This is a genomic window from Paenibacillus sp. 2RAB27 (genome assembly GCF_052115445.1).
GTDB lineage: Bacteria > Bacillota > Bacilli > Paenibacillales > NBRC-103111 > Paenibacillus_E.
In genome coordinates this window covers 1-57,671 of the sequence record NZ_JBFRGR010000013.1, presented here as the reverse complement: position 1 = coordinate 57,671, position 57,671 = coordinate 1, and the positions used below count along the sequence as shown (strand labels likewise).

Below are 57,671 nucleotides of genomic sequence, written 5' to 3'. Positions count from 1 at the left end.
CTTCGATATTCATCGTGAAACGATAATTCGGCATGTTTTTACCGTTGGTCAACTCGGAAAGAAAGCCTGTTGAGTCAATATGGCTGGCAACCTTTTTGGGATCAGAGTGCATGACGGCATCTCCAGCAGAATTGACTACGAAATAAGTCGCAGGATCATTCGTATTCGCTTTCAAATGACTGCTTAGTGTTGCAGCATCCAGATATACGATAAAGAAACTGTTCACCACATTCGAGCCTGCCGTCGTTATCGGTCTAATATAGGTAATAACCGGTCGATCCAGTCGTGTGTTTAAATGATTTCGCGTATCGATCCAGCTGCCATATTTGGTTAAGGCATGACCTTTTTCTAGAACCATAGGATCAAGGAATTCATCAGGCTGGAGCAGTAAGCCACTAGAGGTAGCAATTTTATTGTAAGTGTTAGAGAAGAAATCAATTTCTACGACATTTTCCATCCCACTGCGCAAATTGGTTAAGACCGTATACAGATCGTTAACCAACTGAAAGTTCTTGTAAGTTAAATCTTCTTGCGTAAAGCGGCTGAGCGCCGAGTTATCGTACGTATATTGCAGCATGAGTTCATCGAACTTCTTAAATTGATTGTTCATTTCTTTCTCAACCTGATTCAGAAAAACCTGGTGCATCTGATCCGTCTGATCACTAATAATGCGATTACTTATAAAGGAAGAAGATAATGCCATAATGGCAATTGGAATACTGGACAAAAGAATGAGTGAAATGAGCAGCCGATTTTTTAATTTCCAGCCCGGCGTTTTCATTGATAGGAAATGCGTAAGTCGGCGCCATGTTTGAGGTTCCATATCCAATCTCCTTGTCGCGTTACGATTCGAATATTTTGAAAATAGTATATCATATCCGGACGCGTCTCTAGGGAAATTGAAGGTACACTCTTTTTACAGGGACAGGCTTCGCTGTGCAAAAAAAGTTTATCAAGTGCTAATTCCAGCCGAATTGGCCTCTTTTCATATGCTTTTTTTGCGTAAAAATAGTTGATTGTCATCGCATGGAGTACTGCATAATATTAGGCCCAAGGAGGTGAGGGCCAAATGAAAATAGGAGAGGAGCAAGGGAACGGGCATGGAGGCACATAAGAAAGTACGCCAGCAGACAGGGTGGCATCGGCTCATTAAGGAAAGATATTTATGGTTAATGGCTTTACCTGGTATCGTTTATTTCTTACTCTATAAGTATATCCCGATGCTAGGGATCGTGATTGCCTTTCAGAAGTACATCCCGTCTAAAGGATTCCTCAAGAGTGATTGGGTGGGGCTGGACAATTTTCAGCGGATCTTTGATTCACCGGAAATTGGCCGCTATTTTATGAACACGGTGATCATTAGTTTTTACCAAATTGTATTCGCTTTCACTGTTCCGATCGTAATAGCCATTCTGTTAAATGAGCTTAAATTTGAATTTTTCAAAAAGATCGTACAAACGCTGCTGTATTTGCCGCATTTTTTATCATGGGTTGTTGTGGCAGGTATCTTCTATTTATTATTTCAAAGCGATGGGCAAGTGAATCACCTCCTTGCAAGCTGGGGCATGCAGCCGATCAATATTCTTTCCAATGAAGATAACTTTCGAGGTATGCTTGTCCTGCAGGTTATTTGGAAGGAATCCGGTTGGGGAACGATTATTTACTTGGCCGCATTAACGGGAATTGATCCGGAGCTCTATGAGGCAGCTAAAATAGATGGCGCAGGCAGGCTTAGACAAATTGGCCACGTGACCTTGCCGGGGATTCGCTCCACCATCATCATCTTATTTATTCTCCGACTGGGCACTGTGCTCGATGTTGGTTTTGAACAAGTGTACTTAATGTTGAATTCGACCGTTTCGGAGGTTGGGGAAGTACTCGATACCTACGTTTATCGTATGGGGGTCGTGAATGGGAATTTCAGTTTTACAACCGCAGTGGGACTATTAAAAGGGATCGTCGGCATGATCTTGATCGTTGGAGCCAACAAAATTGCTCGAACTTTCGGTGAAAAAGGCGTGTACTAGACAAATAAAAGGCGAAGGGCTGGTTTCAGAATGAAACAATTACGTAATGTGATTACCGTGGGAACAACTGTAATGATGATGGGGTCTTTACTTGCAGCATGCAGCAGCGGGACAGATAAAGAACAGACAAGTGCGAGCACACCGGCAACATCCACACAGCAGGCTTCGGCAACACCTAAAGTAGAGAAAAAATATAAAATTCGTGCGATGAATATTTTGTACGGTGCAGCGCCGCCAGATACGAGTAYGGGCAAGAAAGCCATTGAAGAACGCTATAATATCGAGTTCGACTATTTGCCTGTAGCTTCCGGTGAGTACAACAATAAGATGGGCGTTACATTAGCATCGGGCGATGTTCCGGATACCGTTCTATTTCCATATTTGGATGCTGTGTATTTCAATGCGATTGGCAGCGATCAATTCCTTCCATTGGAATCTTACCTCGCAGATGCAACGAAATATCCGAATTTAGCGAAGCTGCCGAAAGATGTCATGGATACGCTCAAATATAAAGGCCACATCTACGGTATTCCTCGCTTACGTGGGATTCCAGGAGCTACATTGGTCATACGTAAGGATTGGCTCGATAAATTGAATATGAAAGTGCCGACTACGTACGATGAGCTCTACGATGTGATGAAGGCTTTTAAAGAGAAAGATCCAGATGGCAATGGCAAGGAAGATACCTACGGTTTAGCAGCAGGTGTAAATAGCGGAGCAGGCGTTAACGGTGCTTATCCATTCGTTGGGCTCATGGCGAGTATGAAAGCAGGCCCAAGCGTAGGCTGGGTTGAGGATGGCAAAGGCGGGATTGTGCCAGGTGAATTTGCACCAAATAACAAGACAGCTATCGGCTATTTAGCGAAGTTATATAAAGATGGCATCATTGCGAAGGATTTCGCGATTAAGAAGGATCAACAGGTTGAGGATGATTTCTTGCTTGGCAAAGCGGGCGTGGTATCCAACTGGGGGTATACAGGCTTTACACCTGAGCGATTGGCGAAAGCGAGAGCAGCCGATCCGAAATTTGACCTCATTGCGATTCCACCACTGAAAGGTCCAGATGGGTCCGAAGGTGGATATGTCAAAGGCGCTGGCTTCTTCGGTGTATTTGCACTCAGCAAAGATCTGTTGAAAGATACGGGCAAGCTGGAGAAAATGTTGAAAATCTTGGACGATCAGATTGGTGATGATGGGGCCAATTTCTTCAAATGGGGCGTCGATGGCGTTCATTTTAAAACAGAAAATGGCCAGAAGGTTGTTACTGATCTAGGTAAAACGGAAGGACCAAACAAATATCAACTGACGAATCATGCCAATGAAGGCGAATGGATTCTTAGTTCCGCAGATACGCCAGAGACAACAAAGTTGAAACAAGATTCCTTCACGAAAGCGATGCAGGGTAAAGCGTACTCGTCACAGGATGTAGGTCTATACTCCAAAACCTATGCGGAAAAAGGCGCAGAGCTCTATAAAAATTCCGTTGACGGTATCGTGAAAATCATCGTAGGTGAGAAGCCTGTTGATTACTTGGATCAACTGTTCGAAGATTGGAAAGCAAGAGGCGGGAAAGATGCATTAACCGAAATGAATGACGCTTGGAAAGCAAGAAAATGAGAACGTCCCATCTGACCAATCGGCTAATGGACTGGGCGGTCATAGTGATTTTGACCCTGCTGACGCTCTTGTGTCTAATGCCGATTGTAAACGTTGTCGCGATGTCATTTGCCTCTTTAACGGATATTGTTTCAGGCAATTTTATCCTTTGGCCGAAGCAGCTCGATTGGAAAGCCTACCACTACATCTTTAACACGGGCGTGTTCTTCACGTCCCTCCGTAATACGGTGTGGATTACCGTGGTAGGTACAATTGTTAACCTCGCTGTCACGTCTTTACTGGCCTATGTGTGTTCTAGACAGCGCTTTAGCGGAAGACGCATGCTTCTCTTTATGGTGTTGTTCTCGATGCTTTTCAGCGGAGGAATGATTCCAACCTATCTGATTGTCAAAGCAACAGGACTGATGAATACGTTATGGGCGCTCGTTATCCCAACAGCCGTTTCGGCCTTTAATTTATTGGTGATGAGAGAATTTTTTGAATCGATTCATGAAAGTATCATTGAGTCAGCTACCATTGACGGCTGTAATGATTTGGGTATCTTTTTCAAAATTGTGCTGCCGCTATCCGTTCCATCGCTCGCCACGTTTACGTTATTTTACGCGGTGAGCAACTGGAATCAATATTTCTCAGCGATTCTATATTTGAACAAATCGTCGCTGTGGCCGTTACAAATCTTACTGAGGCAGGTCGTGCTCATCGGACAGAGTGATATTTACTCGCAGCTAAGCGCTGGTGAAGCGTTGCCCATGCCGATTTCTACGCAAATGGCAACCGTCGTGCTGGCCTCAGCACCGATCGTCGTGTTGTACCCCTTTTTACAGCGGTATTTCGTGAAAGGGTTATCTTTAGGAGCAGTGAAGGGATGATGATTGGTTAATTATCAAAAATTGAGATTGTAGGAGGGATGTAACGTGAGGAAGAGAATGGTTGGTTTCGTTGCCTTAATGATTGCATTAGGTTTAGTGGTGAGCTTGTTTACATTCGAGGGGAATCAGGTAGAGGCAGCCACGGCGAACACACCTTATAAAACAACGATGGGCGCTTTGACCACCATGACATGGGGTGGCGGAGATGCGAGACCGGGCTTCGCCACGGCCAATGGCTATCTGTATTCGGTGTGGGGCAGAGGCAATGCGTTCAAAATGAGAAAGGCGACGACCTATGCAGGGCTTGAGACTGCAACGGAAAATACCGTAACAGGCATGGATGCGGCTGACTGGGTGGTCGGATTGTATTATGACAATGCGACAAGTACGTTCTATGTGACGGCGCATATGGAATACGATTATTTTCTAGGTAGCGTGGCCGCAAATCATTACAGAAAGATCAAAATGTATAAATCGACTGATAATCTGGCGACCGTAACGAAAGTCGGCGATGTCGTGACAAGTGACAATTCCGATATTCATGGCTATGTGGATTACACAGGGAATTACTATGATTTCGGTGCAGGTGACCATAATTTCTACGTAGATGAAGCTGGTGGCTATGCGTACATTTTCTATGCACATGCGTGGGCGGATCTTAGATCCAATGCATTTGCGACGGGGATGTTTAAAAGTGAACGCGTAGCACGTGCTCTGATCAGTCAATTAGGTGATCCTAATGCATGGAAAAACTTCTATTATGGCACATGGACCGAACCAGGCAGAGGCGGGAACGCTTCAGATTTGGCAAATGGCTCGAACGGGTATGTCTTCTATAGCTCCGTTATTGGCAAATATCTCATGGTTTACAATAATACCATCGCATCAGCGACAAGCTTGACCTTGCAGGATTGGACGCCGCTGTATACCAATACGGACTTAACCTGGTTCTACTATGCGTCAGCCCTGGATATGGATACATTTAGCCCGTATATTATCGGCAGTAATGCGATTTATCTGGAGTTGACGCGAAGACGTTCAGCACCGCTCACGGTAACGAATACAACGACGACTCGAACGGTGATCGATCCGACGTATCCAACGGAATCTGTGCCAGATAACAATTATGGATGGGACTGGAACTTTACAGGAACACCCGCACCGAAGCCATTAACGTACGTTATCTCCTATCAATGGCCTTATCAGACACATACGGCAGGCATCGGCTTTTATTCGGATTATACCGTGCCGTATTCGGTTAATTATGGGTTTGGGATGCGGATGACCTCGACCGCAGTTGGCGATTATGTGCAATTGAATGTGAATGTGCCAACGGCAGGTACATATGAATTGTATAGCTATAATGCGACAGGGCCAGGAGCTGGTGATTTCCAACTCGCTATTGATGGCGCTAATCAAGGAAGTACAGTTTCACTATTCGAGGCGGCTCCGGCTCATCCTCAGAATGGTTTGGGCTACAAGAAAACATCGATGGGCACAGTCACCTTTGCTACGGCTGGCAATCATACCTTCAAGTACACGGTCACGGGTAAAAATGCGGCAAGCACAGGCTACCAACTGTATTTCGATGTGATTAAGCTGGTCAAAACGACGACTACGACTCCACCGCCTACACCGGTGTTAAGTGAGAATTTTGAAACCGGCTCGGCAAGTGGCTGGACGACGACAGGCGGGACATGGGCTGTTGTCACAGATGGGTCCAAAGTGTATCAACAAAGCAATTCGGCAGCCTCGGATACGCATGCGCTCAAGGGGAACACAGCTTGGACGAATTATACGCTTAGCGCCAAGGTCAAAGTAGATAGCTTTGACAGTGGCGGTTATGCAGGCGTCGGGTTGGATGCACGGTATTCGGACGCGAATAACTATTACAGCTTCCAGTATTATAAGCTGACCGGACAGCTGAAGATTCAGAAGAAGGTCGGCGGCGTGTTCGCGGCGTTAGCTTCTAAAAACTATGCTTTTACTACGGGCAACTGGTATACGATGAAGGCAGTCGTCAATGGCGGAAATTTGGAGTACTGGGTGAATGGAAATTTAGAGCTGTCTGCGACGGATACGAGCTTAACTGCTGGGGAAATTGGGTTGAATGCGCATCGGGCCAATGCGAAGTTTGATGATGTGGTTGTGCAGTAGAGATAGGGGAACAAGCCACTGGCTCAGTTAACAAAATACCTATACAGGTAGTCGTCAGCCTTTCGTTAGTCCGATATCTCCGAATTAAAACAAGGACTCGTTTCTGAAAATGATAAATAGTCCGATTCTGCCGACTTAAATACCCATTTTCATAGCGTGTGGGCTGTTTCGGGCGATTTAGTTCGGCAATGTAGGACTAAATAATAATTATTGATAGGGATAGTAAGATTAATTCGATTATTTCGGACTAATGGTTCTGGAGGTTCTGGAGAAAGAAGCGGATAAAACAAAACAGGAGCGTCAACACGAGAAAACGTGTTGACGCTCCTGTTTCTATTTCACGCTCGGCGCCACCCGCACAGCCACCTTACCGGTGGCCGGGGTGTAGACGAGCGGCTGCCCGATCAGCGCTTGCAGATCGTCAAGCGCGATCGTGACCTGCCCGTGCTCGCGCAGCACGGGCTCCCGCAGTCGGACGCGCGCGCCGTCGCCGCGCGTCGCGGTCTTGGCATTCACCCCCAGGGTGAATGCCTGTTGCCCGAGGCGGAGGCGAAGCTCTCCGCCTTCTGCGGTTGCGCTGCCGCCGAGCTGCGCGGCGGCAGCGGCCGCGTCCAGGCGCAGCGGCGCGCTGCCCGGCTGCGCCGTAACCCGGCGCTGGATCGAGCGCAGCAGCAGCTCCGGCGTGATGTTCGGGCTGCCCGCGTTGATCCGCGGGATCAACATATGATCGGCGCTGCGCGTCGCCATCTCGGGCGAGATCGTGAAGGCGTAGCGGATGCCCGCCTTCTTCACTTGCTCCGTCGCCGCAGGCGACGTGATGCCGTACGGGTACGCCATCGCGTCGAGCGGCTTGTGATCCGTGAGCGGTGCAAGCTTGCCGATGCAGGCTTGCGCATCCGTGAACACGCGCTGCTGATAAGCATCCGCGTTCTCGTCATCGAGCCTGCCTACAAGCGCGGCTTCGCCACTCGGGAGCTTGTGGTGAAGGTTGTCCGTGTGGCAACCGATGTCGATGAAATTCGTCGTATGCGTCATTTCACTGATCTGCTCCTTGGACATCGACGGAATATAGGAGGCCAAGGGGTTCGCCAAATCCGTTGTGATGACGAAGTTGACAGCGGGTATGCGTAAGCTTTTGAGAATCGGGTAAGCCCCTGTAAAGAAGCTTCGATACCCATCATCAAATGTAACCAGTACCGCGTTCGATGGAACGGTCGCACCTGCCAAGTACATTTTAAACTCATCTAAAGAAATAAAATGATAGCCTTTGCTGAGTAGCATCGTTAACTGGTTTTGAAATAGCGCACTTGTGATTGTGCTTGAGCTCGTGTCGGTATCATGGATGTGATGATACATCAGAACGGCAACCTGATCTTGGTAGTAAATGGTCTCGGACCGTTCAGCCTGCAAGGGGGTTAGCAAAAGCGTAAGCCCGAGTAGACTAACGAGAATCGAAATCGCAATCCTTTTATACATGTCAGCGAATCTCCTTGTTTTGCTCACAAGAACGTCGAACTGATCCTATGAGGTATGGTATAATGGTTTATATTCTTTACGATTATGCGGGTAATTGAGAGGAGCTAGAAAGCGTTATGCAACATTTTTATCAAAGTGTGTATGATTTAATTGTAGAAACATCCACGAATCTTCCTGGTGATGTTCGTCGTGCGGTACAGGCTGCACAAATTAAAGAGGACAATGGTACGCGTTCTGCGTTGTCGTTATCCCGAATTGCCGATAACATTCATATGGCGGAAACGAATGTATCCCCGATTTGCCAGGATACAGGAATGCCAACGTTTATTATACACTGTCCAGTTGGGGCAAACCAAATTGTGATGAAGAAACATATTCTTGAAGCTGTTGCGAACGCAACGAAAGCTTCCAAACTTCGGACGAATTCCGTAGATTCGCTTACGGGTGCTAATAGCGGGGATAACCTCGGACCAGGAACACCCGTTATTCATTTTGAGCAATGGGAACGCGATGATGTGGAAGTGAAGCTCATTCTCAAAGGCGGCGGCTGCGAGAACAAAAATATTCAATATAGCCTCCCAGCTGATCTAGAAGGTGTAGGCAAAGCAGGTCGTGACCTCGACGGGATTCGCAAATGTGTTATGCACGCGGTGTATCAAGCACAAGGTCAAGGTTGCAGCGCAGGCTTTATCGGTGTTGGTATCGGCGGCGACCGGACAAGCGGTTATGAGCTGGCGAAGCATCAATTGTTCCGTCGTGTAGACGATGTGAACCCGCATCCGGACCTTCGTAAAGTTGAAGAATACGTTATGGAACATGCGAACACGCTAGGTATTGGTACGATGGGTTTTGGAGGTCAAGTGACTTTGCTTGGTTGTAAAGTTGGCGTCATGAATCGTTTACCAGCTAGTTTCTTCGTGTCCGTAGCTTATAACTGCTGGGCTTTCCGTCGCCAAGGCGTTATTTTGAATGCGGAAACAGGTGAAATTAACGGCTGGTCCTACCCAAGAGGCGAAGAAGTGTCTTTCAAGGAGGCTTTCGAAGCAAGTCTTGAGGAAGCTAAAAATACACCACAAGAAGAGCGTCGCGAAATCGTGTTGACGACGCCAATTTCGGAAGAGCAAATTCGCAGCTTGAAAGTTGGTGACGTCGTTGTTATAAATGGGACGATGCACACTGGACGCGATGCCCTGCACAAATATTTGATGGATCACGATGCACCAATCGATCTGAATGGCGCTGCTATTTATCACTGCGGTCCGGTTATGGCCAAGGATGATGCGGGTGAGTGGCATGTGAAGGCGGCTGGACCGACAACGAGTATTCGTGAGGAGCCTTACCAAGGCGATATTATTAAAAAGTTCGGTATTCGCGCGGTGATTGGTAAAGGCGGCATGGGGCCGAAAACGCTAGCGGCGTTGAAAGATCACGGCGGTGTATACTTGAATGCCATCGGTGGTGCTGCACAGTACTACGCACAATGCTTCAAAAAGGTTGAAGGTGTTGATTATATGGAATTCGGTATTCCAGAAGCGATGTGGCACTTGGAAACAGAAGGCTTCGCTGCGATCGTGACGATGGATTCACACGGCAACAGTCTACATGCAGATGTAGAGAAGAACTCGTTAGAAAAACTGGCAGCTCTCAAAGAGCCCGTTTTCAAATAAGTAATTCCTTGTGATTAGTGTTACTTTGACCTTTACAAAAAAAATACTGGATTAGCTGTAGAAATTAGGGTTACTATTTAGAGTAGCCCTTTTTCTATATGTTATAGACGATATCGGCACACAACCCTGTTGGAGGTTCATGCATCCATGACGAAATTTCGTGCAAAGTTAACCCTGATTTTAATCTTATTAATCGGATGCTCGATGTTAATTGCTGGTATTTTCATGGCAAAGGTTCTCGAGAGTTCGCATGTGAATTCATTAAAAGAAAATATGGAGCGAGAGCTTCATGTGATTGCTTCTAGTGGTGTATGGGATTATCAGGGAACGGACGCTGAGTTGATTAAGTATTATACGGCGCAGGCCCATCGGCTCAAAGACGCAACAACGGAGCGATTGACGTATGTACGTGCTGACGGCAAAGTTCTCGGTGACTCTGACCAACAGCCAGAGCAGATGGACAATCATTTAACAAGACCGGAAATCGCGGCAGCCGCGAAGGATGGAATTGGATATATGACACGGTATAGTGACACGCTAAAGGAGAACATGCTGTATGCGGCTATTCCGGTAAAAAATGAAGCCAAAGTGACAATGGGGTATTTACGCATTTCATTGAGCTTAGCCCAAGTAGATAAATCCATCCGCAGTCTCTGGTATTTCCTTATTTCAGGACTAGCGATCCTCTTCGTCATTGCGGGTATTGTCAGCTATCGCATTGCCAAAGGGATTACACGCCCGATCGAGCGAATGACGAAAGTCGCGCAGCAAATCACGAATTTGAATTATGAATCCCGTGTTCCTTCTTATCGGAATGATGAGGTGGGGCAGCTAGGGCAAGCGATTAATCGAATGTCCGAAAGCCTGCAAGGGCAAATGGCGCGCATCCAAGAAAATGAACGCAGATTGCAAGGCGTCATGGAAAATATGATGAGCGGGATCATGATGATTGACCGCGAAGAGCGGATTATGCTGCTCAATCCTTCGGCAGAAGCTATTCTGGGCTTCTCTTCTCAAGAGCTTTTAGGGAAGAAATACAATGAAGCGAAGCAGCAATATGATTTTACCAAGATGATTCAAGAGTGCATTGAGCTTCAGGAACCGATTTCGGACGAGATGATGTTCTATTACCCAGCTGAGCGTATCTTGGATATTCATTTGAGTCCTATCGCACATGAGGATGAAGAATGGTCAGGCGTGCTAATCGTGCTCCACGATATCACGGCAGTTCGCAGACTAGAGCGAATGCGCAGTGAATTCGTGGCGAATGTCTCCCATGAGCTGAAAACGCCGATTGCGGCAGTTAAAGGCTTTGCAGAGACGCTGCTGGCAGGTGCGTTGAACGATAAGGAAACGGCGGTATCGTTTCTGCAAATCATTTTTGATGAGAGTGAACGGTTGAACCGATTGATTGGGGATATTCTGGAGCTTTCGAAGATTGAATCGAAGCGGATTCCGATGAATTTCTCTCCTGTTTATTTACCTGAATTTGTAGATAGATCGCTTAGCGTATTACGAAAAGAAGCCGAGAAGAAGCATATCGAGCTCAGCATGACGGTTGAGGATGATATGTATATTGAAGCGGATGAGGATCGGTTGCGACAAATCATTATCAATTTGCTGTCCAATGGCATTGCCTATACGCAAGATGGCGGGAAAGTTAAGCTTCGTGTAGAACCACTGGAAACCAATGCTGACGGGGATTATGAGCGACTGCGCATTATTGTTTCGGATACGGGGATGGGGATACCGAAGAAGGATTTACCGCGAATTTTTGAACGATTTTATCGGGTGGATAAAGCAAGATCCCGAAGCTCAGGCGGTACAGGGTTGGGGTTATCTATCGTTAAGCATCTAGTGGAAATGCACAAAGGAACGATTCGTGTTGAAAGTGAAGTAGGTGTAGGCACCAAATTTATTATTGAATTGCCTGTGATTCATTAAAATAGGTCAATAATAAGTTGCGGATTTACACCGCGATGACGAAGGCTTTACAATGCCTTTACATTTGTGTGATACACTGGGGTTGTGCAATGTTAATAAACTGTAAATGCGGGGGATCCCATGGCACAAAAGATACTAGTAATTGAAGATGAACCGACATTGGCTCGGTTGTTATCTTATAATCTTTCGCAGGAAGCCTATGATACGAAGGTGATTGATCATGGTGGAGATGGCCTGCAGGAGGCGCTTCAGCAGTCGTATGATTTGATTATTTTGGATATTATGCTGCCAGGACTTAGTGGCTTTGAGGTATTAGCTAAGCTTAGGCAGAAAGGAAATCGAACGCCTGTCATTATCCTAACGGCTCGCAACGCAGAAGATGAAGTCGTGCAAGGCTTGAAGCATGGGGCTGATGATTATATCACGAAGCCATTTGGGGTGGCCGAGCTGCTTGCGCGTGTGGCTGCTGTCTTGCGGCGTACACAATCGGATGAAGCGGCTGCGGATATCGCCAAGTCGAATGAGAAAGTCATTCAGGCGGGTGAGCTTCGTATTTATCCAGAGAAATATGAAGTTGTGCTGGGTGGCGAGTCGATTCCGTTACGTCCGAAGGAGTTCGAGGTTCTGTTGTATCTGGTTCAGCGGCCAGGTGTCGTTGTTACGCGAGATGATCTCATGAATATCGTGTGGGGCTTCGACTATATCGGGGGCCAGCGTACGGTTGATGTGCATGTGAGCTCTCTGCGCAAGAAGCTGGAAATGAATCAGCAATCGGTTCAGATTGATTCGATACGCGGCGTGGGGTACAAGCTTGTAGCCACGATGATTAAAAAGTAAGTAGCATGGATGCTGATTAGTCAGTGGCCGTGCTTTTTTTCTGTACAGAGGGCTTGATGGGATACTCGCGCTACATATAGCGAATAAATGGATTTTCTACGGTTAATTCATGGCGATTTCGTCTGGAATGAGGAATAAATGGATTTCATACAGTTAATTTTGGCTGATGATGCTGATATGAACAAAATGTCGATAATTACCTACATGTTTTCCATCTAAATCGCTTTTTCGAGGATTTCTCTTCGTAATAGCTGTAATTTTTCCAGTTAAGTGCTGTGTGTGGGCTGGGATATCGTGTTTTATGTAATGAGATAACACAATTGCATACAATATTCGCAAAATCGGGAATTTTATTAACGGGGGTATTGGGTATAATTAGTGTATACATAATAGTACTGTCATTATCAGAACTTGCAGGATCATTATAGAGGAGGAACATCATGTCAACGACGTATCGGATCGCGATTATTGGGTGTGGAGGGATTGCCAATGGCAAACACATGCCTAGTCTAAGCAAATTGGACAATGTAGAAATGGTAGCATTCTGCGATATCATTTCGGAGAAAGCGCAGGAAGCAGCTGCGAAGTATGGTAAGGGAGAAGCTCGCGTGTATGAAGATTATCGTGAGGTGTTGAAAGATAGCTCCATCGATATCGTACATGTGTGTACGCCGAATGATTCCCACGCGGAAATTACGATTGCTGCTTTGGAAGCAGGCAAGCACGTTATGTCAGAGAAGCCTATGGCGAAAACAGCTTCTGACGCAAGACGCATGGTGGAAGCAGCTAAACGTACTGGCAAAAAGCTAACAGTCGGCTACAACAATCGCTTCCGTGGCGATAGCCAACATTTATATAAAATTTGTTCCGAAGGCGAGCTTGGCGAGATTTATTTCGCGAAGGCACATGCGATTCGTCGCCGCGCAGTACCTACATGGGGCGTATTCCTGGATGAAGAGAAACAAGGCGGAGGCCCGTTGATCGATATCGGAACGCATGCCTTAGATTTGACGTTGTGGATGATGAACAACTACGAGCCTGCGGTTGTATTGGGGACTTCCTATCACAAGCTATCTGGGCGTGAGAACGCGGCGAATGCTTGGGGCCCTTGGGATCCAGCTAAGTTTACGGTGGAGGATTCCGCATTTGGCATGATTACGATGAAAAATGGTGCAACGATTATTCTTGAATCGAGCTGGGCGTTGAATACGCTTGAAGTCGATGAAGCGAAATGTACACTTTCTGGGACAGAAGGCGGCGCTGATATGAAAGGCGGCCTTCGTATTAACGGTGAGAAGCACAGTCGTTTGTTCACGACAGAAGTGGAATTGCAAGCGGGCGGAGTCGCTTTTTATGATGGAAAGGCAGAAGTTGCCTCAGATCTAGAAATGAGATTATGGATTCAGGCGATAGAGAATGACACCGATCCCGTTGTTACACCAGAGCAAGCTTGTGTGGTATCTGAGATTTTGGAAGCTATTTATGAGTCTGCGAAAACAGGTAAAGCTGTATATTTCGACTAGTCTCATTCCTAATCCCCCCATGCCTGGGAAATAGTTAATGACATGAAAAATCCCTTCTTCCGATAGCGGTTATCGGTTGGAGGGATTTTTTGTTGATTTTCGATGTTCGCCAGGCGTCGTGCCGGTGCGTTGTTTGAATATTTTAGAAAAATGATGCAAATCAGCAAAGCCACAATAATCGGAGATGGATTCAAGACTGAGCTCTGTATTAGTAAGTAATTCCTTGGCATGGTGAATACGCATCTGCAATAAGTATTGGTGAGGCGAAGTGCCGTAACGTTGCTTGAAGAGGAAACTGAACCTAGAAACAGATAAATTGGCGCGATCTGCCATATCCTGAACAGAAAGGGGATCACTCAAATGATGAGAGAAGTAAGAGGTGATCCAGTTTAGGGATGGCGTTGGTGAAGGAGCCTCGCGTTGATAGGGTTCCAATAGAGTTAGGATGATTTCTAGCATGACTTGCTGAGCTCTTAATTGGGTAAGCGGATTAGGCATATGGACAAGTTCTATGGTTTGCAGCAGTTTTTCTTTGAGTAGAATAGGGTTCTGTGGCTGAACGTGTACGGGAACTCGAATCTTGAACAGATCTTGAAGGGTTGGCTGCATCAGATGGCTGTAGGCAGAAAGATCAATTTGACCAGGGCGGGTGGGAAAGCTGTCTTCTCGTTCAGGATTATAGGCGATATCAAAGTGGAGAAAAGGCGTGACGGTGTTCGTTAGTCCTTCTAAGGAAAGCAGGCTGCCCGGTTGAACGAGGCAGAATTGACCAGTGTAAAACATATATTTCTGATGATCAACCCGGAAGCAGCAAGTACCTTCTTGGATGTAGACTAGTAAATAGTCAAGTAGTCTGCGCTCTGGATAGTTCCATGGTTTGCGAACGGCATAGTCACATTCTCTGATGTAAGGGACAATTGGCGGAGAATCCAGAAATGGTTGCAGCAAGGAAGACCCCTTTCATAAAATTCACAAGTATATTTCGGTTTGTAGGTGGTTGTACACTACTCTCTTATTTTAGTTCAGGAGGAGTGTTGAAATCCAGTTGTTTAATATCTATGAACCGATAATCTCCGATTTGGTGAAAACGTTGAACAACCAAGATAAACCGCTTGATCAACGTGATACGTATGGGAAGGCGTTTTTCCAAATTGTGAATTTATGTGTGAAAAGGTATCTGCCATTCAACGATATTCACCACAATTCAAAGAAAATACAATAGCCATATTGCCCGCAATACCTTAAAATAAGGAAACGGTACTGTTTTAAAAAGTGAATTGGAAGCGCATACAATTGGAGGGGATGCCGATGGGGGCTATGGCCAAATTTAAGAACAGCTATCTCGTCCGACTTCTAGTGTCTTACATTTTATTAGCCGTTGTGATTATCGGATTATTTGGGGGTATCCTCTATACGAGAGCTAACCAAATGATGGTCAAAGAAATGTCGCAAAGCAGCAACAGGAGCTTGGAAAGCATTCGAGATTTTACGGAGAAAGAATTCCTGCCCAAATTTGTTGACACCTATAAAACGATGGCTACGGTCATGCCAGAGATGTTGAAGGAAATTGCCTATTTGATCGATTATCCTTATCGGGATAACAGCTATATCATCCCTACATTTAACCAGCATCTAAAGCTGGCTTCTTTAGCCAATCCGGGCACGAAGAATATCACATTTTATTTTCTCAAGGACGACATTATTATTGATACCAACTATTTCTACGAGTCACCTGTCCGTTCCCCGGATCTTCCGTTTATCGAAGGCATTCAGAATATCCCGGTACATCAATGGTTTTTCCGGATGTCTGGCGTGGACAACGAGCTAGAGGCAAAGCAGCACCGCGTGCTGACCTATGTCTCTACACTTCCGCAGCGGTCGGTCGGGGACCAGATTAAAGGGTATATGTACGTGGACGTCGATCTGGCTTATCTGGATAATACTTTGCAGAATATACTGGCTCCACAGTTGGAGACACTGACAGTCCTCAGACCAGACCGGCAACTGCTGCTTGGCAGGCTTCCGAACGATGAAGCGGCCCTGCAGGCGACATTAAATTATTCACAAGAAACGACATCTGGTTTCGAAGTCAAGGAGGGCAAGGATTATCGGGAAGTCGTTTCATATTCGCCGCAATCGTATTCAACCGTTGGGTGGACGTACATAGTCAAGAAGCCGATGAATGCCTTTCTGCTGTCGGCAAATTCATTCAAGCGAGATATCATACAGGGCTGCATTGCACTTCTTGTTTTGGGTATACTCATTTCTTTGATTATCTCGCAAAGGTTCTATTTGCCGGTGAAGAAGATTGTTGCTTACATCCGCAAACAACATGGGCAAATGCTATTTCAAACGAATAACGAGTATACGATGATCGATAGCGTGCTGCATACGCTGGATCGAAACCTGGTTTATCAAATGAAAACGAGGAGGCTCTACGACCTTCTCAACGGAAATCCGTACAAAACAACAGGAGTCCGGCTGCTTCCTTCGGATGCAATCTGCATGGTAGCTGTAGTTCGGATGGAACATGGCTACAGTGAGGAGTTCAAGCGCTGTTATGAATGGTGGCCGAAGGCATTTTCATGTGACTATGACATCTTGAATGCCAATGATTTGGCTTTCCTGCTCTATGTACGGAACGAGGAATTGAGCAGCATTGCCCAAGTGCAGGCGCATTTTGCCGACTTCAAATCGGTGATTAACGACGAGCTAACATTTAGTGTAGGGATCGGTCACGTTGTCAGTGCGGAAGAGGGCATCCACCAATCCTATAAACAAGCTTTGCATGCGTTGAAATATACATTTTTGTTTGGTGGCAGCCACATCATTACGTATGAGGAAATTGCCGAGCGCCAAAGCTTGCAGGACAAAATTCCTTATGATCAGTATCAGAATGCGCTGCGAGCTGCGGATACTGAGGCGCTTGAGCGGTTCATGGCTGAATTCGCGGGCGCTATCAATCGGGTGCCGCTTCAGGTGGAAGTGGTGGAATTCGAGCTGATGCAGCTCATTTCCCGGTTGTCGCATGTGATCATCGATCTGAATTTGCACGAAGTCGCCATTTCCAGCTCAGACCTGCTTGATAATTTCCGTAAAACCACGATAGACGAAACGCTTGATTGGCTGCAAAGCATCAATCTCYGCATTGCCGAGTACTTGCGTTCGCGTACGATTAATCCGCATGCAGCGGTCATTCACCGGCTGAAGGCATTTATTGATGAGCATCTGGACGAGGACATTTCCCTAGATACGTTATCACGGCAAGCTTCGTTGTCACCTTCCTACGTTTCGTCGTTATTCGGTGACATATTGTCGGTGTCCTTCTCTGAATATTTGACAAATGCCCGGATCGAGAGAGCAGCGGAGCTGCTTATCGGAGGAACGAGGTCAGTTACAGATATTTCAACTGCGGTCGGGTATCGTAACATCCAGTATTTTTGCCGTAAATTCAAGGAAATGTATGGTGTAACTCCGACGCAATATCGCAATTCACGAGGTGACGCTGCCGTATTACTGGCAACTAAAGCATAAGGATATATCATTAGAAACAAGTGTGCCTAGGAATGGACTTTCGTTCCGCAGTGCACTTGTTTTTTTCGTCAGAAAGGCTGAAACCGGGGTGCATTATCTTTGTGAGTCGTTCATTCGAGAAATTATAAAGCGGTTTCAAAGAATGTAACCACAATTCAATAATATTGCAATTGTTGCAAGGGTTTTTTTTAGATACGATGCGAGTGTGATTATACTTTTGGGAAAAGGGGTTGAACAAAATGACTAGATTAAGAAAATGGTCTGCGAGATTATCACTTATTTTGACTGTCAGCGTCTTTGCCGGCTGTACATCGAGCCCGGCGGAAACCACTCCGAAGGGAGAGCCTACAGCATCTACGCCCGTAACGAAGGAAAGTCCGATGGAAATCTCATGGGCGGGCCTGTATCCTCCGAATGACAACAATTCAAAAGTACAGCAATATTTGGAGAAAAAGTTTAACGTGAAATTCAAGAACATGAAGTTTGACCGTTCCAATTGGGCCAGTCAATTTAATGTGAAAATAGCTGCGGGGGAGATTCCTGATTTCTTTATTTATGAAGGAGGCTTAACTGTACAAACCTTGCAAAAACAGGGTGTGCTGGCCGAAATTAAGATCGAAGAGATCCAGAAATACATGCCGAAGTATACGAAATCCGTATTGGAGCTTGAACCCACGATTTGGACGGTCGGCAATGTCGAAGGTAAGAATTATGGTATTCCGCAAACCTTTCCTCCCGGTGCTACGCCATTCCTGCCGGCCTATAACGGCAAATGGCTGAAAGCTATTGGCTACAATGAACCGCCAAAAACGATTAAGGAATTTGAGGATGTTATGTATAAATTCCGCAATAATGATCCAGACGGCAACGGGAAGAAGGATACGTACGGATTGAGCGCGAGAGGGAAGGACCAGAACGGCTTCTATTTCTTTAATTCCGTCTTCGGTGCATTCGGAGTCAATCCCTATCAATGGAATCCCGACAAGAACGGAAATTTGCAGTTCGGCATGATCACGGAAGAGTCGAGGCAAGCTTTTAAGCTGCTCAGCAAGTGGTATAAGGACGGGGTGATCGATCCGGAATTTGTGACGGAAGACGAACCTAAACGGAGACAAAACTGGGTTAACGGTCGTTACGGCTATCTCGATGGAGGCTTATGGTATCACTACTTACCGGGTATCGGAGCCTACAGCGCTGATTTTAAAATCAAAAATCCGGATTCCGACGTAGTTGTCGGACCGATTCTATCCGGCCCTAATGGACCGGGAGTTGGTTTGGCACAGGGGGTCAAGCAGCAGCCTTTCTCCATGGGGATTCAGGTGGAGAAGGACGAGAAGAAACGAATCAAGATCCTGCAAATATTGGAAGCGCTCAGTACGGATGACGAAGTTTATTTGTATGCTTCCTACGGTGAAAAAGGCGTGGATTGGGATATGAAAAATGGCGTCCCTGCGATGATCAATCCCGATTACAACGATGCTGCCAAACTTGGCGCATCCATCGGCGGCGGATTTTTCTTTTCGTTCTTCAAAACCAAATCTCCTTTGATGGATAAGTATTCGTACAGCCAAGCAGAATTGGATATGCGGGAGAAATGGACGAAGGGGCACAAAATTACAGTTAATCAATATCCACCTGATACGAAGACAAAGACGGAGCATCCGAACCTTGGTAAAATGCAGAGTGAATTTTTCCTCAAATTCATCCTCGGACAGGTCGATTTGGATAAAGGCTTCGACGATTTCGTCATGCAATGGAAAAAAGAAGGCGGCGACGATACGACTGAAGCCGCTAATATTGCCTACAAGGCAATGAAGAAGTAGTGACTAATTAGGTCATGCGGTTGCCGAAGCGTTATATAGGCCATCCTTCGGCAGCCTTCTCTTATTATTATGATGTAAAGGATGTGACCACGTTGGTGTCTACTACTGCAACAAATCCGGACACACCTTTAACCAAGGGTAAAACTTCCCCAAACCGGCATCCGGTTTGGAATCAATACAAGAAATGTTCGTATTTGTTCCTCATGCTGCTTCCGGTTCTCATTTGGTACGTTATTTTCTGCTACGTCCCGATGTACGGCATCGTCCTCGCATTCAAAGACTTTAAGCCAGTACTCGGCATTTTCGATAGTCCATGGGTCGGATTTAAAAACTTCGAGCTGCTATGGGATCCGTACAGTGGATTTGTCCCGGCGGTTAAAAATACGCTCATTATTAGTTTTTATCACATTGTCTTCGGTTTTCCGGCTCCGATCATTTTGGCGTTGTTATTTAACGAACTCAGGCTCCAAGTATTCAAGAGGGTTGCGCAAACGATTTCGTATCTTCCGCATTTTTTTTCATGGGTCGTCATGGCCGGCTTGTTGAATGTTATTCTTTCTCCTTCTACGGGAGCGGTCAATGTGATTATTCAGTGGATCGGCTTCGACCCCATMTATTTTCTAGGCGACAAAGAATGGTTCCGTTTCACGCTGATTACTTCCGGCATTTGGAAGGAGGTAGGGTGGGGAACGATTATATACTTGGCCGCGCTCGCTTCTGTGGATCCGCATTTGTATGAAGCTGCCGTAATGGATGGAGCAAGCCGCTGGAAGCAAATTTGGTACATTACGCTGCCGTCGCTGCTGCCTGTCATTTCGCTTCTGTTTATTTTGAGGATCGGTCATTTGCTGGATGGCGGTTTCGATCAAATTTTCAATTTGTACAATCCTGCGGTTACCGAGGTTTCGGATATTATTGACACGTTTGTGTATCGGGCAGGTTTGACTTCTATGCAATACAGCTTCGCTACAACGGTAGGTTTATTTAAAAATGTTATCGCTTTCATGCTAATTTTAATAACGAATTATGTCATAAAGAAATCCGGTCAGGAAGGGTTAATCTAGCGATTCCCCGGTAGGGAGGGAGGTTATGTGATGTTAAGCAAAATGACTGTAGGCGAGAGGCTGTTTCAGCTCGTTCTCGTCGCGTTCATCTCCCTGATGTGCGCGGCTATGATGTATCCGTTTATTCACGTATTGGCACTTTCGCTTAGTTCGTATGAGGAATCGCTGCGCCCAGGTATTCATTTGTACCCGCGCGGATGGTCGATTGATGCCTACAAACGTACTTTTGCATCGGGAGACATCTTTATTGCCATGGGCAACTCCGTATTCCGAACGGTGGTTGGAACGGCTTTATCCATCTTTGCGATGGCTCTTGGGGCTTATCCTTTATCGAAAAAATACCTTCCGCACCGGGCTTTCTATACGACGTTCATCGTGTTCACGATGTTTTTCAGCGGCGGACTCATTCCTTCTTATTTGCTGATCAAAGCACTCGGATTGATGGATTCCAGATGGGTCCTGATCATTCCTACGTTATTCAGCACGTTTACGATGTTCATTATGCGCAACTTTTTCATGAGCATTCCGGCGGAATTAGAGGAATCAGCGCGAATGGATGGTGCGAACGATGTTCGCATTCTGCTTACGATTATTATGCCATTGTCGAAGCCGATACTCGCAACGGTGGCGCTGTGGACGGCAGTTGCTCACTGGAACGCGTGGTTCGATGCCCTACTCTATATAAGCGACCATTATAAAATGGTGCTGCAGCTGTATCTGCGCAAATTGATCATCGAAAACCAGGAACAGGCGATGCAAACCATCATGCTGCAGACGACTGGGGATTCCCGGCCTACGCCGGAGACCATTAAGGCTGCCGTATTGATGATCGCCACGGTGCCGATCGTTATCGTCTATCCTTTTCTACAAAAATATTTCGTCAAGGGCATCATGGTCGGTTCCTTGAAAGGGTGATCTGGTCAAGAGCTGAGGACAGGAGATGTGAGCTATGCATAAAGAGAGCAACCGAACGTTTTACGTCGCACTTGATGGGAGTGACAGTAATCCGGGAACACAGGAGGAGCCGCTATCCACGCTGGAAGGGGCGAGAAATGCGATCCGTCAGATGATCAACGAGTCGGGATTGCCAGCTGACGGGGTTATCGTCTATATGCGAGAAGGCGCTTACCGGCTCACCGAGACGTTCCGTCTGGAGGCACAGGATTCGGGGACAGTTGATCGGCCGATTGTATATACGTCGTTTCCCGGTGAGGAGGTACGTTTCGTCGGTGGAGTAGACCTCCCGGCAAACAGGTTCGGCCCGGTGACAGAATCGGCGATTTGCGACCGTCTCCAGGAGCGGGCACGCGACCATGTTTTGCAAATTGATTTGAAAGCGTTAGGAATTACCGATTACGGGAAAATAGCGCCAGGCGGCTTCCGTATATCGAAAGACGGCACGGAGGCAACGCCGGAGCTTTTTTTTGCCGGGAAAACGATGATGCTTGCGCGTTACCCGAATGACAACTACGTCAAAATTGCCGGGGTCATCGACCCGGGCGGCAACCCGCGCGAATTTGAGTTGGATGAAGCTAAGATGGCGGAGGAAAACGTCAAAGGCGCAATGTTCGAGTATGCTGATCCGCGGCCGGGAACTTGGCTCAACACCGGTGATGTGTGGATGTATGGCTATTGGTACTGGGATTGGGCCGACGGTAATTTACGCATCGAGTCGATCGACATAGCCAATAAGCGAATTCTGACGGAAACGGCAAGCTTTTATTCGATTCGCTCCGGTCAGCGGTACTTTTACTACAACGTGTTGGAAGAGCTCGACTCACCGGGTGAATGGTATTTGGATCGCGATACAGGCATTCTCTATTTGTATCCGCCATCTCCTATTACTGAGGGCAGCGTTCAGCTTTCCTTATTGAAAGATCCGATGGTACATCTGGATGGCGTATCCCATGTCAGCTTCAGTAAGCTAACGTTCGAGGTAAGTCGTGGCAGCGGAATTCACATCGTAGGTGGCTCGCATAATGTGATTGCTGGGTGCACAATGCGGCGATTGGCCGGCTTTGCCGTTATTGTAGGCGAAAACACAACAACTGGGACGAATGCAGGGACGCATCATGGCATCGTCAGCTGCAACATATGTGATACTGGAATCGGCGGAATAAGCCTGGGCGGCGGTGACCGACAAACGTTGACGCCTGGCGGCAACTACGCCAGGAACAACGACATTTCCAACTATAGCCGGTTGAAACTGACCTACAGCGCGGCCGTACAGCTGAATGGAGTCGGCAATATCGCGGCTAATAATTACATCCACGATGCGCCTCATGTCGGCATACTAATTTACGGAAACGATCATGTAGTGGAGTATAACGATATTTACAACGTCTTAATGGAAACGGGTGATGCTGGTGCCATCTACATGGGCCGCGATTGGACGGAACAAGGCAATGTGATCCGCTACAATTACATCCATAAGATTTATAACGACGCGTCGGAGCTGCATATCGGCATTTATCTTGACGACATGGCTTCAGGTACGACGATCTACGGAAATATTTTGCATGATATTGATTTGGCTGTGATGATCGGCGGCGGTCGGAACAATGAGATGGTGAATAACCTGATCCTCAACTGCCAAAGATCGCTGCAGTTGGATGATAGGGCCATGCCCGACTGTTGGGCTGCCTATCATATGGAGGAAGGGCAGGTTATGCAGCGGCGGCTGCAGGCGATGCCTTATAACGAAGAGTCGTGGCGCACCAAGTATCCGAGTTTGCTTACAATCTGGCAGGACGCCCCGGGTTCTCCGAAGTATAACAACATTTCACGAAATGTGCTTAGTCGAACCGGAACGACCTCCTATGGTCAACAATCGCTTCATGAAGATACGATGGCGATCGTCCCTACGGCAAGGGAGTTCGGTACGATTGAACACAATTGGGTAACGGATACGGATTTGCTTTTTGCCGATGAAAAGAGCGGCAACTTTTCTTTACAGGACGATTCACCGGTTTTCCGCGAGGTACCCGGATTTGAGGCAATACCGTTCGAGCGAATTGGGTTGTACAGAGATGAATATCGCAGGAAGGGGGAGCGTCTATGACGGAACAAACGTCGAAAGTATGGATGGAAGAGGCTTGGCAGCGGGTGGCCGCCAAGGTCGGACGTACGAGCGTACGCATAGGCGACAGCTTTCCATATGTATCGATCGATGGGAGATACAATGCGGAACCATGCGACTGGTGGACGAACGGTTTTTGGCCGGGACTGCTGTGGCTTCTGTACCGAGAAACCGGGGAAGCGCGTTTACAAGCTTTGGCCGAATCGTGTGAGGCGAAGCTCGATGAACCGCTGCAAGGTTACGAGCAGCTGCATCACGACGTCGGTTTCATGTGGAGTTTATCGGCGGTCGCCAACTACAAACTGACCGGCAATACTTTGTCGAAACGGCGTGCCTTGACAGCAGCCAGCCATTTGATGGGACGTTACAATGCTCGGGGACACTTTCTGCGTGCTTGGAACGGGGGTGACCAGCAGGGGTGGGCGATCATCGACTGCATGATGAACCTGCCGCTGCTTTATTGGGCGAGCGAGACGACGCAGGATCCACGGTTTCGCCACGTAGCGGTGGAGCACGCGAATATGGCGCTCAAGGAGTTTGTCCGCGAGGACGGCTCCGTCTATCATATCGTCTGCTTCGATCCAGAAACGGGTGAGCGGCACGAGGCAAGAGGAGGGCAGGGATATGCCGCGGATTCCGCCTGGTCCCGAGGTACAGCTTGGGCAATTTACGGCTTCACACTTAGCTGCAAGTATACGGGTGACCTGCAGTATTTGCAGGCGGCTAAGAAGATAGCACATTATTTTCTTGCCAATCTTGCCGAAGACTGTGTCCCGAACTGGGATTTCCGTGCTCCTCTCGAGGAAAACATGGCCAAAGATTCAACGGCATCAGCCTGTGCGGCAAGCGGACTTCTGGAGCTGAGCCGGCTTGTGCCCGCAGCCGAGGCAAAGCTGTATGCGTCGGCCGGTGCTAAGATTGTTCAAACGCTGTACGAGAGGTACGGCGCATGGGACTGTGATGACGAGGAGGCGTTAATCGTCATGGGTACGGCCAATCGACCGCGTCAGACTTATGTGAACGTGCCGATCATTTACGGCGATTATTTTTTCACCGAAGCGCTACTGAAGCTGCGCGAACGGACGGAATTGTTCTGGTGACGGGTGCTGGAGCACCAATGATAATCGATACGCATGTTCATTTATGGCGCCCGGAACGGGGCGATTATGGTTGGTTGAAGCCAGAAAACCCTGTCCTGTACCGTGATTATTTACCGCAGCATGTGCAGCCGGAGCTTGCTCGAAACGGCGTAACTGCCGTTGTGGCCGTACAAGCGGCCGCAACAGTTGCGGAGACCGAATACTTGCTGGCGCTGGGGGATCATTTCGGATGGATCGCCGGTGTCGTCGGCTGGTTGGACGTCGCTTCAGGCGATTTCGTCAAACAGTATGAACGATTGCGACGCAACCCGCGATTTGTCGGCATCCGCGTGAACGGCAGCACTTTCGCAGCCATACAGGAGGGGGAGCCGCTCAGCCAACTGAGCCGCAATTTGCGGCACATGGCCGACGACGGCTTCCCTGTCGACCTGCTCCTGCGTCTGGGCGAGATGCCTTCCGTCATCAAGCTGCTTCGCGAGGTGCCGCACCTAAAAGCGGCGGTGAACCACTTGGGAGTTCCTCCTGTGCTGGATCAATCGCCGAAGGATTGCGAGGCGTGGAACAGCCTGATGCTAGAGCTGGCCGAGTATGCTGGCGTCGTCTGCAAGCTGTCGGGCATGATTACGCAATCGCGCGGATACGATGTCCGCCTGTGGCGTCCATACATTGAACAGCTCGTGGCGGCGTTCGGGCCGCAGCGTCTCCTGTTCGGCAGCGATTGGCCGGTTTGCTTGCAAGCCGGCGGATACGACGAGGTCATGCGGTTGTTTCACGAGGTGCTACGTGGACTTCTGGACGAATCCGCTTTGGCGAGAATTTGCGGTGATAACGCTGTGTCCTTTTACCAGCTTCAGGCTGTCGGTTTGTCTGGTCTTGGAGGTGATTTCAAATGAACATATCGTTGAAACGTTCTTTATATATGTCGCAATTGAAACAGGGGACGCTCGAATCATTTCGGAAGTTCTTGCAATCCGATGCCCCGGCGTTTGTGGTCCGGATGCGGAAACGGAACTTCATCGCATTTTCCCTGTTTAGTTGGGAGCATCAGCTTTTTCTATATACGGAAGCGTCATCCGAAGACTGGGAATTTCAATGGCCCGAGGCATACACAGCGTGGTTGGAAACATGGCCGGACTGGTCGGGTTATGCCAGAGCACGCAATCTAGTGCCGCTGATGGACGTTTTCCACGACAATCGGCCTGACGATACAGCGAGCTGGCGAGGTGTTCACTCTCCGCAGCAAAGGATTGGCAAGCTGGCCAGGTTGAAGCCAGAGATGTACAGCAGCTATGTTTTTTACCACTTTCAGAAGCAGGAAGAGGAGCCGGGAAGCTTTAATGATCGTTATATCATTGGCGCTTACGAAAATTTACTTTTCTCATATCATGAGCTTCCCGCGATTGTCAGCGAGGCTCCTACAGGTTTGCTGCAAACGAATAATTCCCCTGAGGATTGGCATGGCGTTATGCACCCGCATTTTGACCCTTGGACCGACACGGAGGAAGAAGGAGAAAAGTTATGGCGGAGCCTGGAAGAACTGCTCAGTTTCTAATTACTTGAACATCACAAGGAGTGAATCATACAAATGAAAATTATTGACGTCAGAGCATACGGTATCCAAACGCCCGTAACAACCCCGTTTAACTGGCGTAAAGGACTGCCGGGGTCAGGGGCCGTTCGAGAGCAGGGGATTCTGCGCATCATTACCGACGAGGGCATCGAAGGCATTGCCGTGACGCAGCGTGCCGGAATGACGGTCGATTACGTGCAGCGAAGATTGAAGGGGATGCTGATCGGCAAAGACCCGCTGCTCAAAGAGAAGCTCTGGCACGAACTTTGGGAAATGGATCGATTGGAGGAATTTCAGATCATGTACATGGGGCTGGTCGACATGGCGCTCTGGGACATCACAGCGAAAAAAGCCGGCATGCCGCTGTACCAGCTCATTGGCGGAAACAGCGACCGTGTGCAGGCGTATGCCTCCACCGTCACTTATGATACAACGGAACAATTCCTTCAAGTCGCGGATGCCTGTATCGAACGCGGTTATCGAGCGATCAAGCTTCACGCTTGGGGCGATGCACGTAAAGATGCAAAGCTTTGTCAGGATTTGCGCAATCACGTCGGTGAGGAGATCATCCTCATGTACGACGGATCTGCCGGCTTCAACCTGCAAGAGGCGATTTACCTCGGCAAGGCGTTGGAGGAAGCGGATTACCACTGGTACGAAGAACCGATGCGCGAGTTCAGCATATGGAACTACAAGAAGCTGTGTGACGAGCTAACGATTCCTATACTTGCGGCAGAAACGTCCGATGGCTGCCATTATAACGCTGCGGATTTTATTGTGCAGGGTGCTTGCGATATGATCCGCACGGGTACGCTGCTGAAGGGAGGCATCACGGGTTCGCTGCGTATCGCACATCTGGCCGACAGCTTCGGCATGCAAGCCGAAATTCATGGCGGCGATCAAGCGAACGTGCAGTTGGCCTGCGGCATTCCGAACAATTCGTTCTTCGAGGTGCTCGTTTGGGGAACAGGGGATTCAATAGGTTTTGGTTATCCAGATGTGGATAGGGACGGTTACATTTCGGCCCCGCAAGGACCTGGCATCGGCTACACATTCGATTGGGAAGAAATAGAGCGAAAAGCCAATGTTCAGTGCTGACCGCGACCTTGGGGAAAATAAGGACTTTTAGTGGGAGGGAGTCACATGTCAAATCATCCAGATAAATCAAGGTTAGACCATGAGGAGTTTCTATCGACCTCTTTTTCGGATATCAAGGTGGGACAATTTCTGCGACCACAGGACACAGCTAAGCTCCTCAAAGAACTCGTTTGGAACTGCTTCGAACTATCCAGATTGGCATTTGGTTGGATGCCTTCCTTGGAGGACTACKAGTTAAAAATTCAACTGGGCCGCTTTGGTTATTTACATGCCATGCATGCCAAGCAATTAAGCGAGCGTATCGCGGAACTTCCAGATAAGTTGGGGTTCAAGGAGAGATCACCTCAAGCCTTAAGAGAGCTGTATGAACGTGGATCACTTGCGCCAAATTCAGAAACGTTTTTCTATAGTTATTTCATTTTTGTCCGGAATCTGTACGACCGAATAGAGGAATTATCCCTTCGTTTAGACACCATTTTGATGCGCCTACTATGGATGTCCTTGACCTTTTACTTATAAAAAAGCAAGAGCTCTTAACTACGTTGCGAAAACAATTTCAATTTGTTCCATCTGAAAGCGATCAACGACGGCAAATATTCCAAGACTGGAAATTGTATGTGTCGAATCTTTGGCATGCCTATTCAAGTAGGCAGGTATGGCCTCCTGCGCCGGGTGCTCCGCCAGCAGGACCAGTACCAGCGGAAGGCAAACTCGATCCGAGGTTCCCGCACTATTCGCACAAGCCAGATCAATACAAGAAAGCTTATTCCGATCCAGGAATGTCTCCTCTTCAGGACAGCATTCAGCAGATGCATTATATTAACGCTACTGAAATGTCTGCTGCGGAAAGTTTAAGTTATTTATACTACGCAGTACAGAACATGCCTCTTGCATTTTACTTTGACTTAGCTCGTCATTTGTGGGATGAGACCAGACATTTTGCGATGGGGGTAAGAAGGCTTTTTCAGCTTGGTTATTCATTGGATCAGTTTCAATTTTTCAAAAGCGGTCCTGGCAAACAGGTTGAGGATAGCTGGTACGCGGATATGTATGCCAGTCTAACGATGGTTGCGGAGCCATGCTCATTTATCAAAAAGCGTAAAGCAGCGGAAGCTTTCTGGGAGTTTGGAGATGCGCTCTCTGCTATCCATTGTGAATTTGATATGGTGGATGAACGTATGCATGTCGATTTTGGAAAAAGATGGGGCCCTGAGCTTTTCAAAACATTAAAGAATGATCTCATTACCGCGCAAAAGCTTTCGGAGAGAGCTAGATTAATCCGCTTGGAATATCTGGATGTCCCGCTGGAGGAACGTCAGCAAATTGCCATGAACTTTCCGGCATTCTGCGGGTTTTCAACGGTTGAACTGTCTTATTCAAAATATTAATGGAAGCATGACAGTCGTTCAAGGAGTGGTGAACATGGAATATTCCCTATTAGGTAAAACGAACTTCCGCGTATCCAAGTTAGGACTCGGAGGGGCCCCGCTTGGTGGTGATTTTGGAGATACGACGGATGAACAGGCGTTTCGGGTCATTGATGCCGCTCTTGATTTGGGTATTAATTTTATAGATACAGCACCGTTATATGGGCAAGGGGAAAGTGAAAGGAGAATCGGTCAGGGGCTGAAAGGGAAACGAAACCAAGTCATCTTAGCGACCAAAGCGGTGATGCGTGGAGTGCCGTATACGTATGAGAATACCATGAAATCGGTGGAAGAGAGCCTGAAGCGGCTGCAAACGGATTATATTGATTTAATTCAGCTGCACGAGCTGGAGTCGGTCAGTTATGAAGCTGCAATGGAAGGTACTGTGGCTGCATTCTTAAAGCTAAAAAAGGATGGGATTGTTCGTGCAATCGGGGTAAATGCCGGAAATATTGAGCGTCTAATTCCATTTGTGCAGGATGGCCTTATCGATACGATCCAAACCTTCGGAAGGTACACGCTGGTGGACTATACCGCCAAGGATGTACTGCTGCCTTTGGCAAGAGAGAGGAATATCGGCGTCATTCATGGAAGCCCGCTCGGAATGGGCATTTTGACGGAACGACCGGCACCATTTCTTGCTAAGTATCCGGCTTTGCTGGAAGAAGCGATGAAGCGGAAGAATGAGCTGGATTTTCTGCATAAGAACGAACCCAATGGGCTAGTAGAGCCTGCAATGAGATTTAGTTTTTCATGTCCTGATATTGCGGTGACGCTTACAGGTACGACTTCGGTGGATTCATTAACGAGAAACGCTGCTTATTGTGATGGGGTAGGCTTATTATCTGAACATGAAGCTAGGGTTCTATCCTTATTTCAAGGGATGAAATTAATGTAAGGAGAGGAGKGGAAATATGGAAGAAATGAAGGGAAACCACTATTACGTTGCTATAAATGGTGATGACAGCAATGACGGAACTACGGAGCAGAGTCCATTTCGCACGATCAGCCAAGCAGCTCAGAGGATGGAAGCAGGGGATACTTGTTACATTCGGGAGGGCACCTATCGGGAAACGATCATTCCGGCGAATAGCGGCAAGGATGGCGCACCTATCCGTTTCGAAGCTTTTCAGAGAGAGCGGGTTGTAGTGAGCGGCTGTGATGAGATAACGGAATGGATGCCTCATAAAGGCTCAGTTTATAAAGGGAAAGTGACGTGGGATCTACTTGATGGCAGCGGAAATCTGGTTTTCTTCGATGAGGAGCTTGGCATGGAAGCACAATGGCCGACTCTGAAAGACCGACTGGATAAGTCGCAGTATGCAGTTGTGGATGCAGCTACTAATGAATACCCAACCTACACGCTTTATGATAAGGATTTGAAGGCATTTCCTGACGGGCACTGGGATGGAGCTATGGTTGCTTGCGTGAACGGAGTGAGCTACTTTATGTCAACGGCAAGGGTGACAGGCTTCGAAGCCGGCACTTTGTATCATGATCAGTGGGTCAGCTCCGCAGATCATTACCATACGCAGCCAGGTAACCTGTATTTTATTACAAGAACATTGCAAGCGTTGGATACGGAAAAAGAATGGTATTACAACGCTGACGAAAGGATGCTATATATCATTGCTCCAGTCGGGGGGCATCCATCCAGCCATACCGTCGAGGCAAAGCGACGTGACTATGCGTTTGATTTGAGGAATAAGCAGCATATTCAGATTATCGGGGTGGATTGTCGAGGAGCATCGATTACGACGAAAGGTGCGAGCCACTGTCAAATACGGAAATCTCGTATGTATGGGCTAGATCGCTCGTTCGGGTACCGTCAGACGATTTACGGTCGGACCCATGGCATTGAACTTGGTGGATCGGATAATCTAATCCGCGATTGTGAAATTTCCCATTTTGAAGGGATCGGCGTTTATGTTTCGGATGAACGGAATGCAGTAATGAATTGTTATATTCATGACGGCAACTTTGAAGCATCCTATGCGAGCATGATCTGGTTGACAGGCTCTGAGCATAAAGTAAGCCGCTGCACCATAACGAGGGGAGGCCGGACTTCTATATCCGGTGTATTTGCGCGTTCCGTCATTGAATATTGTGATGTGTCCTTTGCAAATGCGCTGACTAAGGATTCAGGCATGATTTACCTGTTTAACCATGACTTTGACAACACACAAATTCATCATAATTGGCTGCATGACAATCTATCTGACCATCTTAGCTTTGGTTTTTATATGGATGCTTGGACGAGTGGTGTAAGCTTTTTTCGCAACGTGATTTGGAACATTCCCGAACGGGGCATGGTGCTCAATCGTCCTATTCAGCGAACACTCATTTATAACAATACGTTTTACCGTAAGGCGATAGCGGATTCTTCGGTCTTCTGTTTCGATGATATGTACGGTACGCATATGGTGAACAATCTTTTTGCAGATGGAGAAATTCGCCGATGGGGTAACCACAGTGTGGTGTCACATAACCGATTTGATGTCGATCCGTGCTTCGTGGATGCAGAGCGTGGTGATTTCAGACTTCGTCCGGAATCACCTGCCATCGGAAAAGGGACTTTTGTAGCTGGCGTGACGGATAGTTATACAGGCGAAGCTCCGGATGTGGGCGCATATGAATGGGGCGGAGAAGGTTGGATTCCTGGACATGATTTCAGCAGTGCGCAGGAAACCAAGGAAACCGGAGGGAAGGTCATCGCATTGGATCATGAAAGCCGAATCCGTAATGGTGGCTTCGAAACGGGTGCATTGGCTCCATGGAGGACGGCCACGGGCTCACCCCGCATTGTGTTCGAGTGTGCATGGGATTATAGCAGGAATGGTGCATACCCGTCAGTAGTTCGCAGCAATAAATATGCTGCTGTCCTTCATACGGGAGATCGTATCGAGCAATTCATTGAGGGATTAAAGCCGAATACGACTTATATGTTTTATGCGGGCATCAAATCCGGAGGAGAGTACCGATTGGCGACAGAGCATTCGGAACGGTCCTCTAACGGATTGTGGGATAAGGAGCCAGATGGCAATTGGGCTATTTACCGTGATGTCCGATATGTCGGCCCGTGGAAATCTGAGGAGTGGTTAAAGTTTTCGGACATTGATTTCGGTTCTCCAGGTAAATATGACATCCTTTCCATCGGGTTAAATAAGATGATTGGCCCTGTTACGATTGAGGTCAGGATCGATCGATTTAATGGCGAATTGATTGGAGCCATCGTTCAAAAGACGGATTATAATGCGACTTGGAATTACTTCGGTACACCGCTCAGCCTCATTGGAGGCGTGCATGATGTGTATTTGGTTTTTTCAGGGGAAGGACAGTGTTTGGTTCATAATCTCGTGATTCATAATTCGTTTCGTGCCGCCACAGCCCGGATGTCCGTTAGTGGACATGATGCGGAAGAGGTACAACTTACCGTGAACCGCTGGAATTGGGAAAGCACGATGTCCGAGCTGTATTTCACGACGGGTGAGGGTAGGACATCTGCAACAGTGGCTATAGAGAATCTTGGAGGGCAAACCGTTATGGGGCTGCCAGGACACAATATTTATGTAGATGATTGCGGTTTATGGATCAAACCGCAGCAAATCTGAGAAGAGGTGCGATAATGAAACCCCATGCAGGTGCGTTAGCGAATTGGTTACTATCGTGGGTTCAGGATCATGGAGCGATTTACGGGTTTCATAATCATTCCGTATGGGGATCGAATCCGTATAGATGGAGTGATTTCACATGCGGTCACAGTACATGGGCTAGTCCGCTGCTCCCCTCCTTAGCATTAATGCTGCAGCAGAAACGGGATTCAGAACTGGAAGATACCTTGCTGCGTCTCATACAGTTTCAAACAGAATCTTTTCAAATGGATGGTCAATATGCACATATCGGCTTCCAAATGGGTGAGAGTCTTTCGGTCGGATTAATTCATAATATGATGCCTAACGTTTCTCTTGGATTGACAGCCTGGTATGCGAAAGATTGGCTTCCCGAAGCCTATATGCAGCGAATACGCAGCAGCATGTCCGCTACTATGGATGCCTGTGACAGGCATTATCCCTTTGGCATCATGTATACGAATGGTAGAGCGATCAGCAATCAGGAATATGCCCGTTTATGGGGTAAGCTCCTATACGTGAAGGTTTTCGATGATCAGCGGTGGGGTGCAGAGCTTCAACGTCAACTGGATAAGATGATAAAGGATTTTCATTTTATCGGACTTCCGGATCAAAATTGTACGGCTTCTTACAGATATGCTGGGGATGCATCAAGCACAGAGCCAGCAGAATATTACGGGCTGCTGATTGCGCCACTTGTATTGGCCTATGAGATGTATGGGCAAAAGAAATACTTGGAGCAAGCTGGTGCGCTATGCCGCCATTTGGCACGCTCAGCTTGGTATGATAGTTTAGGACAAATTCGACTGCACCGCGTCTATTATCACTCCGGGAGCAGTTGGGTCAAAATCAATGAACCCATGCTGATTGCCGGCATGGGCATGTCCTTATTTGGTATCTATCAGTACTTGGCAAAACAGGAGGATGCAGAGCTCACTGCCTTCCTAAAGAAATGTGATCGCACTTATGCGACCTATCAGAACCCTCGGGGGTATTTTGCTTCCGCTACAGGTTGGCACAATGAAGCGGACATAGCCCCGAGCAGCGCCTGGCACAGCCATGATTTATTATATTTAGTCGCCCGCCATGGGGCAGATGAAGACGTTTGGCGCGACATGAACCAACCATACAATCAAATCTCCGTCCTGCTTGGAGACCGCTGCATATGGATGGAGCATAATCGTCATTGGACGATTACGGATTACCAGTCCATGGATGTCTATCAGCTGCTGGGGCACAAGGATGAACCGCGGTTTGGCCGCGATATGAGCTGGGTCGGCGGGGAGCGTAATCTGCCCAGCCATTTTAACTTCGCGAATCGGCCAGTATTCGTAAAGACGGATGAGGGTATATTCTTACGGAAGGGCGAGTTTACGGAACAAGATATACAGCTGTCATCGGTAGCTTCAGTACCTTATTTGGGGTTATGGTCTTAGTAGAATGGACAGTATTGAAAAATCTGCAAGGGAGGGGGATCGTCGCATGCTGGAGATTCGAGCATTTATGGATGTATTACTAACACACMCTATAGTGAGTGCTGGACCTATTCCAACCGCACAAGATCCGGATGGGGTTTATCCTTATGAGAGTTACGCAGAGACGAGCCGCCGCCCTATCATCAAAACGTATCAGTTCCTTACCATGGAGAATGATCGAATAAAGGTAACTGTTTGTCCTGATCTGGGAGGCAAGGTGTATTCCTTAATCCATAAAGCTTCAGGCAAGGAGGCGCTTTATTCAATTCCAGTGATCCGACCCATACGGATACTGCCCAGGCAATTTTTTATTGGCGGGGGGATTGAAGTTAGCTTTCCGATATCCCATTCACCGGTGCAGATCGTGCCTGTTCACTTTCAAACCTTAGCAACAGTCAATAGGTTATTCATTTGGTGCGGGGAGCGGGAAGCTCGTTTTGGGATGCAGTGGACCGTTGAGTATTCACTGGGGGAAGACGATGATTTCTTGACACAACGAACCTATTTCTATAATCCCACGTCCGAGCCGCATCCCTGGATGTCATGGTCCAATGCTGGAGTACCCGCTCATGCGGACACTGAATTTTGGTTTCCAAATGGACCGGTGCTTTCACATGGCGATGAGATGAGAACGATCGATTGGGCTGTAGAGGGACCGAGAAAGCAGGAAGAGATCGATCGGATGATCGGTTTTTTCTGGCGCGAGCCGGACTGTCAGGCGTTTGGTGTATATACACCAAGCATCGGAAGCGGTTTATTCCATGTCGCAGACCACCGGATAACGCCTGGCATCAAATTATGGTCGGATGGCACTGGCAAACATGAAAAGTGGATTACCCAATACACGATAAATGGGGAGCAGTGTTTAGAGATTCAAGCAGGACCCATTATGGATCAATCGATTAAGAACATGCTGGATCCTGGAGCTTCACATGTCCATTTGGAGTTTTGGATTCCGACGGATCGACGCTTAGACATTCATTCTTTGCCGGTTCCTGTTGTAGACCTGCCAGCTCAAGGGCATATCCCCTTATTCGGTTTTGCTCGCCCACATGAATCGGAGCTATGGGAGTGGGTCGTGGAGGCTTACTGTAAGCAGAAGCCGGAGCTTCTTCCTCTTCCTCCTGGCTTAGACGACAATCGATGGGCCATATCTGGCTATGAAGAGTTGGAGGAGGCGCTTCGTTGGGCAGCAGCGGTTCAACCAGACCAATACACCTCATGGAAAATGCAATTAGGTGCATGGTATGCAGGGAAAGACCGGATTGCCGAGGCACTCACGGAGCTTGAAGCTTCGGGAGAAGACAGGGCATTGGCGCTGGCGGCTCGGTTATATCGGCGAAATGTAGGAGATGTATTCAAAGCTGCTGCATGTTACCGGAGAATCCGTTCACGGGTATTCGCTTTACATCCGCAAGTGACGTTTGAAAGAGATGTGACCTTAGCTGGTATTGGAGCGGAAACTCTTGAGGAGCGGGCATATTGGCTAGCTCAAACGAGTGCTTTGCAGGATGAATGGTTAGTGGAGCGGCGTGCAGCATTATTGGTGGATCAAGGGAAATTCGAGGAAGCGAAACAATTGCTTCAGTATACCGTCTTCCAATTGGTTCATCAGCGCTATGCACGCACGAAGCTCTGGCTTCGCATAATGGAGGGGCTGGGTGATCCAAATCAAGAGGTGCCTTCTTCGTTAGGTGAGGACGATTTATTTGAATTCGGTGCTTATAGGGAATATCAAGAGGACTAGTGTCTGAAATTCAGTTGTTTTTGACAAATCAATAACCTTGTTTGACAAAGATTATTAGGGACGAGGATCCTATACTTAAACTATAAATAGACAAATTGAGGTGCATAGCGTATGAGTAATCTAGAGGCGAATCAAGTCCACGCATTGCCATTGTTAGAAGACAGTTACACGTTGTCGCAAGAGCAGCAGGAAAGCTATCAACGAGATGGCCATATCGTTCTTCGCGGAGTAGCGAACGAAGCCGAGATCAATATCTATGAACCGATTATCTCCGACTTGGTGAAAATGTTGAACAACCAAGATAAACCGCTGGATCAACGTGATACGTATGGGAAGGCGTTTATCCAAATTTCGAATTTATGGGAACAAAGTGAAGCGATTCAACGTTTTGTTTTTGCTAAGCGATTTGCCCAAATTGCCGCTGACTTAATGGGCGTTGATGGCGTTCGTATGTATCATGATCAAGCGTTGTTTAAGGAACCGCACGGCGGTCATACGCCTTGGCATCAAGATCAAATTTACTGGCCGCTTGATACGGATAAGACGATTACAATGTGGATGCCGCTTGTGCCGATCTCGGAGGATGTGGGGTCGATGACGTTTGCTTCGGAATCTCATCTCATGGGCTACATTAATAAGATGGTTATTTCGGATGAATCCCATCGTACGCTGGCAGGCTATATCGAGGGGAAAGGGTTCGAAACCAAATCGCACGGTGCGATGGCTGCTGGGGATGCGACGTTTCATGCGGGATGGACACTGCATAGCGCCCCTGGAAATCCGACGGATACGATGCGCAAAGTCATGACCGTCATTTATTATGCAGATGGTTTGCGAATTGCAGAACCGGATAGTAAAGCACGTGAGAGTGATTTGAAAAGGTGGTTCCCTGGCTTGCAGCCTGGGGAGCTAGCTGCTTCTGAGCTGAATCCATTGTTATATAGCCGCAAATAAGTATAAAGATCGCTTGCCCACTGTTTAAGTGAGGAAGCGATCTTTTGTTTAAGCGTGCCAGGTTACCACTTGCTCCCATGTGGGGAAGGGCAGCGCGCGCTGCTAAGTTTAGCTTTGATACCCATCAAGCAGCCGCAATGGCGGCAAGTTGTACCGTAATGATAGTCGCTGCAGCTGGTGCAGACCGCGATACGGCGATCATATTCGGCCTCCGTTGTCAGCTTCAGGTTACGCACACGTAGCGTTTCGCCGAAAAGCTGGGCGATTTCTTCAGGTGTCACGTGAACAGAGGCTGAACACCCTTTGCAATCTGAACCGGCTTCTGAACGTGTTCTAGCTGAAGTATCCATTACGCAGCACTCCTACTGTAGACAAAGTGTGACCACGGAGCGGGCAGGAAGGGTCACAAGCAGCACGTCATTTTCGACCCGATAATCGGTAAAAGGTAGTGTGTTCACTGCATTAGGCTCTTCGAACGTATTGTGCGCATCCATCGTATCCGAGGTGATAACCAATCCTGAGATCGCTCTACCAAAGTGTCCCTTGATGTCGCACTGGACTTCAAGCGTTTCGGCATGATGCAAATTACAAAGGGATATATGTAGCTGGTTGTCTGCATTTAATGAAGCGGATGCGCTAAGTTGATCGATTTGTTTGCCATCCATTTCATAGGAAGGGCTCACCGCTTCTGTAGCAATATAGCTGGCATCTTGATGCACTTTGTACATATCGAACACATGATAAGTCGGAGTAAGCAGCATATCTGCACCCTCTGTAAGAATGACCGATTGCAATACATTGACAACCTGCGCAATATTGGCCATACGTACACGATCACTGTGGTGATGGAAAAGATTTAAATTAACGCCTGCGACGAGCGCATCGCGAATCGTATTTTGCTGATAAAGGAATCCAGGGTTCGTGCCAGGCTCTACATTGTACCAAGTGCCCCATTCGTCCACGATTAAGGCGACTCTTTTGTCAGGATCATAGGTGTTCATTATGGCCGAATGACGAGTAATAAGTTCATCCATGTATAGGGTTTTCTCTAGCGTGTTGAACCAGTCTTGTTCATTGAAATCTGTTGCTGAGCCTTTATCTTTCCAGACGCCAGTAGGCAAGGTATAGTAATGAAGACTGATACCATCCATATATTTCGTCGCTTCGCGCATCAAGACTTCGGTCCAATTGTAATCAGCGCTATTGGCGCCACAGGCGATTTTGAAAATCTTATTATCCCCGTAGTTCCTTACATAGCAAGCGTATCTACGATATAAATCAGCATAGTATTCAGGACGCATGTCGCCACCACAGCCCCAATTCTCGTTGCCTACGCCAAAATATGTGAGCTTCCACGGCTTCTCACGGCCGTTTTCTTGACGCCAGTTCGCCATCGGGGACTCGCCGTCGAAAGTCATATATTCTACCCATTCCGACATTTCCGCCACGGTACCGCTTCCAACATTACCGCTAATATAAGGTTCAGCGCCAATCAATTCGCATAAACGTAGGAACTCGTGCGTGCCGAAATGGTTATTCTCGAGAACACCGCCCCAGTGCGTATTGATCATCCGCTTACGTTTCTCTGCTGGGCCGACACCATCTTTCCAGTGATACTCATCAGCAAAGCAGCCGCCAGGCCAGCGGAGAACCGGAATTTGCAGTTTTTTCAGCGCTTCAAGTACATCGTTACGCATACCTTCCGTATTGGGAATAGGAGAGTCGAGTCCAACCCAGATGCCCTCATAAATACAACGTCCTAGATGCTCAGAGAAATGACCGTAAATATTTCGATTAATCGTTTGCAATGGTGAATCCGCGTGAATCGTCAGCTTAGCCATGAAAGGTATCTACTCCTTCGTGTTTCAAATTAATATGGGAAACCGACTCTCGACTGATCATTGCAGCCGAAAGTATGATTTGCTCCTTGCTGTTTGAAGCATCAGCATGATGACGGTGAATGGCGGAAAGCAGTTCCTCGACGAGATGCTTGGCATCCAAGCTAAATGTCGTCAGCCTTGGCGATATTTGAGCGGCAAGCGGGATATCATCACAGCCGATGATGGATACGTCGTCCGGAATGGCGCGGCCATTCTCTCGAAGGCCCTGCATGCAACCGGCAGCCATCCAATCATTCACGGCGAAAATCGCATTCGGCAGCTCAGCTGTAAGCAGAAGGTCCGCTGCTCGGCGGCCGCCTTCCCAGTTCATTTTCTCCGTAATGACTTGGACTTGTACGTCTTTCGTCTGACAATAGGCAAGGAAGCCTTGCTTGCGAAGCCTGGAAGAATCGTACTTATCTGGCCCTGCCAGTAGGGTGAACGAGCGATGTCCTGCATCGTACAGCGTTTTGGCCGCTTTGCTGCCGATCCGATCATCATCAAAATATATTTGGATGATATCTTCCCGATGGGCATAACGCTGAATGGAGAAAAGCTGGCCAGCCGTCGTTTTGAGCCGATCTAATTGCTCGTCATCCATCTGTCCGATTAGAATGAGCGGGCTCTTAGGTGCAGCTTCGCGTGGCAGATCGGGGTGCACCATGGAAATTTTGATAGCTTGCTTGGAAGCTAAATTCGTAATTTCGACAAGGAAATTCGTGTAGTAGGGGTCATTTCCTTTGATATCCGATGAACACATAACATATAGCGTGTCCATAAGCACAGCCGGAACGATGTAGGTTCCTTTGCCAATTAGTTGAACAAGAAGGCCTTCTTGGACTAAGGTCTTGATCGCTGCGCGCACGCTTACCCTGCTTGCTTCGAAGGTTTCGGCCAAATCTCGCTCAGATGGAATCTTGACGAGTTGATCCTTTTGTATGGATCGAATTTGCACACGAAGTTGTTCGATAAGTCTTTCTTTGATAAGTGGAGATTTCTCCATGTGACCAAACCACCATTCTGGGTGATACCATTTTGAATCTATATAATACCAATAAGATACCACGAGGGGCGTGGGGGAGTCTAGGATTATTTTTCTTTGTGAACTGTAACTTAAAATGTCGCTGATTGGAAGGTGAAATGTCGTTGTATTTGAACATAAATGTCGCTAAGCTCATGCCTCGATGGTGCAGGCTTTTTTGCATTTTTTTGAGATTATTTTTGGTTTGATTTATGTCCAGAAATTTGGTATTTCTACTCGTAAGCTAGGTGATTGAAAATTGAACATAAAATGTCATTTTATTCAAAATTTGAATTGTTTCATAACTACGGATTGTAAATAAAGCAGCTAGAGGTTGTTTGGAAAGGATGATACGAGATCTCACAGGGAAGCAAGAAAACAAAAAACAAAAGAAAAAACCACAGTTGTCAGTAAGCAATTATCTACTGTCGAAGCAGACAGTGAAGTATATATGTTTGACCTGTTTGGAGAGCGAAAACATACCGCTTAAAGTTGTGCAGGATTTTGACAGAATGGATCAAGGTGATCCTACGGTCCCCCCGCAATTCACATGAGAAAGATGTGAAGGGGCCATGTATGCAGAGTAATACCAAGGTATTCGTGGATATGAGTACAGAATTACCGATGTATGTACAACCTAAAAGGACTGTTAGGATGAACTTTCCTGACGGTTTTTCTTATTGTTAGTCCAGGATGCTTACCATAAGATGAACAAGAAAAATTAATTTTTGGGTATAGTTCGGCACGAAAAGGGAACAGGAAGAAAAAATGATCAATACTAACACTTCAGGCTAGATAAATATGCATGTAAATGAAAATATTTTCCGAAATTATAATGGTAACGAAAATAATTTACAATATTCAAAATTCATGATACTGTTATTTATGCAGCGGGCTTTYGGAAAATGGCAGCGTTTTCAACAATATAAATCAAGGTCATATCATTGGCGGACTCTACGATAACGATCCGCACAACATTTTTGAGCAGTTTTTAAATCATTGCAGAGGGGATAAAGGGATGAAAATTGTTCGTTTTGGAGTTGTTGGCAGCGGCTATTTTGGCGGGGAGCTAGCGAGGGCATTGAATCGCTTAGAGGGGGCGCGGGTTGTTGCCGTTCATGGAGGAAGCAGGGCGGCCTCGTTGTCCGAGGAGCTGCAATGTGAAGCGATTGATCGCTTGGAGGACTTGGTAAATCGGGATAATATCGATGCGATTATAGTGGCCTCCCCGAATAATATTCATAAAGAACCGGTTATTCAAGCTGCGAAGCAGGGAAAGCATGTTTTTTGCGAAAAACCGATCGCCCTTACGTTGAGCGATTGCGAAGATATGGTCGAGGCGTGCCGGGAGTCCGGCGTTGTGTTTATGGCGGGTCATATCATGCATTTTATGAACGGCGTAAGCCAAGTAAAACAATGGATTGCAGATGGTGAGATCGGTCGACCAATCGTTTGCCATTCGGAACGAACCGGCTGGGAGGACAAGCAGACAACCGTCTGCTGGAAGAAAAACAATGCGACCTCCGGAGGGCATCTGTTTCACCACATTCACGAGCTTGATTTTGTACAAGCCATAATGGGACCGGCGGTTTCGGTTTGCATGGCCGGAGGCAACTTGGCACATCATGGTGAAGGCTTCGGCGACGAAGAGGATGTCTTGTTGCTGACATTGAAATTCGCAGGCGGCACGCTCGGCACGATGCAATACGGCTCTGGATTTCGTTGGGGTGGACACTTTGTCAAAATTAACGGTACGGAAGGCGCCATTCTTCTCGATTTGCAAAACTCAAAGGTCCAGTTGAATAAAGGTGGACATGTCGACACCCGCAATTTGAATGAATCCGCCGAGGAGGATCGGGAACGTGCGCAGTCGTATCAAAAAGTCGACGGTGGTGTAGCCTATGGGACTGCTGCTTCGAGGGCGCCGGGATGGCTAGTGACGCTGATCGAGAAGGAAATGGCGGCGTTCCGCGACGCCGTGCAAGGGAAGCCGGTACAGGAAAGCTTGCGATCCTTATTTGATGGAACTGCAGCTACAACATCTATTGCTACAGCCGAGGCGGCTATCACTTCTCTTCGAGAGAAGAAATGGGTCTCGTTGCCATAGAACAAGGGAGGTAAAGCTATGTCTTTGTTGAGGTTTGGCGTTATCGGATGCGGGAATTTTGGAGCTGAATTTGCCAGAATATTGAATGACTTGGAAGGAACGAGAACGGTCGCTGTAGTTGGCGGAGAGGATGATAGCGCCAAGCTTCTATCGGAAGAGCTGCATTGTGAAACAGCGGCAAGCGTCGAAGAGCTGGTCGCCCGCGATGATGTGGATGCGGTCATTGTGGCAAGTCCGAATTACCTTCACAAGCAGCACGTCATACTTGCGGCTCAGCATGGAAAACACGTGTTTTGCGAAAAGCCCGTGGCGCTGTCTTATTCTGATTGCGAGGAAATGATGGAATCTTGCCGGAAATCCTCGGTTCATATGATGGCCGGACACATCCTTCATTTCATGAGTGGAGTACGTCAAGTCAAGCGATTGATTGCTACCGGTGGAATCGGAAAACCGATCATATCGCACGCGGAACGGACAGGTTGGCAGGATAAGCAAGCTGGAAGCGGCTGGAAGCATGATCAAGTAAAGACCGGAGGGGATTTGTTTCATTTCATTCACGAGCTGGATCTTGTGCAAACGTTTCTTGGGGCGACTGTTTCCGTATTTTTGGCGAGTTCATGCGTGGAACCAGCACATAATGTTTCGAGCAAACCGGATCACTTGATGTTGACGATGGAGTTTTCAAACGGAGCTTTAGGTACGATGCAATATGGTTCAGGGTTCAGATGGGGCGAGCACTTTGTCAAAATCAACGGGACGGAAGGCGCTGTACTCTTTGACTTTAAACGATCTGAAATCGTCGTTCAAACAAAAAACGGGATTGAAACGTTTGGCATTAACGGACAAAGGGATGAAGATGAGGACCGTGCCAGCGGCTACAGGCAAATGGAGGGTAAAATTGTATACACAAGCCCGACAATCCGACCGCCTCTTTTTTTAAGGCAACCGATGAGATTGGAAATGGTTTGCTTTCGCGATGCGATTTCAGGCAAGCAGGTGGATCCGGCGTATATCACTCTTTTCGACGGGACTGCAGCGCGCTCTTCAATCGCGACCGCTGAGGCCGCAATGCTCTCACTTAAGGAGCAATCCTGGATATGATCCCGTTAAGGATAAGAGGATTATTTCGATTCTTTCAAGCAGAGTGGGCTTGAAGGATTTTTTTTTCTTAAATAGATCGTAAGCTATGACACGGGGGCGAGGCTTATGTATAAAGTTTTAGTAGTGGATGATGAGAAAAACATCAGGGAAAGATTGGTCAAATCGTTTCCGTGGAATGAAGCCGGATTTCAAGTCATAGGCTCGGCCGGTGATGGTCAGGAAGCGCTTGAACTTATTAAGGAGTATCTTCCTCATGTGGTTTTAACAGATATTCGGATGCCGGAAATGAATGGACTGGAGCTTGCCAAAGCCATTCAAGAAACGTATCCCCATATTAAAGTTCTAATCCTCTCAGCCTATGATGATTTTAAATATGCACAGGAAGCCATACGTTACGGAATAAAAGGATACCTATTGAAGCCTGTAATGAAAGATGAGATCGTTGATGCGATGAGCGGCCTCGCCATCGAGTTAAAGATAGATGAAGAAATGGCATACAGTAAAAAGATCGGAATTCCGGGTATACTTGAAGAATCGATGTTAATTGACCTAGTCAAAGGCGAAAACGTACATCAGTATGATGAGCCTTGGCTTCGAGATTATATGAGGGTCATTGTTTGTTCGTTTGGAAAATGGTTTGAAGCGGATTTAGGCTTGTCCATTCGGAGTTTTATCGCTGAAAAGACGACGGAATATTGGAAAGAAAGCCATACCTCGGTATTATTTTATGGTAACCAATTGATTCTGTTTGCGCATGATACGAGGCCGATCAGTAAATACGATCTTAAGGGAAAGATTGAAGATTATTACGATTTGCTAAAAGCGTCGATCATGTCGGGGTTTGGAAAAGAATGCTCGCTGTCGATCAGCGTCGGCAACATGATCAAGGGGCCAGAACAAATCTGCACTTCTTTCAATCAAGCGATATATGCTTTTAGTTATAAATACTTCGATGTTCATCATTCAGTACTATTCTACCAGGATTTATTAGTAACGGGTTCGGATGAAACTTTCACGGAGCAAGCAAATGAGCATTTAAACATCATTATGGATAGATTAATGCAATCTGTCCTTTCCCGCCATAAAGATGAAGTTGCTTCCAATCTACGTGATTTTTTTGATGCTTTAGAACAAGGTAAGCGTTTGAAAATAGAGGAAATCAGAATTGCATTTTCGGAAATTATCCTAACTCTACCACTGAGAGCCAAAGAAAAAGGGCTGCCGATACCTTCTTTGGATAAAAAGCAGGCTTTAGAGCATATATACGATGTCCAATCCCTCGGCGATTTGAAAAAATGGCTGAAACAAACAATTGAAAAGATTTCGGACGCTCCTATTGAGGAGAGAGATGAAAACCGTTACGTGCAACTTGCCAAACAACACGTACACAACAATTATTCAGAAAAAATCACCTTGGATCAAATGGCCGGGCAATTATTTATTCATCCAGCCTATTTCAGTTCGATATTCAAAAAAGAGACCGGACATAACTTTATCGATTATATCAATGAAGTTAGGGTTCGTAAGGCCGTGGAAATGTTAAGAAACAAGGATTGTAAGATAAAGGATATTTCTGTCATGGTCGGTTTCCATAATCATTCTTATTTTAATAAGGTTTTTAAGAAAGTGATTGGCGTCAAACCTCTTGTATTTAGGTCCAACCATACTTGCTCACAGAGTGGGGACTTATTATGAATTGGATGATGAATGGATTTCGGAAGATTTCATTTCGAAATTTTCTGATGTTGTTTTCTTTAAGCGCTATGCTCATTTTATTATTGTTACTAAGCAGTGTTTTTTTTGTTAAAATCAAACATTTTATTGAGGAAAAAAAGGAGTTTGTCATAAGCACTCGCATGAACCAAATTTCCTTTGAGTTAAACACGAGCTTAAGTAACATTTATTTTATGATAAACCATTTAACGACGAATGAGCGACTTACTGGCTATATGCAGGACTTAAGCAATTCCCATACAAATACGATCGATAAATACCGTCTATCTAAGGATTTTGAGAAATATTTGTACAACATTAGACAAGAAAATGATTTCATTGACTCTATATTAGTGATTACTTCCCAAAGTCAATTCAGTTCTGACCACCAATATTTGAATTTCGAGCTCAACGGGATCCAAGTGGGAAGCCGATTGGAGAAGGAACGTAACTTGGTACTTCTGGGGAAAGCCTCCGAAAGCATCATTCCGCCCTACGGGTCCGATCAAAGAAAAGGAATGACGGATGCGATAAAAGCATTGGATACGCAAATGTTTTTTGCAGCAAATATCATGGGCAGCGAAGAGGGCAATAACGGAGTTATATTGATTCTTCTAAACCCTCATTATTTGAAGGAAGCCATTCCTTACAACGAGAATATATCACTGTTTGACACCAACCACCATTTGATTTTCAGCGGGAGTGAGGATCTGCCATCTGTTGTCAATGAGCTGAAAGGCGTCACGGACCCCAAAGATGGCTTCGTATTTCATACGGAAAAAGGACTGGAGGCTCATTATACAACCATTCCTTTTAATGATTTTCAGCTGGTATATTTGGACCGGATGGACTTTTATTACGAACAGCTCATCTTTATGGCTAAGCTGACTGCCGCAACTTTTATGTTGGCCGTTTTGGTTTCCTTTGTGTCCTCCAGAGTGATCTCAAACAAAGTCCTGAGTCCTGTTTATAAGGTAATGAGGTTATTCAAGACGTACGATTTTGCCAAAAATCAAGGGAATGATTATAAGGAATTAACGACAATTGGCAAAAGCCATTTAAATCTTAGAGACCGCTTTTTGCTGTATTTTATCATCACCATATTGCTGCCTCTAATTGTGTACATAGTTGTTTTTTATTGGCAAACCTCGAAAATTGCGGTTGACGATTTGAAAAAGAGCCATTATTCGTTATTTGAGGAAACAGCTAGTCATTTAGAGCATGATATCAATCAAAAAGAAGTGCTGATGGCCCGAATTTCGTTGGATACAGCCGTTCAGGAGGATATTGCGGCTAAGGATTCGAGAACGTTGGAAAAAGAACTGCTTTATGAGAATCATGATTTGGGATTGAATCGGGATGTCATCAGTATCTATGACCGCTCCAACAGCTTAATTTTTTCTAATAAATATAAACAAATCGGGGAGCTAGACCCTGCTTTTTACAATGTAATGAAAACATCAGGCAGGATGATCAGTTATCATTTGACGAAAGACGACTTTGGTAACGCTTCCATCGTATTGGGGATGCCGATTATCTCGCTGGATAGATTTCCGGAAATTGTAGGCTATATCACGGTAGATTTGGATAGCGGATTCCTGTCCAATCTATATGGTGAATTTAAACAATACGGTAGTGAATCGTTTATTCTCGATCGAGAGAATAGGGTTGTCTCCCATCCTGTTACCGGGCAAATCGGAAGGATTTTGGATTTACCGATTACGAGTGGAGGCCATTTGCAGCATGAGGGATCCTACGGTGGGAAATATTTTGTTTTCGTGAAGGAAATCAGTGGTGTCCCCTGGAGGTTCATTTCCAAGTACAATGATTCGGATGTGCAGCAGCAGGTCATCGACTTGTTTTTAAGCAATTCTTATATTTTCTTTCTCATTTTTCTTCTCATGCTGCTGTTTTCATTTTATATGTCGCAGCGTATGCTGAAACCGCTCGGTAAACTGAACCAAATGTTGAATGAATTCGAATTGGGAGAAAGCCATCGTATCGCTCTGGAGAGTGTATCCGGAATTGACGAAGTGGACCTGTTGAGCAGTAATTTCAGCCAAATGGTCAGAAGAATAGATGATCTGGTTCATGAAACATTAGTTGCGGGTCAAGAACGAGTCAAACTGGAATATGAGAAGAAAGAAATTCAAATGATCGCCTTACAATCACAAATCAACCCGCATTTTCTGTACAATACTTTGGATAATCTCATTTATCTTGTCGTGACGAAGGAAGTGGAGAAGGCTGTTGAGATGATCAGCTCGCTGAGCCGGCTATTTCGTTATATTACGAATCGCGAACAGATGATTCGAATGAAAGATGAAATTAAGTATAACAAAGCCTATATAGACATCATGTCCTGTAGATACGATAATTTTCAATGTATTTGGCACATCGATGATGACGTGATGGATTGCGGTGCTTTGAAGCTGATCCTGCAGCCGCTTATTGAAAACGCCATTCATCATGGGGCACGGCAAACCAGAAAACATGTAACGATTGAAATTTCCGTTCTGCTGCAAGAGGATGCGATTTGTATTATCGTAAAGGATAATGCATTAGGTATGCAGGAAGAACAATTACAGGAGGTTCGTAAACAGCTTGCGGATCCCGGGGTGAAGAAGGCTGGCATTTACAATGTCAATGCACGGATCAAATTGAATTACGGAGAAGCTTACGGATTGAACATAGACAGCCGGTATGGAGAGGGTACAATGGTTACGATCCTCCTCCCAGCAAATCAATAAATGCAGCGGAAACATATTTAGATTGTGGTATAACATCTAAAGATCGTATCACTAATCGAAGCTGCTTTTTTTTATAATTGGAAATGTAAACGTTACCAAATTAACGTGGAAAGGAGGGGCAGCTTAACCATGGAAACCGACCTTCAGCAAGTCGAAATCGAAATTCGATCTACCCGAAAAATAAATGTAAACTGGACAAGAGCAAAGAAAATGAAAACGCTTTACCTCATGATGCTGCTTCCGATGATTTTGTTATTCATTTTTCATTATGTTCCTCTTTACGGTATTCTAGTGGCTTTCAAGAAGTTTTCACCTGGTTTGGGGATTTGGAAGAGCCCATGGAATGATTTTGCACACTTCAAAAACTTGTTTCACGATTCCCTGTTTATCCGAGCTTTGAAAAATACGTTGATTATCAGTTTGTTAAAGCTTATTGTGGCTTTTCCAGCTCCCATTGTTTTGGCTGTGCTGCTGAACGAAGTCAAGAGTGTACTGTTTAAAAAAGTGGCGCAATCCGTTTCTTATTTGCCGCATTTTATGTCTTGGGTCATCCTAGGGTCCATGGTAGGCGAGGTGCTTTCCCCTCAAAGGGGGATTATCAATTATTTCATCCATGCACTCGGGGGGACTCCGGTCAATTTTTTATCTGACACTCACTACTTTGTTCCCATGTTACTTTTAACGGATGTATGGAAAGAGATCGGTTGGGGGGCCATCATTTATCTAGCGGCTATTTCTTCGATCAATCCTGATCTTTACGAAGCGGCAGATGTAGACGGGGCTGGACGATTCAAGAAGATGTTGCATATTACAGTTCCGTCGCTTGTTCCAATGATCGTCATCTTGTTCATACTAAACCTGGGTAATATTTTGAATGCGGGTTTCGATCAGATTCTAAACCTTTACAATCCGGTCGTTTACGAGGTCGCCGACATCATCGATACGTACGTGTACCGGAAGGGCCTTGAGCAGTTTCAGTTGGACTATGCGACCGCGGTCGGTTTATTCAAAAATGTAGTGGGCGTGATCCTCATTTTGGGGGCGAATGCGATAATCCGCAAACGAAGCGAACATGGCATTTGGTAGGAAGGAGGAAACAGGGGAATGCTCAAAACACGATTGTCTATGTTTGATACATTAATTGTCTTATTTATCAGCTTATTTTCACTTGCAGTTTTATATCCGTTCTGGCAAACGTTTGTTCTTTCTTTCTCAGATGCTAATGGCGCGTCAACGCTTGGCTTCCATCTATGGCCCGAACAATGGGTGGCGGTTGCTTATCGGTTTGTGTTTAACTATCAGAATATTATTTCCGCATATCTCAATACGATCTTTCGAACTGTAATCGGCACGGCGCTCATTGTGTCCTTCACCTTGCTGGTTGCCTATCCGCTTTCTAAGAAGGATCTGCCTTACCGTAATTATTTCACAGCCTTTTTCCTCATCACCATGTTTTTCTCAGGGGGATTGATTCCAAATTACTTATTAATTAAAAGTTTAGGTCTCCTCGATAATCGTCTTGCATTAATTTTACCTGGAGTTGTGAATGTGTTTTCGATTATCATTATGCGTAATTTCTTGATGACGATTGATAAAGGACTTGAGGAGTCGGCTCTAATAGACGGAGCCGGGTATTTTAAGATATTGACCAAGATCATCATCCCGTTATCCAAACCGGTTATTGCGACTGTAGCGCTTTGGGCGGCGGTGGGGCATTGGAACGCATGGTTCGATGCCATGATTTATATCCGCGACCCTTCGAAGACAGTTCTGCAGATGGTGGTTAGGGAAATGATGGTGGCGCTGGATCTATCGCAGACACAATTCGGCGGCGGTGGAATGTCGAACGCGAATTTGCTTCTCAGCAATGTCCGCGCTGCGACGGTTATGATTTCCATAGGTCCCATTATTCTCATTTACCCGTTCGCGCAAAAATATTTCATCAAAGGAATTATGATAGGCTCACTAAAAGGTTAATTGATTCCACGTATTTACAGATGAGATAAATAGAGGGAGGCAGTTCATATGCAAATTCGTTTCAAGGTTTTATTTTCCACACTGCTAGCCGTATCCTTAGTTCTTGGGGCGGTAGGCTGCAGTCAGAAGGATTCATCCGACGATAAATCCGCAAGCCCGACTCAAGGGGACAAAGCTGGGCTTCCTGCGCCGGGGGACTACTCCAAGAAGCTGGACCTGAAGCTTTCCGGATCCTTTACAAGAGGTAAAGTCGAAGACGGGAACTGGGTGCAGAAGAAGCTCGAAGAAAAGTATAATATCAAGATCGGCAACGTGAAGGTGGATACGTTTAACAAAGACCAGGTGCAGCTGATGGTCGCATCTGGAGATTTGCCGGATACGTTTTCCTTTACGGCGCAGTCCCTATCGGCGTTGGAATTTTACGAAAACGGCCTGACGAGAACGGTCCCGAAAGAGATGCTGAAGAAATACGCGCCCCTTTATTCCAAAATGCTGGATGAGAATGTTCCGGGCTGGGATATGAATATAGCGCCTGGCAAAAAAGACGAATATTTGGCTCTCGTCGGGTATCAGGGACATACCAAAAATTTAATTTGGGCTCCAACCTTCCGGCTCGATTGGCTTGAGAAACTGGGGATCAAGCCGCCGGGCGACATTAAGCCTATTGGAACAAGCGGAGGCCTGGAACGGATATACTTCACGGATAAGGCATATACGCTGGAGCAAACGGAAGAAATCTTAAAGGCCTTCACCCAGAAGGACCCAGACGGGAACGGCAAAAACGATACGTATGGCATGCTGCCGTTCAACAACGCGTTTACTTCATGGGGAAGCACACTGCTCGGGGCATACGGGGTAGCTAGCGGCTACAACCTGGAGGAGAACGGCAAGCTGACGGGCGCTGAAATTTCCAATAAGTACAAAGAGTTCTTGAAGATGATGGCGAGATGGAACAAAGAAGGCTTGATCGATCCAGAGTGGACGACGATCGACGTGAACAAGAGCTGGGAGAAATTCAAGCTCGGCAAGACTGGTTATTATCCGGCGCAGCCTGCTTATGTCGGTATGGACGCTTGGACGAAGGGACGGGCTCCGGCAAACATTGTGGAGAAGGACCCCGCCGTTAAATTGCTCGTGACCGCGCCCGAGATCGGCCCGAACGGGCAGCAAGGGGAAGGCGCCTTCACCCCAGTCAACAGGCTTGGCGATGCTTTCTACATTTCCAAGAAAGTGACGGATGAGCAGCTGGCGCGTATTCTGCAAATTTTCGATTATATCAACTTTGACGACGATTCCCGCTGGACACTTTACGGAGATGTCGGTACCCATTCCACATGGCAGGGAACTCCGGAGAAATCGGAGATTAAAGTCAAGCCAGAGTATCCGGAGAACGAAGGGAATATGGGCTTCTGGGCATATAACTTCAGATCGTACGATGATAGACGGGCGTCCTATCAGACCTCCGAAGCGACTACGAAGTTGAAAAATGATTTTTTCGGCAAACAGGACGTGTTGAAGAAGATGGAAATCAGACCTTTCAAATGGGATTTGATGAACCAAACGAAATATGCCGATTTGAACAAACAATATAAAGGCCAATTGGATACGATCGTGAATGAATTCCGTTTAAAGGCCATTGCTGGGCAAATCGATATCGATAAGGAATGGGACAGATATGTTCAGAATTATTTGAATAGCGGTGGGAAAGAAATTTTGGCCGAGCTTGACAAAGCGCCTAAAGTAACCGATTTGTTAAGTAAAAAATAAAAACGGAGTGTGAATCTCATGAAAAAAAGCGAAGTCATTCCGTTGTTTTACCCKGGTTTGGCTGGATCGGCGACATACCGAATCCCATCCATGATTACGACTGTAAAAGGAACGATTATCGCCGGTATCGATGCTAGAATAAGCGACATGAGGGATAATCCCAATAAGATTAATACCGTAATTCGTCGTAGTACTGATAACGGAGAAACATGGGGCGATGTCCAGGAGCTTGTTTCCTATCCGGGTGAAGGACTGGACGGGGCAGCGGCGATCGATACCACCCTGCTTCAGGACGAAGAAACGGGAACGATTTGGATGCTGTTTTCACATACTCCCGGCGGCATCGGCTTATGGGCATCCGAAGAAGGCACAGGGTTCGATGAGCATGCAAACAGGCTTCTGTTTGACACCTTTGAGAACGTTTATAGCCTGCTTCCGAATGGTCATGTTGCCAACAGTCAAGGAAATTTAACCCCATACACGGTTGATGAAGAGGGAAACGTCTATGTAGACGGAGTAAGAAAAGGCAATATCTTCTTGAAAAAAGGCGCAGATCCTGAAGAAACCTTGTTGGAAGCAAGGACGTCCTTCTTGCAAATCATCAAAAGTGATGATGATGGGTTGACATGGTCCAGGCCAATCGAATTAAATCCCGAGGTTAAAGAAGCCTGGATGAAATTTATCGGGTCGTGCCCCGGAAGAGGAATTCAGCTCAAGTGTGGCGATTACCAGGGAAGGCTTGTATTCCCGATTTACTTTGCGAATCCCAATGGAAAAATGTCATGTGCCGTCATTTTCAGCGATGATCATGGGAAAAGCTGGCGTAGGGGCGCCTCTCCTAATGAAGGAAGACGTTTCAACGGACAAATGCTTTCAGCCGAGACGTTAAGTACGGAAGGTGCGGATTTGACTGAATCGCAGTTGATTGAGCTTCCGAATGGTGATCTGCGAGTTTATTTGAGAAACCACGCCGGTTTGCAGCGGACCGCAGTGTCAGTGAGCAAGGATGGTGGAGAGACCTGGGATGAGCCGGTGTATGATCAGAATTTGTTAGACCCGACATGCCAATCCAGCGTGATAACATACCCGGATTTGGGAGACGGGAAAACAAGGGTTTTGTTTGCAAACCCTGCGGATCCCCGCAAGCGGACAAACGGGACAGTCCGACTGAGTGAGGATGGGGGAAGCACCTGGAAGTATGCCAAGCAGATCGATGAATATACTTTCTCCTATTGTTGTTTGACGGTGTTGGATAATGGGGACATTGCGCTATTATATGAAAGCGATTTTGATTTTTCAGAAAATAAATTGATAACGGTTAAATTTACAAAGTTCACATTGGATTGGATCTCATCATCTTGACAAGAACCAGACTTGAACGTCCATTTGTTGAGAATGATCGTATCAGGAGAAATTGGCGGGGACCAGACGGTCCTCGCATTTTCTTAACATTTGCCGTTCAATAGGGAGGCGCATTCTTTTGTTTAATGAAAAATTTGTTGTCAGCAGGGATGATTCGATTTATGAAGCCTGGCCCGCGCTTACCTTAACGGAGAAAGGGAAATTAATTTGTGTATTTACGGAATGTACGAGACATACGGATCGAACCTATACCCGAATTGTATATAAAGAAAGCCTCGACCGTGGTCGAACATGGGGAGAAAAAATAGCTTTGACCGAGGGCACTGCAGGACTTGATTACTTTTATGATTGCTGCAGCATAGCCCGGCTGAACGACAATCGGTTGGTGATTGTCACCAACAGGGTGCTCCGAAACGATGATTATAAACAAGGTTATTTCCACGAATCCGTCAGTGAATTGTATATAGGTATCTCTGAAGGTGAAAAATGGGAAGGTCCGATTCCAACTCCGATAAGAGGGATTGTACCGGACACCCTGTGCGAGCTGCCATCCGGCAGATGGCTATTGTCGGCCCATTGGAAAAGTAAAAAGCATGGGTATTTGGAGCAAATGCTTTGGTATTCGGATAATCAAGGAAAAGATTGGAGCGGACCGATAACGGTCGCGAGTATGGAAGGCTTGCATTTATGCGAGGCATCCATACTCGCCCTGCCCGATCATACGCTCGTCGCCTTTTTACGGGAGAATTCGAACGATGGCAAGGATGGGTATAAAGCGATATCCAGGGATCATGGGGAAACATGGGAGGGGCCTTATCGCATGCCGCTTCCGGGTTGTCATCGTCCTGTGGCGCGAATGCTCAAGAGCGGCAAGGTCATGATGACGCACAGATTTTATCAAGGCGGCCCTGTCGGATACGGAAGCAACCAAAATTTATTCGCCGCCTGGATGGATATGGATACCGTATTGGAAACCGAATATATAAAACAATGGATCCGGGTACTGCCGATCGATTACGATCGCTCTCTATTAGCGGATAATGGTTATTCAGGCTGGGCCCAATTTGACGACGGCGAAATTTATATTGTTCAATATATTGCAGATGATTCCCCTAATTGCCAAATTCGCGGCTATAGTTTGCGAGAAGAAGCTTTTATGCTGAATCCTTATTGTGAGAGTAGTCGAGGAAGCTCGATGACATGGATCTGATGGCTCTCTCAACAAATGCAAACATTCCGCCTGCGAATACGGACGTTAGTAGAATAAAGGCATATACCCAAACCACCAGCGTTCCGGCAACGTTCGTGTTTACGGGCGATGACATTACACATGCCCCAGGGAAGGCCCGACTGTACAGAAATTATATGCAGCACTTCGAGGAAAAAAATACACTGGGAAATGACAGGAGGTGCGCCGGCACTTCAGAAGCAATAAGATGGCAAAACTTTGTTTTTAACACAGGAATGAAAGGAATAACAGCTGCAGAGTTGTTGGTTGATTTCAACAGGCTCGTAACCGGTCTGAAGCCGGAGACGGTATTTGTCATGCTGGGTATGGCAAACGCGGTAAAAAGAACGTCGATTGACGATTTCAAAATAGATATGAAAGCTCTAGCCGTTGAAATTCGAAAGATCGGAGCAGTGCCAGTATTTGAAACTGTTATTTATCCGACCGATTCGGATTTTATGACGAAGATACCTGCGGCTTGCTAAAGAGCTGATGACATTGTTTGGCGTTGGCGATAGCGTGGATACCTGGAACATACATAGCTTCAAGGACACTCAGGAACCTGCAATTAAACCAGCCTATTCTTACTTGGAAAGGCCTGCCGGGGCTGACATTCCGGCTGAATTTGCAATGCTATTACGAGCTTTTGGAATGAATGAAGCATCAACAGGTTTGTTCCGATCGACGAGTATGCATCGCATCTTCGAACGGCTGTAGACAAGAATATATGTTTGACCTGTTTGGAGAGCGAAAACATACCGCTTAAAGTTGTGCAGGATTTTGACAGAATGGATCAGGATAATCCCACAGTCCCTCCACAATTTACATGCGAAAGCTGTGAAGGAGCGATGTATCCAGAGCATTACCAAGGTATTCGTGGAAATGAGTACAAAATTACCGATGTACGAGCAACCTAAAGGACCGTCAGGATGAACTTCCCTGACGGTTTTTCTTATATCTCCTTTCCACCTGGGCGTACTTATTCGGTGGCACAAGCTGCAAAGACTCGTGCCATTGGCATAAGTCCGCGCTGTGATGAAAGGATTATTTTATGAAAAACATTCAGCAAGCAATGGCTGGTTATGAAGAGGGATGTAACACGATCAGAAAGGTTCCTGAAAATTACTGCTTAATTGCCTTTAGGGAAGACGATGGTCCGATTTTTGATGTAGATGCTGCTACGATTCCGCACAGAGATAGGATAGTGGGCGTGTTTGAGAAATGGCTGAAGTCGGATGGCCAATCCAAGGATATACTTTCTGCTAAAGTTTCTCAGGAGCTCGCGAAATATTACAGACTAATCGATTCTTTTGCTTGTAAGTTTATGGCAGATCATTGCAATGATTTTCCTTTAACAGACAATACGTTAGAGGAGGCATTCAATCATTGTGTTCTTCCAGTTCATTCGAGTTTTATACGAACCACCTAGAGAGCAGAAATGACACTTGTAAAGATTTATTTGTCACCGAAACCAGTCAGGTTCGTCGGTTGTCAATTCCAGCGATTCGTTGGTCTTTGAAAAAGCTTGCTAAACGTAGTGATATTACTGCGAATGTATATCCACACCGATTCCGCCATACTTACGCTTGCCAATTGTTAGATAACGGTGCACCGTTAGAATTTATTCAGGGGATGCTCGGACATGAGAAAACATCTACAACTCAGATTTACGCCCAACTGCGCGGTGAGCGTAGGAGAGGATTATATCGTCGTTATTTTTAAGTTTAATCAATGTATCGCCTTTGCTCCAGAGGCAAAGAGGGCTACGATTAGCTCATTTCTATAATGATTGGCTACTGTTATATGTTATTTAATTATTACATTGAATTAAACGAGCGAACCATGAGTCTCCGACCCTCACGAAATATAAAGTGGTGATCGAAAAGCAGATGTTCACTAATTTCACTTAAAAGTCTGTAATCCATCTTATCCCAGCCTGAGCTAACTTTCATATCAGCTCAAAATACTGGACTTATCGTTCCGAAAAAGTATATACTGTACCTACGGAAACGGAGGGAGAACCATGGGACGCTACAAAGAGTTTGATAAAGAAGCGGTGCTTCATAAAGCGATGCTCGTTTTTTGGAAGAAGGGCTACGAAGCGGCAAGCATTCCCGATTTGCTGGAAGCTATGGATCTTAGCAGATCAAGTCTGTACGAAACGTTCGGGGACAAACAAACGCTTTATATCGAGGCGATCAACTGGTACAAGAAGTGGAAGCAAGCCAAACGGGACATCCTCGTCAATGCGACATCCGCAAAATCGGGAATCCGGCAGTACTTCGAGATACACATCAATTCCGCCTTGGACGGCGAGTCGCCGAAGGGCTGTCTCATTACTAATGCAGCAGTCGGCATGGATTCGCCAGATGAGCAACTGAATGCGTTGATCAGGGAGCGGTTTGACGAGTTGGAGAAATCCTTCTACGAGCTGCTGCGCAAAGGTCAGGAGACGGGAGAAATCATGCCTGAGAAAGATATCAAGACTTTATCTTATCTGCTTTCAAACCTGAATCATAGTATAAATATCGTTGCGAAGGTGCAGGGTGACCGCAGCAAGATGCAGCAGATGATAGACATGGTGATGGAAGTGCTATAAAACATTTTTTTTACATATTCCGGAATGATTGTTCCAGAAAATTTCTGGTGAGAAAAGGGGACTTTCTATGCATTCAGCTTCCATTCCAACGGAAAAATCGGTTTCGCCATCGCTGATTTTTATCCTGGCAGCCGCTTGCGGTATCATAGCGGCAAATCTTTATTATGCTCAACCATTGATAGGCTCGATCGGTTCGACCATCGGGCTCTCCTCCGGGGCTGCCGCACTCATCGTTACGTTGACTCAAGTCGGCTACGGGATCGGCTTGTTATTTATCGTACCGTTGGGAGACATACTGGAAAATCGTAAGTTGATCCTTTCATCATTGCTCCTTACAGCAGCCGTTTTGACAATTGCCGCTGTAATCAAAAGCGCCATCCTATTCCTCACCGCTTCACTCGTGATCGGAGTAGGTTCCGTAGCAGCACAAATCCTTGTACCGTATGCGGCTCATCTTTCGCCTGAAGCCGTGCGCGGTCGCAATGTGGGCAACGTCATGAGCGGGCTACTTCTGGGGATTATGCTCGCGCGACCCATTTCAAGTTTGGTGGCGGAGTATATGGGCTGGCGGTCCATATATTTCATCTCCGCAGCATTGATTTTCGCGCTGGCTCTTGTATTGGCAAAGGCACTACCCTCAAGGAAGCCTTCGACCGCTACAGCTTACCCGGCGCTTCTGCACTCCATGCTGCATTTGCTGAAGGCGACACCGGCATTGCGCCGGAGGGCAATTTATCATGCTTGTGTATTCGGAACGTTCAGTTTGTTTTGGACTACAGTTCCGTTGGTATTGATAAGTCCGCCGTTCCATTTCACTCAGAAGGAGGTCGCTCTGTTCGCATTAGCCGGGGTAATGGGGGCAATTGTGGCGCCAGCGGCGGGCCGTATGGCAGACCGTGGATGGGTTCGCCCAGCTACGGGATGGGCGTTGGCCATCGTCATCTTTTCCGGGCTGCTTCCCTTGCTGGTTCCATCAAGTTCTGCACTCGCGGTCCCCATCCTCGTAGTTGCGGCGATTTTACTTGACATGGGGGTTTCCGCCAACATGGTTCTCGGGCAGCGAGTGATTTTCTCTTTAGGAGCGGAATTTCGCAGTAGGCTTAACGGTTTGTATATGGCCATTTTCTTTTTAGGGGGCGCTATCGGCTCAGCGGCAGGGGGATTGGCTTACGCAACGGGGGGCTGGGAGGCGGCACTGCTGATCGGAATCGCCTTACCGGCCATGGCCATGGCGTATTATGCAACGGAGTTTTCGAGATTAAGGAAGGAGAATCTCATTGATTGAGGAGCACAGTTGCGTAATCCACACGTTCTAAGCTAACTGGAACTATAGCTCTATGATGACACGACGGCAGCCGGCCAGCGATCGGCTGCTGTTTTTTCAACTAACTGGCAGGTTTGTTTAATTGATTTTTCATTTCAGATGCAATAATGTTACCAAATGAGGTAACCATTATGAAGGTGAGGTTGTCGGTTATCAAGAAAATAATACTAGTTTTAAAGGATGTACCTTCTTATTTACTAGGTACATCTATAGTTACTGAAAGAC

General features: G+C 46.6%; 45 protein-coding genes and 1 pseudogene (1 of these 46 running past the window's edge). 40 read left to right on the top strand and 6 right to left on the bottom strand.

The features are described 5' to 3' along the window. Positions 1-823, bottom strand: the 5' end (the start) of a protein-coding gene (locus AB4114_RS18520; RefSeq protein WP_441989805.1) for a helix-turn-helix domain-containing protein. The gene continues 1,487 nt to the left of window position 1, outside the view; 823 of the gene's 2,310 nt are visible here — the first part of the coding sequence; the start codon lies at positions 821-823; its stop codon lies beyond the left edge, outside the window. A gap of 277 nt (positions 824-1,100) precedes the next feature. On the opposite strand from AB4114_RS18520, the gene AB4114_RS18515 reads away from it, so the two are divergent. The 4 genes from AB4114_RS18515 to AB4114_RS18500 are packed head-to-tail and all read left to right on the top strand — an operon-like array spanning position 1,101 to position 6,670. Next, positions 1,101-2,027: an ABC transporter permease gene (locus AB4114_RS18515; RefSeq protein WP_441989804.1), complete on the top strand. Its 927-nt coding sequence runs from the start codon at positions 1,101-1,103 to the stop codon at positions 2,025-2,027. Between the two features lie 30 nt (positions 2,028-2,057). Continuing rightward, positions 2,058-3,644 (top strand): extracellular solute-binding protein, encoded by a 1,587-nt coding sequence (locus AB4114_RS18510; protein WP_441989803.1) that lies wholly within the window; start codon positions 2,058-2,060, stop codon positions 3,642-3,644. Then, complete coding sequence (locus AB4114_RS18505; protein WP_171637862.1) at positions 3,641-4,513, top strand: carbohydrate ABC transporter permease; 873 nt, start codon at positions 3,641-3,643, stop codon at positions 4,511-4,513. Before AB4114_RS18510 ends, AB4114_RS18505 begins: the two co-directional genes overlap by 4 nt. A 45-nt stretch (positions 4,514-4,558) precedes the next feature. Beyond that, complete coding sequence (locus AB4114_RS18500) at positions 4,559-6,670, top strand: family 16 glycoside hydrolase (protein ID WP_441989802.1); 2,112 nt, start codon at positions 4,559-4,561, stop codon at positions 6,668-6,670. 333 nt (positions 6,671-7,003) lie between these two features. Here the strand turns inward: AB4114_RS18500 and AB4114_RS18495 are convergent, their stop codons facing one another. Further along, a complete protein-coding gene (locus AB4114_RS18495) occupies positions 7,004-8,146 on the bottom strand; it encodes a polysaccharide deacetylase family protein (protein ID WP_441989801.1) in 1,143 nt (380 codons plus the stop codon). A gap of 116 nt (positions 8,147-8,262) precedes the next feature. On the opposite strand from AB4114_RS18495, the gene AB4114_RS18490 reads away from it, so the two are divergent. The 4 genes from AB4114_RS18490 (at position 8,263) to AB4114_RS18475 (ending at position 14,117) form a co-directional block, all read left to right on the top strand. Further along, entirely contained in the window at positions 8,263-9,813 is a 1,551-nt protein-coding gene (locus tag AB4114_RS18490; RefSeq protein WP_441989800.1) for a fumarate hydratase, read from the top strand. Positions 9,814-9,960: 147 nt separating this feature from the next. After that, entirely contained in the window at positions 9,961-11,757 is a 1,797-nt protein-coding gene (gene pnpS / locus AB4114_RS18485; RefSeq protein WP_441989799.1) for a two-component system histidine kinase PnpS, read from the top strand. Between the two features lie 120 nt (positions 11,758-11,877). Continuing rightward, the gene (locus AB4114_RS18480; protein WP_236286038.1) at positions 11,878-12,594 is read left to right on the top strand and encodes a response regulator transcription factor; all 717 of its coding nucleotides are present in this window, start codon (positions 11,878-11,880) and stop codon (positions 12,592-12,594) included. A 440-nt stretch (positions 12,595-13,034) separates the two neighbouring features. Further along, complete coding sequence (locus tag AB4114_RS18475; protein ID WP_441989798.1) at positions 13,035-14,117, top strand: Gfo/Idh/MocA family protein; 1,083 nt, start codon at positions 13,035-13,037, stop codon at positions 14,115-14,117. A 69-nt stretch (positions 14,118-14,186) separates the two neighbouring features. Here AB4114_RS18475 and AB4114_RS18470 read toward each other — a convergent pair whose 3' ends face one another. After that, entirely contained in the window at positions 14,187-15,065 is an 879-nt protein-coding gene (locus AB4114_RS18470; RefSeq protein ID WP_441989797.1) for a helix-turn-helix domain-containing protein, read from the bottom strand. Positions 15,066-15,162: 97 nt separating this feature from the next. Between AB4114_RS18470 and AB4114_RS18465 the strand changes: the two genes are divergently transcribed. The 17 genes from AB4114_RS18465 (at position 15,163) to AB4114_RS18385 (ending at position 36,617) form a co-directional block, all read left to right on the top strand. After that, complete coding sequence (locus AB4114_RS18465) at positions 15,163-15,339, top strand: hypothetical protein (protein ID WP_441989796.1); 177 nt, start codon at positions 15,163-15,165, stop codon at positions 15,337-15,339. Between the two features lie 86 nt (positions 15,340-15,425). After that, positions 15,426-17,651 carry a helix-turn-helix domain-containing protein gene (locus tag AB4114_RS18460; RefSeq protein ID WP_441989795.1) on the top strand — a complete coding sequence of 742 codons (2,226 nt, stop codon included), beginning with the start codon at positions 15,426-15,428 and terminating at the stop codon, positions 17,649-17,651. 239 nt (positions 17,652-17,890) lie between these two features. Continuing rightward, positions 17,891-19,474, top strand: coding sequence for a hypothetical protein (locus AB4114_RS18455; RefSeq protein WP_441989794.1), 1,584 nt, complete (start codon positions 17,891-17,893; stop codon positions 19,472-19,474). 95 nt (positions 19,475-19,569) lie between these two features. Further along, positions 19,570-20,538 carry an ABC transporter permease gene (locus tag AB4114_RS18450; protein ID WP_441989793.1) on the top strand — a complete coding sequence of 323 codons (969 nt, stop codon included), beginning with the start codon at positions 19,570-19,572 and terminating at the stop codon, positions 20,536-20,538. A 30-nt stretch (positions 20,539-20,568) separates the two neighbouring features. Further along, positions 20,569-21,453, top strand: a complete 885-nt coding sequence (locus AB4114_RS18445; RefSeq protein ID WP_441989792.1) for a carbohydrate ABC transporter permease — start codon at positions 20,569-20,571, stop codon at positions 21,451-21,453. A gap of 34 nt (positions 21,454-21,487) precedes the next feature. Continuing rightward, complete coding sequence (locus tag AB4114_RS18440) at positions 21,488-23,599, top strand: right-handed parallel beta-helix repeat-containing protein (RefSeq protein ID WP_441989791.1); 2,112 nt, start codon at positions 21,488-21,490, stop codon at positions 23,597-23,599. Further along, complete coding sequence (locus AB4114_RS18435; RefSeq protein ID WP_441989790.1) at positions 23,596-24,717, top strand: glycoside hydrolase family 88 protein; 1,122 nt, start codon at positions 23,596-23,598, stop codon at positions 24,715-24,717. Before AB4114_RS18440 ends, AB4114_RS18435 begins: the two co-directional genes overlap by 4 nt. Positions 24,718-24,734: 17 nt before the next feature. Continuing rightward, positions 24,735-25,610 carry an amidohydrolase family protein gene (locus AB4114_RS18430; protein WP_441989789.1) on the top strand — a complete coding sequence of 292 codons (876 nt, stop codon included), beginning with the start codon at positions 24,735-24,737 and terminating at the stop codon, positions 25,608-25,610. After that, complete coding sequence (locus AB4114_RS18425) at positions 25,607-26,269, top strand: hypothetical protein (protein WP_441989788.1); 663 nt, start codon at positions 25,607-25,609, stop codon at positions 26,267-26,269. The genes AB4114_RS18430 and AB4114_RS18425 overlap by 4 nt, the downstream gene beginning before the upstream one ends. Positions 26,270-26,302: 33 nt before the next feature. Then, a complete protein-coding gene (locus AB4114_RS18420) occupies positions 26,303-27,385 on the top strand; it encodes an enolase C-terminal domain-like protein (RefSeq protein ID WP_441989787.1) in 1,083 nt (360 codons plus the stop codon). A gap of 45 nt (positions 27,386-27,430) precedes the next feature. Further along, positions 27,431-27,904, top strand: coding sequence for a hypothetical protein (locus AB4114_RS18415; protein ID WP_441989786.1), 474 nt, complete (start codon positions 27,431-27,433; stop codon positions 27,902-27,904). Between the two features lie 23 nt (positions 27,905-27,927). After that, the gene (locus AB4114_RS18410; RefSeq protein ID WP_441989785.1) at positions 27,928-28,773 is read left to right on the top strand and encodes a DUF455 family protein; all 846 of its coding nucleotides are present in this window, start codon (positions 27,928-27,930) and stop codon (positions 28,771-28,773) included. Between the two features lie 34 nt (positions 28,774-28,807). After that, entirely contained in the window at positions 28,808-29,710 is a 903-nt protein-coding gene (locus AB4114_RS18405; protein WP_441989784.1) for an aldo/keto reductase, read from the top strand. Positions 29,711-29,726: 16 nt separating this feature from the next. Beyond that, the gene (locus AB4114_RS18400; protein ID WP_441989783.1) at positions 29,727-32,423 is read left to right on the top strand and encodes a right-handed parallel beta-helix repeat-containing protein; all 2,697 of its coding nucleotides are present in this window, start codon (positions 29,727-29,729) and stop codon (positions 32,421-32,423) included. A gap of 14 nt (positions 32,424-32,437) precedes the next feature. Next, on the top strand, positions 32,438-33,877 hold the full coding sequence (locus AB4114_RS18395) for a hypothetical protein (protein WP_441989782.1): 1,440 nt from the start codon (positions 32,438-32,440) through the stop codon (positions 33,875-33,877). Positions 33,878-33,923: 46 nt separating this feature from the next. Further along, entirely contained in the window at positions 33,924-35,663 is a 1,740-nt protein-coding gene (locus tag AB4114_RS18390) for a DUF5107 domain-containing protein (protein WP_441989781.1), read from the top strand. A 111-nt stretch (positions 35,664-35,774) separates the two neighbouring features. Then, positions 35,775-36,617 (top strand): phytanoyl-CoA dioxygenase family protein, encoded by an 843-nt coding sequence (locus AB4114_RS18385; protein ID WP_441989780.1) that lies wholly within the window; start codon positions 35,775-35,777, stop codon positions 36,615-36,617. A 62-nt stretch (positions 36,618-36,679) separates the two neighbouring features. Here the strand turns inward: AB4114_RS18385 and AB4114_RS18380 are convergent, their stop codons facing one another. From AB4114_RS18380 to AB4114_RS18370, 3 genes are read right to left on the bottom strand one after another with little or no spacing between them, the layout of a single operon-like run. After that, positions 36,680-36,967, bottom strand: a complete 288-nt coding sequence (locus AB4114_RS18380; RefSeq protein ID WP_441989779.1) for a DUF6171 family protein — start codon at positions 36,965-36,967, stop codon at positions 36,680-36,682. Positions 36,968-36,979: 12 nt separating this feature from the next. Beyond that, positions 36,980-38,458, bottom strand: coding sequence for an alpha-N-arabinofuranosidase (locus AB4114_RS18375; protein WP_441989778.1), 1,479 nt, complete (start codon positions 38,456-38,458; stop codon positions 36,980-36,982). After that, positions 38,451-39,500 carry a GntR family transcriptional regulator gene (locus tag AB4114_RS18370; protein ID WP_441989777.1) on the bottom strand — a complete coding sequence of 350 codons (1,050 nt, stop codon included), beginning with the start codon at positions 39,498-39,500 and terminating at the stop codon, positions 38,451-38,453. Before AB4114_RS18370 ends, AB4114_RS18375 begins: the two co-directional genes overlap by 8 nt. Before the next feature lie 1,036 nt (positions 39,501-40,536). Here AB4114_RS18370 and AB4114_RS18365 point away from each other — a divergent pair. From AB4114_RS18365 to AB4114_RS18295, 15 genes and pseudogenes are all read left to right on the top strand, one after another. Further along, positions 40,537-41,625 carry a Gfo/Idh/MocA family protein gene (locus AB4114_RS18365; protein ID WP_441989776.1) on the top strand — a complete coding sequence of 363 codons (1,089 nt, stop codon included), beginning with the start codon at positions 40,537-40,539 and terminating at the stop codon, positions 41,623-41,625. Between the two features lie 18 nt (positions 41,626-41,643). Further along, positions 41,644-42,726 carry a Gfo/Idh/MocA family protein gene (locus tag AB4114_RS18360; protein WP_441989775.1) on the top strand — a complete coding sequence of 361 codons (1,083 nt, stop codon included), beginning with the start codon at positions 41,644-41,646 and terminating at the stop codon, positions 42,724-42,726. 105 nt (positions 42,727-42,831) lie between these two features. After that, a complete protein-coding gene (locus AB4114_RS18355) occupies positions 42,832-44,421 on the top strand; it encodes a response regulator transcription factor (RefSeq protein WP_441989774.1) in 1,590 nt (529 codons plus the stop codon). A 212-nt stretch (positions 44,422-44,633) separates the two neighbouring features. Then, on the top strand, positions 44,634-47,189 hold the full coding sequence (locus AB4114_RS18350; protein WP_441989773.1) for a cache domain-containing sensor histidine kinase: 2,556 nt from the start codon (positions 44,634-44,636) through the stop codon (positions 47,187-47,189). 129 nt (positions 47,190-47,318) lie between these two features. Continuing rightward, positions 47,319-48,275, top strand: a complete 957-nt coding sequence (locus tag AB4114_RS18345) for an ABC transporter permease (protein ID WP_441989772.1) — start codon at positions 47,319-47,321, stop codon at positions 48,273-48,275. 18 nt (positions 48,276-48,293) lie between these two features. Continuing rightward, complete coding sequence (locus AB4114_RS18340) at positions 48,294-49,166, top strand: carbohydrate ABC transporter permease (protein WP_441989771.1); 873 nt, start codon at positions 48,294-48,296, stop codon at positions 49,164-49,166. A gap of 48 nt (positions 49,167-49,214) precedes the next feature. Next, positions 49,215-50,933, top strand: coding sequence for an ABC transporter substrate-binding protein (locus tag AB4114_RS18335; RefSeq protein WP_441989770.1), 1,719 nt, complete (start codon positions 49,215-49,217; stop codon positions 50,931-50,933). An 18-nt stretch (positions 50,934-50,951) separates the two neighbouring features. After that, on the top strand, positions 50,952-52,295 hold the full coding sequence (locus AB4114_RS18330; protein WP_441989769.1) for a sialidase family protein: 1,344 nt from the start codon (positions 50,952-50,954) through the stop codon (positions 52,293-52,295). A gap of 118 nt (positions 52,296-52,413) precedes the next feature. After that, positions 52,414-53,505: a sialidase family protein gene (locus AB4114_RS18325; protein WP_441989768.1), complete on the top strand. Its 1,092-nt coding sequence runs from the start codon at positions 52,414-52,416 to the stop codon at positions 53,503-53,505. Then, complete coding sequence (locus AB4114_RS18320) at positions 53,496-54,008, top strand: hypothetical protein (RefSeq protein WP_441989767.1); 513 nt, start codon at positions 53,496-53,498, stop codon at positions 54,006-54,008. The genes AB4114_RS18325 and AB4114_RS18320 overlap by 10 nt, the downstream gene beginning before the upstream one ends. Positions 54,009-54,574: 566 nt before the next feature. Then, positions 54,575-54,952 carry a hypothetical protein gene (locus tag AB4114_RS18315; protein ID WP_441989766.1) on the top strand — a complete coding sequence of 126 codons (378 nt, stop codon included), beginning with the start codon at positions 54,575-54,577 and terminating at the stop codon, positions 54,950-54,952. Then, positions 54,910-55,146: pseudogene (locus AB4114_RS18310) on the top strand (tyrosine-type recombinase/integrase); the annotation flags it as partial. The gene AB4114_RS18315 and the pseudogene AB4114_RS18310, both read left to right, overlap by 43 nt. A 19-nt stretch (positions 55,147-55,165) precedes the next feature. Next, entirely contained in the window at positions 55,166-55,309 is a 144-nt protein-coding gene (locus AB4114_RS18305; RefSeq protein WP_441989905.1) for a hypothetical protein, read from the top strand. A 237-nt stretch (positions 55,310-55,546) separates the two neighbouring features. Further along, positions 55,547-56,122 (top strand): TetR/AcrR family transcriptional regulator, encoded by a 576-nt coding sequence (locus AB4114_RS18300; RefSeq protein WP_441989765.1) that lies wholly within the window; start codon positions 55,547-55,549, stop codon positions 56,120-56,122. Positions 56,123-56,189: 67 nt separating this feature from the next. Further along, positions 56,190-57,407, top strand: coding sequence for an MFS transporter (locus AB4114_RS18295; RefSeq protein WP_441989764.1), 1,218 nt, complete (start codon positions 56,190-56,192; stop codon positions 57,405-57,407). The last annotated feature ends 264 nt before the right edge of the window (positions 57,408-57,671 follow it).

Bases quoted from the DNA above. Each gene is read 5' to 3' on its own strand.
- pnpS (WP_441989799.1), top strand. From the start codon at position 9,961: ATGACGAAATTTCGTGCAAAGTTAACCCTGATTTTAATCTTATTAATC.
- AB4114_RS18475 (WP_441989798.1), top strand. From the start codon at position 13,035: ATGTCAACGACGTATCGGATCGCGATTATTGGGTGTGGAGGGATTGCC.
- AB4114_RS18455 (WP_441989794.1), top strand. From the start codon at position 17,891: ATGACTAGATTAAGAAAATGGTCTGCGAGATTATCACTTATTTTGACT.
- AB4114_RS18395 (WP_441989782.1), top strand. From the start codon at position 32,438: ATGAAACCCCATGCAGGTGCGTTAGCGAATTGGTTACTATCGTGGGTT.
- AB4114_RS18360 (WP_441989775.1), top strand. From the start codon at position 41,644: ATGTCTTTGTTGAGGTTTGGCGTTATCGGATGCGGGAATTTTGGAGCT.
- AB4114_RS18385 (WP_441989780.1), top strand. From the start codon at position 35,775: ATGAGTAATCTAGAGGCGAATCAAGTCCACGCATTGCCATTGTTAGAA.
- AB4114_RS18365 (WP_441989776.1), top strand. From the start codon at position 40,537: ATGAAAATTGTTCGTTTTGGAGTTGTTGGCAGCGGCTATTTTGGCGGG.
- AB4114_RS18505 (WP_171637862.1), top strand. From the start codon at position 3,641: ATGAGAACGTCCCATCTGACCAATCGGCTAATGGACTGGGCGGTCATA.
- AB4114_RS18515 (WP_441989804.1), top strand. From the start codon at position 1,101: ATGGAGGCACATAAGAAAGTACGCCAGCAGACAGGGTGGCATCGGCTC.
- AB4114_RS18300 (WP_441989765.1), top strand. From the start codon at position 55,547: ATGGGACGCTACAAAGAGTTTGATAAAGAAGCGGTGCTTCATAAAGCG.
- AB4114_RS18380 (WP_441989779.1), bottom strand. From the start codon at position 36,967: ATGGATACTTCAGCTAGAACACGTTCAGAAGCCGGTTCAGATTGCAAA.
- AB4114_RS18370 (WP_441989777.1), bottom strand. From the start codon at position 39,500: ATGGAGAAATCTCCACTTATCAAAGAAAGACTTATCGAACAACTTCGT.
- AB4114_RS18495 (WP_441989801.1), bottom strand. From the start codon at position 8,146: ATGTATAAAAGGATTGCGATTTCGATTCTCGTTAGTCTACTCGGGCTT.
- AB4114_RS18480 (WP_236286038.1), top strand. From the start codon at position 11,878: ATGGCACAAAAGATACTAGTAATTGAAGATGAACCGACATTGGCTCGG.
- AB4114_RS18405 (WP_441989784.1), top strand. From the start codon at position 28,808: ATGGAATATTCCCTATTAGGTAAAACGAACTTCCGCGTATCCAAGTTA.
- AB4114_RS18345 (WP_441989772.1), top strand. From the start codon at position 47,319: ATGGAAACCGACCTTCAGCAAGTCGAAATCGAAATTCGATCTACCCGA.
- AB4114_RS18425 (WP_441989788.1), top strand. From the start codon at position 25,607: ATGAACATATCGTTGAAACGTTCTTTATATATGTCGCAATTGAAACAG.
- AB4114_RS18355 (WP_441989774.1), top strand. From the start codon at position 42,832: ATGTATAAAGTTTTAGTAGTGGATGATGAGAAAAACATCAGGGAAAGA.
- AB4114_RS18375 (WP_441989778.1), bottom strand. From the start codon at position 38,458: ATGGCTAAGCTGACGATTCACGCGGATTCACCATTGCAAACGATTAAT.
- AB4114_RS18490 (WP_441989800.1), top strand. From the start codon at position 8,263: ATGCAACATTTTTATCAAAGTGTGTATGATTTAATTGTAGAAACATCC.
- AB4114_RS18335 (WP_441989770.1), top strand. From the start codon at position 49,215: ATGCAAATTCGTTTCAAGGTTTTATTTTCCACACTGCTAGCCGTATCC.
- AB4114_RS18315 (WP_441989766.1), top strand. From the start codon at position 54,575: ATGAAAAACATTCAGCAAGCAATGGCTGGTTATGAAGAGGGATGTAAC.
- AB4114_RS18430 (WP_441989789.1), top strand. From the start codon at position 24,735: ATGATAATCGATACGCATGTTCATTTATGGCGCCCGGAACGGGGCGAT.
- AB4114_RS18305 (WP_441989905.1), top strand. From the start codon at position 55,166: ATGAGAAAACATCTACAACTCAGATTTACGCCCAACTGCGCGGTGAGC.
- AB4114_RS18350 (WP_441989773.1), top strand. From the start codon at position 44,634: ATGATAAACCATTTAACGACGAATGAGCGACTTACTGGCTATATGCAG.
- AB4114_RS18340 (WP_441989771.1), top strand. From the start codon at position 48,294: ATGCTCAAAACACGATTGTCTATGTTTGATACATTAATTGTCTTATTT.
- AB4114_RS18400 (WP_441989783.1), top strand. From the start codon at position 29,727: ATGGAAGAAATGAAGGGAAACCACTATTACGTTGCTATAAATGGTGAT.
- AB4114_RS18445 (WP_441989792.1), top strand. From the start codon at position 20,569: ATGTTAAGCAAAATGACTGTAGGCGAGAGGCTGTTTCAGCTCGTTCTC.
- AB4114_RS18420 (WP_441989787.1), top strand. From the start codon at position 26,303: ATGAAAATTATTGACGTCAGAGCATACGGTATCCAAACGCCCGTAACA.
- AB4114_RS18295 (WP_441989764.1), top strand. From the start codon at position 56,190: ATGCATTCAGCTTCCATTCCAACGGAAAAATCGGTTTCGCCATCGCTG.
- AB4114_RS18435 (WP_441989790.1), top strand. From the start codon at position 23,596: ATGACGGAACAAACGTCGAAAGTATGGATGGAAGAGGCTTGGCAGCGG.
- AB4114_RS18320 (WP_441989767.1), top strand. From the start codon at position 53,496: ATGGATCTGATGGCTCTCTCAACAAATGCAAACATTCCGCCTGCGAAT.
- AB4114_RS18440 (WP_441989791.1), top strand. From the start codon at position 21,488: ATGCATAAAGAGAGCAACCGAACGTTTTACGTCGCACTTGATGGGAGT.